General features: G+C 64.2%; 40 protein-coding genes (1 of these 40 cut by a window edge). 17 read left to right on the top strand and 23 right to left on the bottom strand.

Features of this window, described 5'->3' with window-relative positions; genetic code table 11:
* The 7 genes in view from cyoE to ACODTW_RS14625 are tightly spaced (at most 59 nt apart) and all read left to right on the top strand, a layout consistent with a single transcriptional unit that may run on beyond the window.
* Positions 1–804: the 3' portion of a heme o synthase gene (cyoE, locus tag ACODTW_RS14595; protein ID WP_488946751.1), read on the top strand. It extends 102 nt beyond the left edge of the window; only the last 804 of its 906 coding nucleotides appear in the window; its start codon lies beyond the left edge, outside the window; it ends in the stop codon at positions 802–804.
* Positions 805–827: 23 nt separating this feature from the next.
* The gene (locus ACODTW_RS14600) at positions 828–1,004 is read left to right on the top strand and encodes a hypothetical protein (RefSeq protein WP_488946752.1); all 177 of its coding nucleotides are present in this window, start codon (positions 828–830) and stop codon (positions 1,002–1,004) included.
* Complete coding sequence (locus ACODTW_RS14605) at positions 1,001–1,708, top strand: cytochrome c oxidase assembly protein (protein ID WP_488946753.1); 708 nt, start codon at positions 1,001–1,003, stop codon at positions 1,706–1,708. The genes ACODTW_RS14600 and ACODTW_RS14605 overlap by 4 nt, the downstream gene beginning before the upstream one ends.
* A 59-nt stretch (positions 1,709–1,767) precedes the next feature.
* Positions 1,768–2,640, top strand: a complete 873-nt coding sequence (locus ACODTW_RS14610) for a cytochrome c oxidase subunit 3 (RefSeq protein WP_488946754.1) — start codon at positions 1,768–1,770, stop codon at positions 2,638–2,640.
* A gap of 14 nt (positions 2,641–2,654) precedes the next feature.
* Complete coding sequence (locus ACODTW_RS14615) at positions 2,655–3,038, top strand: DUF983 domain-containing protein (protein ID WP_488946755.1); 384 nt, start codon at positions 2,655–2,657, stop codon at positions 3,036–3,038.
* Between the two features lie 4 nt (positions 3,039–3,042).
* Complete coding sequence (locus tag ACODTW_RS14620; RefSeq protein ID WP_488946756.1) at positions 3,043–3,771, top strand: SURF1 family protein; 729 nt, start codon at positions 3,043–3,045, stop codon at positions 3,769–3,771.
* Entirely contained in the window at positions 3,771–5,264 is a 1,494-nt protein-coding gene (locus ACODTW_RS14625; RefSeq protein WP_488946757.1) for a carboxypeptidase M32, read from the top strand. Before ACODTW_RS14620 ends, ACODTW_RS14625 begins: the two co-directional genes overlap by 1 nt.
* Positions 5,265–5,279: 15 nt before the next feature.
* On the opposite strand, the gene ACODTW_RS14630 is transcribed toward ACODTW_RS14625, so the two are convergent.
* On the bottom strand, positions 5,280–5,729 hold the full coding sequence (locus ACODTW_RS14630; protein ID WP_488946790.1) for a YaiI/YqxD family protein: 450 nt from the start codon (positions 5,727–5,729) through the stop codon (positions 5,280–5,282).
* 126 nt (positions 5,730–5,855) lie between these two features.
* Between ACODTW_RS14630 and ACODTW_RS14635 the strand changes: the two genes are divergently transcribed.
* Entirely contained in the window at positions 5,856–6,185 is a 330-nt protein-coding gene (locus ACODTW_RS14635) for a YkgJ family cysteine cluster protein (RefSeq protein ID WP_488946758.1), read from the top strand.
* A gap of 53 nt (positions 6,186–6,238) precedes the next feature.
* Positions 6,239–7,174, top strand: coding sequence for a glycerophosphodiester phosphodiesterase (locus ACODTW_RS14640; protein WP_488946759.1), 936 nt, complete (start codon positions 6,239–6,241; stop codon positions 7,172–7,174).
* Between the two features lie 3 nt (positions 7,175–7,177).
* Here ACODTW_RS14640 and ACODTW_RS14645 read toward each other — a convergent pair whose 3' ends face one another.
* From ACODTW_RS14645 to fabI, 4 genes are all read right to left on the bottom strand, one after another.
* On the bottom strand, positions 7,178–8,035 hold the full coding sequence (locus ACODTW_RS14645; RefSeq protein ID WP_488946760.1) for a phytanoyl-CoA dioxygenase family protein: 858 nt from the start codon (positions 8,033–8,035) through the stop codon (positions 7,178–7,180).
* A gap of 66 nt (positions 8,036–8,101) precedes the next feature.
* Positions 8,102–8,533, bottom strand: a complete 432-nt coding sequence (locus ACODTW_RS14650; RefSeq protein ID WP_488946761.1) for a cupin domain-containing protein — start codon at positions 8,531–8,533, stop codon at positions 8,102–8,104.
* 63 nt (positions 8,534–8,596) lie between these two features.
* Entirely contained in the window at positions 8,597–9,682 is a 1,086-nt protein-coding gene (gene aroC / locus ACODTW_RS14655) for a chorismate synthase (RefSeq protein WP_488946762.1), read from the bottom strand.
* Positions 9,683–9,689: 7 nt separating this feature from the next.
* Positions 9,690–10,556 (bottom strand): enoyl-ACP reductase FabI, encoded by an 867-nt coding sequence (gene fabI, locus ACODTW_RS14660; protein ID WP_488946763.1) that lies wholly within the window; start codon positions 10,554–10,556, stop codon positions 9,690–9,692.
* Between the two features lie 119 nt (positions 10,557–10,675).
* Here fabI and ACODTW_RS14665 point away from each other — a divergent pair, with 119 nt between their 5' ends.
* The 3 genes from ACODTW_RS14665 (at position 10,676) to ACODTW_RS14675 (ending at position 15,676) form a co-directional block, all read left to right on the top strand.
* A complete protein-coding gene (locus ACODTW_RS14665) occupies positions 10,676–11,926 on the top strand; it encodes a YihY family inner membrane protein (protein ID WP_488946791.1) in 1,251 nt (416 codons plus the stop codon).
* A gap of 319 nt (positions 11,927–12,245) precedes the next feature.
* Entirely contained in the window at positions 12,246–15,164 is a 2,919-nt protein-coding gene (locus ACODTW_RS14670; RefSeq protein WP_488946764.1) for a TonB-dependent receptor plug domain-containing protein, read from the top strand.
* A gap of 203 nt (positions 15,165–15,367) precedes the next feature.
* Complete coding sequence (locus tag ACODTW_RS14675; protein ID WP_488946765.1) at positions 15,368–15,676, top strand: hypothetical protein; 309 nt, start codon at positions 15,368–15,370, stop codon at positions 15,674–15,676.
* A gap of 15 nt (positions 15,677–15,691) precedes the next feature.
* On the opposite strand, the gene ACODTW_RS14680 is transcribed toward ACODTW_RS14675, so the two are convergent.
* The 3 genes from ACODTW_RS14680 to ACODTW_RS14690 form a co-directional block, all read right to left on the bottom strand.
* Positions 15,692–17,512, bottom strand: a complete 1,821-nt coding sequence (locus tag ACODTW_RS14680; protein WP_488946766.1) for a tetratricopeptide repeat protein — start codon at positions 17,510–17,512, stop codon at positions 15,692–15,694.
* An 11-nt stretch (positions 17,513–17,523) separates the two neighbouring features.
* Positions 17,524–18,012 (bottom strand): RNA pyrophosphohydrolase, encoded by a 489-nt coding sequence (locus ACODTW_RS14685; RefSeq protein ID WP_488946767.1) that lies wholly within the window; start codon positions 18,010–18,012, stop codon positions 17,524–17,526.
* Positions 18,013–18,092: 80 nt separating this feature from the next.
* Entirely contained in the window at positions 18,093–19,346 is a 1,254-nt protein-coding gene (locus tag ACODTW_RS14690) for a pentapeptide repeat-containing protein (protein WP_488946768.1), read from the bottom strand.
* Between the two features lie 354 nt (positions 19,347–19,700).
* Between ACODTW_RS14690 and ACODTW_RS14695 the strand changes: the two genes are divergently transcribed.
* Positions 19,701–23,198 carry an indolepyruvate ferredoxin oxidoreductase family protein gene (locus ACODTW_RS14695; RefSeq protein ID WP_488946769.1) on the top strand — a complete coding sequence of 1,166 codons (3,498 nt, stop codon included), beginning with the start codon at positions 19,701–19,703 and terminating at the stop codon, positions 23,196–23,198.
* A 45-nt stretch (positions 23,199–23,243) separates the two neighbouring features.
* On the opposite strand, the gene ACODTW_RS14700 is transcribed toward ACODTW_RS14695, so the two are convergent.
* The 3 genes from ACODTW_RS14700 to ACODTW_RS14710 form a co-directional block, all read right to left on the bottom strand.
* Complete coding sequence (locus tag ACODTW_RS14700; protein WP_488946770.1) at positions 23,244–23,675, bottom strand: type II toxin-antitoxin system VapC family toxin; 432 nt, start codon at positions 23,673–23,675, stop codon at positions 23,244–23,246.
* A complete protein-coding gene (locus ACODTW_RS14705) occupies positions 23,675–23,932 on the bottom strand; it encodes a type II toxin-antitoxin system Phd/YefM family antitoxin (RefSeq protein WP_488946771.1) in 258 nt (85 codons plus the stop codon). The genes ACODTW_RS14700 and ACODTW_RS14705 overlap by 1 nt, the downstream gene beginning before the upstream one ends.
* 72 nt (positions 23,933–24,004) lie before the next feature.
* Entirely contained in the window at positions 24,005–24,979 is a 975-nt protein-coding gene (locus ACODTW_RS14710; RefSeq protein WP_488946772.1) for a magnesium transporter CorA family protein, read from the bottom strand.
* A gap of 128 nt (positions 24,980–25,107) precedes the next feature.
* Here ACODTW_RS14710 and ACODTW_RS14715 point away from each other — a divergent pair, with 128 nt between their 5' ends.
* On the top strand, positions 25,108–25,689 hold the full coding sequence (locus ACODTW_RS14715) for a septation protein A (RefSeq protein ID WP_488946773.1): 582 nt from the start codon (positions 25,108–25,110) through the stop codon (positions 25,687–25,689).
* On the top strand, positions 25,686–26,144 hold the full coding sequence (locus ACODTW_RS14720) for a MaoC/PaaZ C-terminal domain-containing protein (RefSeq protein ID WP_488946774.1): 459 nt from the start codon (positions 25,686–25,688) through the stop codon (positions 26,142–26,144). The genes ACODTW_RS14715 and ACODTW_RS14720 overlap by 4 nt, the downstream gene beginning before the upstream one ends.
* A 108-nt stretch (positions 26,145–26,252) precedes the next feature.
* Here the strand turns inward: ACODTW_RS14720 and ACODTW_RS14725 are convergent, their stop codons facing one another.
* The 5 genes from ACODTW_RS14725 to ACODTW_RS14745 all read right to left on the bottom strand — a co-directional run bounded on the left by ACODTW_RS14725 (position 26,253) and on the right by ACODTW_RS14745 (position 31,816).
* The gene (locus ACODTW_RS14725; protein WP_488946775.1) at positions 26,253–27,200 is read right to left on the bottom strand and encodes a hypothetical protein; all 948 of its coding nucleotides are present in this window, start codon (positions 27,198–27,200) and stop codon (positions 26,253–26,255) included.
* Positions 27,197–27,712 (bottom strand): hypothetical protein, encoded by a 516-nt coding sequence (locus ACODTW_RS14730; RefSeq protein ID WP_488946776.1) that lies wholly within the window; start codon positions 27,710–27,712, stop codon positions 27,197–27,199. The genes ACODTW_RS14725 and ACODTW_RS14730 overlap by 4 nt, the downstream gene beginning before the upstream one ends.
* Before the next feature lie 405 nt (positions 27,713–28,117).
* Positions 28,118–30,238 (bottom strand): putative bifunctional diguanylate cyclase/phosphodiesterase, encoded by a 2,121-nt coding sequence (locus tag ACODTW_RS14735; protein WP_488946777.1) that lies wholly within the window; start codon positions 30,236–30,238, stop codon positions 28,118–28,120.
* Positions 30,235–30,675 carry a response regulator gene (locus ACODTW_RS14740; protein ID WP_488946778.1) on the bottom strand — a complete coding sequence of 147 codons (441 nt, stop codon included), beginning with the start codon at positions 30,673–30,675 and terminating at the stop codon, positions 30,235–30,237. Before ACODTW_RS14740 ends, ACODTW_RS14735 begins: the two co-directional genes overlap by 4 nt.
* The gene (locus ACODTW_RS14745; RefSeq protein WP_488946779.1) at positions 30,668–31,816 is read right to left on the bottom strand and encodes a sensor histidine kinase; all 1,149 of its coding nucleotides are present in this window, start codon (positions 31,814–31,816) and stop codon (positions 30,668–30,670) included. Before ACODTW_RS14745 ends, ACODTW_RS14740 begins: the two co-directional genes overlap by 8 nt.
* A 448-nt stretch (positions 31,817–32,264) precedes the next feature.
* Between ACODTW_RS14745 and ACODTW_RS14750 the strand changes: the two genes are divergently transcribed.
* Complete coding sequence (locus ACODTW_RS14750; RefSeq protein WP_488946780.1) at positions 32,265–32,609, top strand: hypothetical protein; 345 nt, start codon at positions 32,265–32,267, stop codon at positions 32,607–32,609.
* A 38-nt stretch (positions 32,610–32,647) separates the two neighbouring features.
* Here ACODTW_RS14750 and ACODTW_RS14755 read toward each other — a convergent pair whose 3' ends face one another.
* The 5 genes from ACODTW_RS14755 to sdhC all read right to left on the bottom strand — a co-directional run bounded on the left by ACODTW_RS14755 (position 32,648) and on the right by sdhC (position 38,219).
* Complete coding sequence (locus ACODTW_RS14755; protein WP_488946781.1) at positions 32,648–34,648, bottom strand: alpha/beta hydrolase family protein; 2,001 nt, start codon at positions 34,646–34,648, stop codon at positions 32,648–32,650.
* A gap of 154 nt (positions 34,649–34,802) precedes the next feature.
* Positions 34,803–35,585 (bottom strand): succinate dehydrogenase iron-sulfur subunit, encoded by a 783-nt coding sequence (locus ACODTW_RS14760; protein WP_488946782.1) that lies wholly within the window; start codon positions 35,583–35,585, stop codon positions 34,803–34,805.
* Between the two features lie 32 nt (positions 35,586–35,617).
* Positions 35,618–37,408, bottom strand: coding sequence for a succinate dehydrogenase flavoprotein subunit (gene sdhA / locus ACODTW_RS14765; protein ID WP_488946783.1), 1,791 nt, complete (start codon positions 37,406–37,408; stop codon positions 35,618–35,620).
* Positions 37,409–37,413: 5 nt separating this feature from the next.
* Positions 37,414–37,809 (bottom strand): succinate dehydrogenase, hydrophobic membrane anchor protein, encoded by a 396-nt coding sequence (sdhD, locus tag ACODTW_RS14770; RefSeq protein ID WP_488946784.1) that lies wholly within the window; start codon positions 37,807–37,809, stop codon positions 37,414–37,416.
* A gap of 11 nt (positions 37,810–37,820) precedes the next feature.
* Positions 37,821–38,219, bottom strand: coding sequence for a succinate dehydrogenase, cytochrome b556 subunit (gene sdhC, locus ACODTW_RS14775; RefSeq protein WP_488946785.1), 399 nt, complete (start codon positions 38,217–38,219; stop codon positions 37,821–37,823).
* 260 nt (positions 38,220–38,479) lie between these two features.
* Between sdhC and ACODTW_RS14780 the strand changes: the two genes are divergently transcribed.
* Positions 38,480–39,235: a GNAT family N-acetyltransferase gene (locus ACODTW_RS14780; protein ID WP_488946786.1), complete on the top strand. Its 756-nt coding sequence runs from the start codon at positions 38,480–38,482 to the stop codon at positions 39,233–39,235.
* 31 nt (positions 39,236–39,266) lie between these two features.
* Here the strand turns inward: ACODTW_RS14780 and gpmA are convergent, their stop codons facing one another.
* Positions 39,267–39,956 carry a 2,3-diphosphoglycerate-dependent phosphoglycerate mutase gene (gpmA, locus tag ACODTW_RS14785; protein WP_488946787.1) on the bottom strand — a complete coding sequence of 230 codons (690 nt, stop codon included), beginning with the start codon at positions 39,954–39,956 and terminating at the stop codon, positions 39,267–39,269.
* A gap of 129 nt (positions 39,957–40,085) precedes the next feature.
* A complete protein-coding gene (locus ACODTW_RS14790) occupies positions 40,086–42,149 on the bottom strand; it encodes a TonB-dependent receptor (protein ID WP_488946788.1) in 2,064 nt (687 codons plus the stop codon).
* Positions 42,150–42,319 lie beyond the last annotated feature (170 nt).

Consider the following 42,319-nt stretch of genomic DNA (forward strand, 5'->3'; position numbering starts at 1 on the left):
GTGGTTTTTTCCGGTTTCGCCGGCATGGTGGTGGCGCCCGGCCATCTGCATCCCGTGCTGGCCCTTGTGGCTGTGCTGTGCATTGCGCTGGCGTCGGGTGCCGCCGGGGCCATCAATATGTGGTATGACCGCGACATCGATGCCCTGATGGACCGCACGGTCAACCGCCCCATCCCGCAGGGCCGCGTTCCCGCTTCCGAGGCGCTGGCCTTCGGCATCGTGCTGACCATCGCGTCGGTGTCGATGATGGGTCTGGCGCTGAACTGGGTTGCGGCCGGTCTGCTGGCCCTGGCGTCGGGCTTCTACATCTTCATCTACACGATGTGGCTGAAGCGTCGGACACCGCAGAATATCGTCATTGGCGGCGCCGCCGGGGCTTTCCCCCCGATGATCGGCTGGGCCGCGGTGACGGGCGACGTGTCCATCGCCTCCATCGTCCTGTTTTCTCTGATCTTCTTCTGGACCCCGCCGCATTTCTGGGCGCTGGCCATCTTCCGCCGGCTGGATTACCAGCATGCGGGCGTGCCGATGCTGCCCGTCGTCGCCGGCGAAGCGGAAACGAAGAAGCAGATGCTGATCTACACGCTGATCCTGCTGCCGCTGGCCACCACACCCTATTTCCTGGGTGTGGGCGGGCTGACCTATCTGGCGGGGTCGATCGTGCTGGGTCTGGCCTTTGTCGGCTTCGCGGTTCAGGTGCTGCGCAGCGCCGACCATAAGCCGGCCAAGCGCATGTTCGCCTTTTCCATCCTTTACCTGTTCCTGCTGTTCGCGATCCTGATCGGCGAACATCTGGCCGCGTGACGCCAGGGGCAGGGGAGTTGACCATGACCGATCAGCAGCAGCAGCAGACGCCGGCACCGGCCCCGAAGACGGGCCGCGACAGCGACATGCATCGCCGCCAGCGCGGCAAGAACCTGGCGGTACTGGCAGCGCTTTTCGCCTTTGTCGTGCTGGTCTATATCGTCGCCATGGTGCGGATGAGCGGGGGGACCTTCCCATGACCGTGCCGCCGCCGGACATGACCAGCCATGACCGGGCCGTGAAGATGGCCCGCAGCAACCGCCGCGTGGCGGTGGTGCTGGGCAGCGTCGTGGCCGGCATGATCGGTCTGTCCTTCGCGTCCGTGCCGCTTTACAGCCTGTTCTGTCGCGTCACCGGCTTTGGCGGGACGACGATGGTGGCGACAAAGACGGCCGAGCGTGTCCTGGACCGCGTCATCACGGTGCAGTTCAACGCCGATGTGAACAGTTCCCTGCCCTGGGAATTCGCCCCCGACCAGCGTTCCGTTGATGTGCGGGTGGGTGAGGCGATGACCATCACCTACCATGCGCGCAACCTGACGGATAAGCCGCTGGTCGGTACCGCGGCCTATAATGTCACGCCGGACAAGGTGGGGCAGTATTTCAACAAGCTGCAATGTTTCTGCTTTACGGAGCAGAGGCTGGAGCCCGGACAGCGGGTGGAAATGCCGGTCAATTTCTATATCGATCCGGCCATGGCCGACGATCCGGAAATGGCCGACGTGAAGACCATTACACTGTCCTACACCTTCTTCCGCGCCGCCGATCAGAGCGCCGCCCTGCCGCCTCCGGGGAAGGGGCAGCCGGGCGATGTTTCCGATGGGGCAGCGTCGGAGGCTTCCAATGGGAACGCTGGAGGGACGGCCGACCGGCCGGCGCCCGGTGTCCCCGGTGGCGGGTCGTGAGATCCGGTGCCGTTCTATCTGTATGACCCGAAGTTCCTTGGTTAAGGGGAAAAAAAGAGATGGCTGACGTCAACGCCCATATCGCTGGCGGCAATCCCGGGGACGGCATTCCGCAGCCCTACCACCTGGTCAATCCGAGCCCCTGGCCGCTGCTCAGCTCGTTCTCCGCCGGCGCGCTGGCGGTTGGCGCGGTGATGCTGTTCCACGGCCATGGCTGGTACCTGCTGGCCGCCGGCCTGACGGCCGTTCTGGGCTGCATGTTCGGCTGGTGGCGCGACATCGTGAAGGAGTCGGTGGTCGAAAAGGCCCATACTCCCGTTGTGAAGATCGGCCTGCGCTACGGCATGTCGCTGTTCATCACGTCCGAAGTGATGTTCTTCGCCGCCTTCTTCTGGGCGTTCTTCGATGCCTCGATCTTCCACAGCGAGGCCATCCAGTACATGCGCACGGAAGCCAATGGCGGCGTCTGGCCGCCCAAGGGCACTGTGCCGGTCAATCCGTTCGACCTGCCTTTCATGATGACCATCATCCTGCTGCTGTCGGGCACGACCGTGACCTGGGCGCACCATGCGATGGTCGAAGGCAAGATGAAGGAAGCCGCGCGCGCCCTGGGCATCACTGTGCTGCTGGGCATCCTGTTCTCCGGCTTCCAGGCCTATGAATATCACCATGCCGCCTTCGGCTTCGGTGCCAATGTCTATACCTCGGCCTTCTTCATGGCGACCGGCTTCCACGGTTTCCATGTGCTGGTCGGTACCATCTTCCTGGCGGTCTGCTATTTCCGTACCAAGAAGGGCCATTTCACGGCTGAGAGCCATTTCGGCTTTGAGGCGGCGGCCTGGTACTGGCACTTCGTCGACGTGGTCTGGCTGTTCCTGTTCATCTCCATCTACTGGTGGGGCGGCGGCGGTCATTGGGTGGCTGGTCACTGACCGGACCGGGTCCCGTGACGGACACGCCATCCTCCCTGCTCAGCGTGGGTCTGCGGTGCCGCTGCCCACGCTGCGGCCAGGGCGCCCTTTACGAGGGCTTCATGCGGGTCGTCGACCGCTGTTCGGTGTGTGGCCTGGAACTGGCCGCCAACGACAGCGGGGACGGCCCGGCTGTTTTTCTGATCTTTCTGCTGGGCTTCACCATCGTGCCCGCGGCGCTGCTCGTCTCGCTGCGCGTCGACTGGCCGCTCTGGGTGCATGTGGCGCTGTGGGGGCCGGTGATCATGGGGTCCACCGTCGGCCTGATGCGGCCGGCCAAGGCACTGACCATCGCCTTGCAATACCGTTACCGCCGCGACCAGTTCGAAAAGGACAGTGACGGCGACGAAGAGGGGTGATCCCATGAGCCGTCGTGTCTTCCGCCCCCGCCTGGTACCGGCGCTTGCCACCCTGGTTGCCCTGGCCATTCTGATCGGCCTGGGCAGCTGGCAGATGGAGCGCCTGTCCTGGAAGACGGACCTGATTGCCCGCATCCAGGCCGGGCTGGCGGCTGAGCCCGTCGATCTGCCCGCCGAGATCGCGGCCCCCGCCGATTGGGATTACGCCCGTGTCCGGGTGACCGGCCACTTCCTGCATGACCGCGAATCATTCATCGGCCCGCGCCTCTATACCGGCTCCGACGGGCGTCAGCAGCAGGGCGTGCATGTGCTCACGCCCATGGTCCGCGATGATGGCGGCGGCACCGTCCTGATTGATCGCGGCTGGATACCCCTGGACCGGCGCGACCCGGCCACGCGGGCCGATGGGCATGCGGATGGTTCGGTGACCGTGACGGCCATTGCCCGCGTGCCCCTGCCGCACGCCTTCATGCAGCCCGACAACGACCTGACCAAGCGCGATTTCTTCTGGCTGGACATGGAAGCGCTGGCCGGTATCGCCGGCGTAACGCATCTGGCGCCGCTGGTCTTGCAGGCGGACGATACGCCAAACCCTGGCGGTCTGCCCATCGGTGGGCGTACCATCGTTGCCCTGAAGAATGATCATCTCTCCTACGCGCTGACCTGGTACGGCCTGGCCCTGACCCTGATCGGCGTGTTTATCGCCGCCAGCTTCCGCCGCCAGGACCCCTGATGCACGCTCACGCCGTTCCCGCCTATGCCGCCCTGGAAGCCCATTTCGCCCGCCGGGCCGGTCTGCAAGGTGCGCTTGGTATCCTGAACTGGGATGCGCGCACCATGATGCCGCCTGCGGCCTCCCCGGCCCGCGCCGATCAACTGGCGGCGCTGGAAGGGGCCATCCACGGGGCGCTGCTGGACCCGCGCATGGGCGACTGGCTGGCCGATGCTGAAGCCGATGCCCATAATCTGGATGACTGGCAGCGCGCCAATCTGGTGGAGATGCGGCGCGAATATCTGCTGGCCACGGCTGTGCCGGCAGCCCTGGTCGAGGCCAATGCCCGCGATGCGTCGCGCTGTGAGATGATCTGGCGCACGGCCAAGGCCGACAATGATTATGCCTTGCTGCTGCCGCATCTGCGCACCGTGCTGGGCCATCAGCGGGAAATTGCGGCCGCCAATGCCGCCGTGCTGGATTGTGGCCTTTATGACGCGCTGTATGAGCTGTACGAGCCCGGCAGCCGGGTGGCCGACTATGCCCCTGTCTTCGACGATTACGCCGCTTTCCTGCCGGGTTTCCTGGCAGAGGTGGAGGAACGGCAGGCGACTGAACCGCAGGCCTGGCCCTTCGAAGGCCCGTTCGATGTGACGGCGCAGCGGGAATTGGTGCAGCGGCTGGCCGGCATTCTGGGCTTCCAGGGTCGGGTGGACCAGTCGCTGCACGCCTTCAGCGGCGGGGCCACCGGGGATGTGCGCATCACCACCCGCCTGGACCCCGACAATTTTTTCAAGGCGCTGAAATCGGGCCTGCATGAAACCGGGCATGCGCTGTACGAGATGGGGCGGCCTGCCGCCTGGCTGTCACAGCCCATCGGCCAGGCGCGCGGCCTGGCTGTGCATGAAAGCCAGAGCCTGACTTTCGACATGCAGGTGGGGCGCCACCCGCGTTTTCTGGAGTGGCTGGCCCCGCAACTGGCCGATGCCTTCGACCGCGAAGGGGAGGTCTGGTCGGCGGAAAATCTGCGCCGGCGCTTCCGCCGCGTCGACCGCACCTTCATCCGCGTTGATGCGGATGAGGTGACCTATCCCGCCCATGTCATCCTGCGCTGGCGCATCGAACAGGCGCTGATCGAAGGGAAAATGGATCTGGCCGACCTGCCGGATGCCTGGAACCAGGGGATGCGCGATCTGCTGGGCATCACCCCGCCCGATCTGGCCCAGGGCTGCTTGCAGGATATCCATTGGCCCAGCGGGTCCTGGGGCTATTTCCCCACCTATACGCTGGGCGCGATGATGGCGGCGCAATTGTTCCAGGCGGCACTTAAGGCCCTGCCGGACCTGCCCGACCAGATCGGACGCGGCGATTTCCGCGATCTGGTCGCCTGGCTGGGCGAAAACGTGCATCGCTGGGGCCGCTACCTGTCGGGCCGGGATATCCTGGTGCGGGCCACCGGCAAGCCGCTGGACGCCGAAATCTTCAAGGCGCACCTGCGGGCCCGGTATCTGTAAGGGCTGGCGGGGTTCTCACCGGCCTCGCTTCACTTCATGCACCATCTTGTCCAGTTCCTGCAGGAACCGGCTCTTGTCCGATTTCGACATGGGCGCGTTGCCGCCCTGGACTACGCCCATGTCGCGCAGGTCCTGCATCAGGGCGCGTGACGCCAGGGCGGACCCGATATTGGCCTGTGTGAAGGGGCGGCCGTTATTGCCCAGCACCTTGGCGCCCTTGTCCAGGCAGCGTTTGGCCAGCTGAATATCGGCCGTCACCACGATGTCGCCCGGCCCGCACTGTTCGGCAATCCAATTATCGGCCGCGTCGAACCCGTCCGACACGACCACCATCCGCACCAGCCCGCCCGGCGGCACGCGCAAGGGGCCGTTGGCCACCATATGCACCGGCATGGCATAACGTTCGGCCACGCGGAATGTCTCCTCCTTCACGGGGCAGGCATCGGCATCGATGTAGATTTCCAGCATGTACAGGTCCGGCAGCGGGGCGGGCGGGGCGATGGCCCTATATCGGCCATGGCGGCCGGCTTGCCAAGCGCGCGCAATCTCCGTAACAACGGGGCAGCCATCCCTCCGCTCCGGGGCCCCGCCGTGATACCGCCTGACGATGCCCCGCCGCCCTTTGATTGCCAGTCCTGCGGGGCTTGCTGCGCCTATGACGCCGACTGGCCGCGTTTCACCTTGGAAGAGGATGAGGCGATCAACCGCATCCCCGTCGCCCTGGTGGCCGACAATGGCTCCGGCATGCGCTGGACCGGCGAACGCTGTGCCGCCCTGGGTGGTGAGGTGGGCAAGCATGTCGCCTGCGGCATCTATGCCGACCGCCCCATCGTCTGTCATGATTGCGTGGCGGGGGATGAAGCCTGCCTGATGGCGCGGGAGCGCTATGGGATGTCGCTCGTCGCTGACATCAAAGCGTAACCGCCTGCGCCTATGGTCCGGCTTCCCGTTTCCATCTGCCGGACCCGCCCCCGATGCGCCTCTTGCCCCTGTTGACCGCCGCCATGCTGATCGTGCCCGCCGTCGCCGCCTTCGATCTTCAGGCCCATCGCGGCGGCCGCGCCCTTTGGCCGGAAAACACCCTGCCGGCGTTCGAGCGAGCCATTGATCTGGGCGTGGATACGCTGGAGCTGGACACGGGCCTGACCAAGGATGGCACGCTGATCATCGCCCATGAACGGCATGTCGACACCAACCTGGCCCGCGACGTATCGGGCAAATGGGTGGAGGGGGCGCAGCCCACCTGGCACAGCCTGACCCTGGCCCAGGTCCAGACCTATGATGTCGGCCGCATCCGGCCCGACAGCGCCTATGCCAAGCGCTTCGCCCGTCAGCAATCCATCGACGGCACCCGCGTTCCCACGCTGGCCTCCCTGTTCGATCTGGTGAAGCGCAAGGGTGACAGCAAGGTCCGCTTCAATATCGAAACCAAGATCGACCCGACGGCGCCCGCCGACACGGTTGATCCGGAAAGCTTCGCCAAGGCCTTGGTCAAGGCCGTGCGCGATGCCGGCATGGAAAGCCGGGTGACGATCCAGAGCTTTGACTGGCGCACCCTTCAGGTGGTGCATCAGATCGCCCCCACCATCAGCACGGCCTATCTGACCATCATCGATCCGGAGGAAAGCAACGTGTCGATGACGGGCAGCAGCCCGTGGACGGCCGGCTTCGACCCGGTGAAACATGGAGGCAGCTTGCCCGCGGCGATCAAGGCCGCGGGCGGCACCATCTGGTCGCCCTATCACGTCAACCTGACGCCGGAACTGGTGAAGGAAGCCCAGGCCCTGGGCCTGAAGGTCCTGCCCTGGACGGTGAACGAGGAAGCTGACATGCAGCGGCTGATCGGTTGGGGTGTGGATGGGCTGATCACCGACGACCCGGTGCTGGGCAGGCGGGCTCTGGGGCGGTAACCGTTACGCAAAGCCCCGCGCGGGATTGTCCGCTGGGCGTTGCAGCCAGTTGCTGGCCGGATAGGCGCAGGCCCCGTCCACCACATGCACGGCATAGGCGTGGCGGGATTTGTCGGACCGGTTCGGGCCCGACAGATGCGGCAGCAACCCATGTAGCAGCACCAGCGTGCCGCGCTTGGCCTCCAGCGGCACATAGCCATTCTCGGGCGTGCAGTCGGGCCAGGATGTGTCGTCCAGCACATCCATGCGTACGCCACCCTCGTCGGTGCGGCTGAACATCTTTTTCAGCCCGTCCCGGTGCCCGCCGGGCAGGGCCCACAGGCAGCCATTTTCCAGGGTCGCATCCTCAATGGCGAACCACAGGCCCGTGACGCTCATGGGTTCGGTGTAAAGGAAGGTGCTGTCCTGATGGCACACCACCTCGCCCCCGATGCGCGGTTGTTTGAAGATATACATGGATTGCATCAGCAGCGGCTGCGCCATGCCGATCTCGGCGGTGATCGCGGCCAGCCGCGGATCGCGGGAGAAACGGTCAAACGCGGGGTCGCGGTCATGCAGGGCATGGCCGATCTTGTTGATCGACAGATGCTTGTCCTGGCGCAGCCGGCCTGCCTCATCAAACGCCTCCTCCTCGAAGAAGAAGCGGATCTGATCGCCCGACGACAGGAAATAATCGTCCGACGTCTTCTGCTGGTTCAAGGTGGAGAAGATGGAGGCATGGGCATCGGCGTCGAACCCGTCGATCAGGGTCGATATGCGCGCCATCAGGGCCTGACAATCGGAGACCGACGCAAAATCCGGGATCACTAGGAACCCGTCGCGGTGATAGGCATCGATCTGGTCTGGCGTCAGGAAGGACATGGCGGTCGCGTCGATAAAAGGGCGGGAGCTGCATCATAGGCAAAGGCACGGCCGGCAATCCAGGGGTCAGTAATGCCCGTCATTGCCTTCCGGCTTCACCACTCGCGGCTGGCCGTCGCTGCCCAGATAGATCGCCAGGATCTTTACGGGCTCTTTGCCCAGATTGCGGCCATTGTGCCAGACATTGGTCTCCACAAAGGCGTCGCCGGCCTTGAACACCCGGTCGGGCAGACCCTGCGCCGACACCGTCACCTCGCCGGACACGATATAGCCGACGACGGGCATGGGATGGCGGTGCAGCCCCGTCTCCCCGCCGGGCGCCAGTTCCACCAGCAGGGCGGATACCCGCGCCGGCCCGTCGGGATATTTTAACGGCTGTCCGTCACCCGTCACCATGCTGTCCAGCAGGGACTGGGCCGTCAGCCCCTTGGCGTCGGCCAGTGCCGGGGCGGGGGACAGCAGCAGGCTGGTCAGCAGCAAGGCGGCGGCGCGGTTCATGGTCCCCTCCGGTCGGTTCAGTACCGGGACAGGATACATGAACCGATCCGACAGGGGGCGTGCTTACTGCCCCAGGGCGCGGGCGCGCAGGAAATGGTCGGCCAGCACGGTCGCCATCATCGCCTCGCCCACCGGCACACCGCGGATGCCGACACAGGGATCGTGACGGCCCTTGGTCAGGATATCCGTTTCGTTACCGTAAATATCCACGGTCTGCCGCGGGGTCAGGATCGAGGAAGTCGGTTTGACAGCGAAACGAACAACGATTTCCTGGCCAGTGGAAATGCCGCCCAGGATGCCGCCGGCATGGTTGGACAGGAAGACGGGCTTGCCATCGGCGCCCAGGCGCATCTGGTCGGCATTCTCTTCGCCGGTCAGGCAGGCGCTGTCGAAGCCGGCGCCGATTTCCACGCCCTTGACGGCGTTGATGGTCATCATGGCGCGGGCCAGATCGCTGTCCAGCTTGTCATAGATCGGCTCGCCCCAGCCGGCGGGCACGCCGCTGGCCACCACCTCGATTACGGCGCCGACGGACGATCCGGCCTTGCGGATGCCGTCCAGGTAATCGGCCCACAGGTCGGCCGTCGTGGCATCGGGGCAGAAGAACGGGTTTTCGTCGACCTGCGCCCAGTCCCAGCGGGACCGGTCGACCTTGTGCGGGCCCATCTGCACCATGGCGGCGCGGATGGAAATGCCGCCGCCGGGCACGGTTTCCAGCACGCGCCGGGCCACGGCGCCCGCCGCCACCCGGCTGGCGGTTTCGCGGGCCGATGAACGGCCGCCGCCGCGATAATCGCGGATGCCGTACTTGGCCTGATAGGCATAGTCGGCATGGCCGGGACGGAACTTGTCCTTGATGTCACCGTAATCCTTGGACCGCTGGTCCTCGTTTTCGATGAACAGCATGATGGGCGTGCCCGTGGTCTGGCCCTCGAACACGCCGGACTTGATCTGCACCCGGTCGGGCTCGCGCCGCTGGGTGACATATTTGCTCTGGCCGGGTTTGCGCTTGTCCAGAAAGGTCTGGATGAAGCCCTCGTCCAGGGGCAGGCGCGACGGCACCCCGTCCACGATGCAGCCGATGGCGGGGCCATGGCTTTCGCCGAAGGTGGTGAACCGGAACAGGGTACCGAAGCTGTTGCCCGCCATGACCCGATCAGCCCTCGCCCATGCCGGCCAGCAGCTTGCCCGTCTCCACGGCGGCATCGACCTGCACCATGCCGACAGTGTGATAGCCGCTGTCGACATGCAGATTCTCACCCGTCACGCCGCTGCCCAGGTCGGACAGCAGGAACAGGCCGGCATTGCCCACCTCGGTAATGGTGACGTTGCGGCGCAGCGGCGCGTTCAGCTCGTTCCATTTCAGGATATAGCGGAAATCGCCGATGCCGCTGGCGGCCAGCGTCTTGATCGGACCGGCGGAGATGGAATTGACGCGGATGCCCTGCGGGCCCAGGTCGTTGGCCAGATACTTGACGCTGGCTTCCAAGGCTGCCTTGGCCACGCCCATGACATTGTAGTGCGGCATGACCTTTTCCGCGCCATAGTAGGACAGCGTCAGCAGGCTGCCGCCCTCATTCATCAGCGGCACGGCGCGCTGCGACACGGCCGTGAAGGAATAGCAGGAAATATCCAGGCTCTTCAGGAAGTTGGCGCGGGTGGTATTAAGATACATCCCGTCCAGTTCATTCTTGTCGGAAAACGCGATCGCATGCACCACGAAATCCAGGCCGCCCCACTTCTCCTTGATCGTCTCAAAGGCGGCGTCGATGCTGGCCTCGTCCGTGACGTCACAGGGCAGCAGGATGTCGGAACCCACCTGATCGGCCAGCGGCTTCACGCGCTTCAGCAGCGCATCGCCCTGATAGGTGAAGGCCAGCTGCGCGCCGTGCTGGGCCGCGACCTGGGCGATGCCCCAGGCGATGGAACGGTCATTGGCGACACCCATGATAAGGCCGCGCTTGCCGGCCATCAGGCCACCGGCGATCGGGCTGCTGGAAGGGGTGGGGGCGCTGTGCGTCATTTTCTTCTCTCCGTCATGGCCGCTCGGCCATAAATGGCGCGCATCCTACACGAACGGAATTGAGGGTCAAACGCATGCGGGGCGGGGCAGGGTCTTGGGGGGACGGAATGGGCAGATTGGTGCCCCTGTTGCGCGATGGCGGCGCCATCCTGGCGCATGCCGCCCGCCGCTTCAAACGGGACAAGGGCTTCGTGTCGGCCAGTGCCCTGACCTACACGACGCTGCTGGCGCTGGTGCCGCTGCTGACCGTGGTCTTCACCATCTTCACGGCCTTCCCGGCCTATCGCCGGCTGCGTCAGCAGGCGGAAAGCTTCCTGTTCCAAAGCCTGGTGCCGCAGGTCGGCGATCAGGTGCAGGCCTATGCCGCCACCTTTGTCAACAAGGCCGGCGCCCTGACGGGCCTGGGCGTCATCGGCCTGTCGATCACGGCCATCCTGCTGTTCTTCTCCATCGAAGGCGCCTTCAACGCCATCTGGCGGGCGGCGGAGCCGCGGCCCATCGTGACGCGGCTGCTGTCCTTCTGGGCCGTGCTGACCATGGCACCGCTGCTGCTGGGCGCCAGCCTGTCGCTGGGCACGGGCATGCTGGCCCAGATCAAGGCGGCGGGCGCACCGGGGCTGGCCACCCTGCTGGCCACCGTGCCCCTGCTGTTCGAGGTGGCGGCCTTCACCTTGATGTATCTGGCGATCCCCAACCGGGAGGTGGCGTGGAAGGACGCGCTGGCCGGCGGCATGGTGGCGGCCCTGGCGACAGAGGCAGCCAAGACCGGCTTCGGCTTCTACCTTTCCCTTTTCCCATCCTACGAAGCCATCTATGGCGCCCTGTCGGTGGTGCCCATCTTCCTGCTCTGGCTATACACGCTGTGGTCCGTTGTCCTGTTCGGGGCGGAGGTGACGGCGGCCCTGCCGGAATGGCGGGCCGGTCGGTTGCATGGGGAGGAAGGGCCCCTGCCGTCGGGGCAGCGCCTGCTGGTGGCGATGGGGGTCCTTGATACGCTGCACCAGGCCAGCCAGCACGGGTCGGGTCTGAAGCGGGAGGCCATCGCCCGGCTGGTGCCCGTCGGGGCGTCGGTCATTGACGGCATGCTGGAAACCCTGCGCGCCGCCCGTTGGGTGGAGCGTACGGCGCGCGGGGGCTGGATGCTGTCGCGTGACCTGCACCGGGCCACCCTGGCTGACCTGCGGGCGGCCCTGGACCTCGCGATTCGGGGCGATCTGTCGATGGTTGGCCGCTTCGCGCCGGCCTGGACGCCTGTTGCCGCTGATTTGATCACAAATGCCGAGCAGGCCGGCCAAAACGGGCTAAACGTTTCGTTGGTAACGATTCTTGCATCGCAAAATGACCCGGCATCCCAGCCGGAGAGCCGCTGAGGCGTTGTTACCGGTGCGTTACCGGGGTGCAGGGGCGCCACGGTGGCGGGGCGATTGCGGTCCGGCGGAATCCCTGCCTTTCGACCTAGGCAAGTGCAAAGATGCAACGGTGCCGAGCAATGTTGAGTCACCAATGTGAAACACCTATTGCAAGCGCGAGAGATTAGATTGTTATTTGCGGACAGCAGCTATGCGGCTCGCCCATCGCTCCGGATTCGACCGGGGCATGGGCGCCCCCGGTGCCGATAAACGGTGGCTGGGGACTGGGGCAACCCAATCGGTGTCCACCAACGGGCACCAGGAAAAGGGAAAGAGATAGATGAAGCAGTCCGTATATTCCGCGCGGTCGATCCGCAGCCTCCTGCTGGCCGGCGCCGCCGTGAGCGCTGTGGCCCTGTCCGCCGCTCCGGCAATGGCCCAGGAGATTGAAGAGATCGTTGTGACCGGTTCGCGCATCGCCTCGCCGAACCTGGTTGCCACCAGCCCGATCACCGTGGTCGGCCAGGACGAAATCAAGTACCAGGGCACGACCCGCGTCGAAGACCTGATCAACAGCCTGCCGCAGGCCTTCGCCTCGCAGACCAGCCAGGTGTCGAACGGTTCGACCGGTACTGCCACCATCGACCTGCGTAACCTGGGTGCCGTCCGCACGCTGGTTCTGGTCGACGGCCGCCGTCTGCCGCCGGGTTCGCCGGGTTCGGGCGGTTCCGCTCCCGACATCAACCAGATCCCCGGCGCCCTGATCGAACGTGTTGAAGTCGCCACCGGTGGCGCCTCCGCCGTGTACGGCGCCGACGCCGTCGCCGGCGTTGTGAACTTCATCATGAAGGACGATTTCGAAGGCGTGGCCTTCGACTACCAGTTCTCCTTCTACCAGCATAACAATGACAACGGCATGGCGCAGGACGCCGTGAACCGTGGCAAGTACCCGCTGCCCGACGACAGCGTGACGGACGGCTTCACCCGCGACGCCACCGTCGTGATGGGCGCCTCCACGGAAGACGGCAAGGGCAACGTGACGCTCTATGCCGGCTACCGCAAGATCGACGCCATCCTGCAGTCCGAGCGTGACTATTCCGCTTGTACGGTTGCTGCCGGCGCCGGCGTGTGGAACTGCTCCGGTTCGGGCACGTCCTTCCCGACGCATATCATCGCCACTGCCGTCGGCGGCGGCAAGGCCCCGGGCAATGCCCAGATCGATGCCAACGGCAATGTCGTTGCCTACTATCAGCCGTACAATTTCGGCCCGCTGAACTACTATCAGCGTCCGGACGAGCGCTACACCCTGGGCGCCTTCGGTAAGTACGAGATCAACGAGAACGTCACCGCCTATACCCAGTTGATGTTCATGGACGACCAGACGGTCGCCCAGATCGCTCCGTCGGGTATCTTCGGTCAGACCTTCAATATCCGCTGCGACAACCCGATGCTGACGGCCGCCCAGAAGACCGCTTACTGCGGTACGCTGGCCGGCACCAGCAACCCGGTCAGCATGACCCTGCTGCGTCGTAACGTGGAAGGTGGCGGTCGTCAGTCCGACCTGCAGCACACCTCCTGGCGCATGGTCGGCGGCTTCAAGGGTGATGTCGGCGGCTGGGACTATGACGTCTATGGCCAGTATGCCCGCGTCAACTTCGCCCAGACCTACTACAACGACTTCTCCATCTCCCGCATCGGCCAGGCCCTGGACGCGACGACCAACGCCGCTGGCCAGATCGTCTGCCGTGACGACAGCAATGGCTGCGCGCCGTACAACATCTTCACGCCGAACGGCGTGACCCAGGCTGCCCTGGACTTCCTGCAGACCCCGGGCTTCCAGCGCGGCTATACCGAGCAGAAGATCGCCTCGGGCAGCATCTCCAAGGACCTGGGTGACTATGGCCTGACGATCCCGACGGCCTCCACGGGCATCGCCATCGCCATCGGCGCCGAATACCGTGAAGAGCACCTGTCCCGTACCGTGGACAGCGCCTTCGCCTCCGGCGATCTGGCTGGTCAGGGTGGTCCGACGCTGGGTGTTGACGGCGGCTTCGACGTCAAGGAACTGTTCGGCGAATTGCGCGTCCCGCTGGTCGAAGACGCTCCGTTCGTGAAGCAGCTGACCCTGGACCTGGGCTACCGCTACTCCGACTATTCCAACTTCGGTGGCACCGACACCTACAAGATCGCCGGTGACTGGGCCCCGATCGACGACCTGCGTTTCCGCGGCAGCTACAACCGCGCCGTTCGCGCCCCGAACGTGCAGGAACTGTACACGCCGCAGGGCCTGGGTCTGTTCAACATGGACTATGATCCCTGCGCTGGCGCAACCCCGGTCTTCACGGCCGCCCAGTGCGCGAACACGGGCGTCTCGGCCGCCCAGTACGGCAAGATCATCGACAACCCGGCCGGCCAGTACAACTCGCTGGATGGCGGTAACCCGAACCTGCAGCCCGAAACCTCCGACACCTACTCGATCGGTTTCGTGGCCACCCCGGCGGCCATCCATGGCCTGTCGCTGACGGTTGACTACTTCAAGATCAAGATCAAGGACGTTATCGGCACCGTCCCGTCGGATCTGGCGGTCAACCTGTGCGGCACCACCGGCAACCAGTCCTTCTGCTCGCTGATCACCCGCGATCCGACGTCCGGTTCGCTGTGGCTGGGCACCATCGCCAATGTCAAGGCGACCAACGTCAACATCGCCTCGCTGTCCACCTCGGGCATCGACGTCGATCTGGCGTACAAGTTCGACCTGGAAGATGTCGGCGTGAACGACATGGGCTCGCTGGGCTTCAACTTCGCCGGTACCTGGATGGAATCGGCCGAGAGCGAGCCGCTGCCGGGCGAAGGCGTGTATGACTGCGTGGGCCTGCATGGTGCCACCTGCGGCGTGCCGACCCCCGAATGGCGTCACCGCTTCCGCACCACCTGGGCTTCCCCGTTCGACGTGAACCTGTCGGTTTCCTGGCGTTACATCGACGCCGTGAAGGCGCAGGGCACCTCGGATAGCCCGCTGCTGAAGGGCACGGTCAATCCGCTGAACGAAAAGCTGAAGGCGATGAACTACTTCGATCTGGCGGCCACCTACAGCCCGATCGAAAACCTGTCCTTCTCGGCCGGCGTGAACAACGTCTTCGACAAGGATCCGCCGCTGTCGTCCGTCCTGGCTTCGGTCTATGGTAACGGCAACACCTATCCGGGCACGTACGACACGATGGGTCGCTATGTGTTCATGGGCGCCCAGGTCAAGTTCTGATCTGGTCCTCACCGGACAAGCGTATGGGAATGGCGGGGCTTCGGCCCCGCCATTTTCATTTGGGGGCCGCCGACGCCTTCGTTTATTTGGTCCCATGAAATGTCACAGGGGCAGGCGCTTTCCCGCCGCCCCGCTGCCGCAATCCGGCCGTGATGGGGGATCAGCCTGATCCTCATGTCCATGGCAGTGGATTGGATCGGCACATGAAAAAGACAATCATTCTGGCCGCTGTCGCAGCGGCGTTCGCATCCCTGATGCCGCTGGGCGCGGCATGGGCGGGCGATCATCGGCATGGCCGCGGCCATGACCATCATCACCATTATTATCATGGCCATGGCTATGATCGGGGCCGGTACTACCCGCCGCCCTATTATTACCGGCCGCCGCCGCCGCCCCCGGCCTACTATTATTATTATGCGCCGCCACCGCGGCCGCCGGCGGCCATCATCTATCGTGACTATGGCTATGGCAGTTCGCTGAATTTCGAGCTGCAACTGCGCGACCGGCGATAACAGGGCGCGGTCGGGTCAGACCGGTATCAGGTCGAAGGCAATGGTGATGCGCGGCACCTCATCCTGGAACGGCACGGTGCCGTGCCAGTAATGGGACGGGAACAGCACCATCCGCCCCGGCTGCGGCTGTACCGCATGAACCGCGGGCAGGTCGATTTCCGGCCCCAGATTGGGCACGCCGAAGGTCAACCAGCCGGACTGGTCGCCAGCATGGGCGGCCGGGGGAACCTGCAGATAATAGACGCCGCTGATCCAGCCTTCCGGGTGGATATGGTGGGTGTGGAAACCGCCATCGCGCAGCCGCGACGACCAGGAGCCGGCAAAGCTGAGCCCCCGTCGGCGGCGGCCAAAATGCGGATGGGCCTTGTCGTCCGGCATGCTGTCGATATGCGCCTGGACGGCGGCCAGAATCTGGTCGCGCAGGGCCACCAGCGGGGCATCGTCGCGATGGGCGAACAGATTGGCGCTGGTCTGGGTACCCTTGCGCAGGGTCAGGTGGATCGGCTCGTTCACCGTGTCGTGCAGCCGGTCCAGCAGCGCCAGCGTCTCGCCCAGGAACCCGTCCAGGCTGTCCCAGCCTTCCGGCGGCGGCAGGTCCAGCACGGCCACACAGCGGTCCAGATCCATGCCGTGCCCGCCATCGCCGCCTTCCAACCGGCTGAGTGTGGCCAGCAGCGCCAGGGCATATTGGTCATGCGGGGCCTGCCGCAGCGTTTGCTGGGCGACCACCCGCGCGGCCGCCCGGTCCCCCGAACGGGTCAGGGCCAGGGCCAGATCATTTCGGACCGGGATATTGTCCGGATGCATGCGCGTCAGCCGGTCCAGCAGCGGCACCGCCTCCGCCGGTCGATCCGCCCGCAGCATCAACGCTGCCTGCCGGCGCAGCACGGCAGGGTCGTCCGGGGCCAGCGCCAGCGCCAGGGCACAGTTCTGCAGGGCGGCGTCGACGAAGCCGAATTCGGCCTGCAGCTCCGCCGCGATGTCCAGGGCCCGGGCCGACCGCGGCTGTGCTTCCATTACGGCATAGATGGCGGTGAACACCTCGTCCAGCCGGCCCAGTGTCCACATGCGCCGGGCCAGATTGCGGTGCGCGTCGCGGTCCAGCGGATCGCGGGCGATGGCGGCCCGGAACGCCTCGATGCTCTCTTCATACCGGCTGAGGTCGCCCAGGATATTGCCCAGCAGCAGCCAGCCATCCTTCGCTGTCGGCGCTGCCTGTACGGCCCGGCGGCACAGCGGCTCGGCTTCCGCGTAGCGGTGCTGCTGACGCAGATTGGACGCCAGGTTGATCAGGGCCAGCGGATGGTCGGGTGCCAGGGCCAGGGCCTGGCGAAGGGTCATCTCCGCCTCGGTTGCGCGGCCGCTGTCGCCCTGAACCAGGGCCAGCATCAACAGGCCGGGCACATAGGCGGGGGCCAGACGCAGGGCGGTCCGGCAGGCCGCCTCCGCGTCCTCCAGCCGGCGCAGGGCGTGCAGGGCCTTGCCCCGGTGATAGTGGAATTCGGCATTGCCGGGCGTCAGGGACAGGGCGCGGTCGTAACAGGGCAGGGCCTCTTCCGGCCGGTCGGCGGCCAGATGCAGATTGCCCAGATTGCTCCACACGCCCGGCTGGCGCGGGTTGCTGTCCAGCGACCGCTGCATGAAGGTCAGGGCCAGATCCGGTCGCCCCATATTCTTGGCCAGCAGGCCCAGAAGCTGCAAGGCGTCGGCATTGCGGGGGTCGATCGACAGGACCTGGCGATAGGCCTGCTCGGCTTGGGGAAAACGTCCCGCCTTCTGCGCGGCCAGGCCCGCCTGCAGAAGCTGTACAATGATCTGACCGGGTGCCGCCGCCATGCCCCCTCCGGTCAGATCGGAACGGCCAGATGGCCCAGTTCGGCCACTACCTGTTCATAGGTGGCGCGCTTGAAGGGCACGATCAGCCGGGTCAGCTTGTCCAGCGGCACCCACTGCCAGGCGTCGAATTCCGGATGTTCGGTCTCGATATTGATATCGGCATCGGTCCCGGTGAAGCGGCAGGCCACCCATTTCTGGGTCTGTCCGCGGTACCTGCCGCCCCAGACCTTGCCCAGCAGATGGGTCGGCAGGTCGTAGGACAGCCATTGCGTGCTCTCGGCCAGCAGTTCCGCCTTGGCGGTGCCGATCTCCTCTTCCAGCTCGCGCAGGGCGGCGATGGCGGGGGTTTCGCCCTTGTCGATGCCGCCTTGCGGCATCTGCCAGGCGTCCGGCGTGTCGGTGCGCTTGGCCACGAAAATGTGACCGTCGCGGTTGATCAACATGATGCCGACACAGGGGCGATAGGGCAGGGTCGCAGGGTCGGGCTTGTGCTTGGCCATTTGTATCTTCGGAATGCTGAACCGGTTTGTTGCAGCAACCCTATCCCACGCCTGGGGGCGCCGTCACCTGTCGTTTGGCCTCAGTCGAAACGGGCGCGGCGAAGCTCGGACTGGCGGTCGCTGCCGGGGTCCATGACGGCCCTGCGCAGGTCGGTGGCCGCGAAATTGGCACCGGTGAAATTGGCACCAACCAGCAGGGCATGACGCATGATGGCCCCGCGCGCGTCGGACCCTGCCAGATTGGTGTCGCGCAGGTCGGCGGGCCAGTCCTTGCCCAATGGCTTGCCGTCCGCGTCATGCAGCGGTACGGCGGCGAAATGGGCATCCAGCAGGCTGGTCTCCCGCAGGTCACAGCGGGCCAGATTGGCACCGTCGAATACGCTGTCCCGCAGGTCGGCGCCGCGGAAGCTGGACCCGGTCAGTTTCGCCATGCGCCAGACGGAGCTGCGCAGATTGGCCTTGTCGAAGTTGGCTTGCAGCAGCTCTGCCCCGGACAGGTCACAGCCGGTCAGGTCGGCCCCCGTCAGATCGACCCGGCGCATGACCAGTCGCTTGCCATCCTGCCCGTTGGAGATGATCCAGCGTTGATGCAGGGCGATCGCTTCGCGCAGCTCCGGCGCCAGTTTGCCATGGTCGGCGCTGAACATGGCGCCGTCAGTATAGGCGGCCTTGAAATTGGCATCGGTGGGGGAAACGTTGCGCAGCCTTGCATCGCGCAGATCGGCACGGGCGAAATCAGCCCCTGTCACCCTGGCATTGTCCAGGATGACGCCCTTCATCTTGGCCTGCTGGAAACTGGCGCCGCGCAGGTCGGCGCCCGACAGGTTGGCGGCGAACAGATGTGCCCCGTGCAGGTCGGCGCCGGCCAGATTGACATTGCGCAGATCGGCCCCGCTCAGGTCCGCCCCGGCCAGGGAGGCACTGGACAGGTCGGCGCCCGCCAGATCGGCCGTGCGCACGATCCTCTGCTGCACCTTGCCAACCCAGACCACCAGCTGGCCCTGGCGCAGGTCGGCCCGGTCCAGTTGCGCGCCCTGCAAATTGGCGCCGGCCAGATTGGCGCCCCGCAGGTCGGCAGAGATGAGGCTGGCACCCTTCAGATCGACCCGCGCCATGTTGGCGCCGAACAGGTCGGAACCGTCCAGCGTGGCGGCCCGCAGGCCGGCCCCTTCCAGGTTGACGCCACTCAGCAGGGCCGTGCGCATGTCGGCCCGTTCCAGCCGCGCATCCCGCAGATCCATGGATTTCCAATCCAGGCGCTGGCCGCCCTGCCGGCCTTCCAGGAAGCGCTGGTGCAAAACCAAGCTCTGCTTCAGGTCTTGTCCGGTTGCCACAGATGTCTCGGGTGCTGCGTCCAGGGTTAGTACATTGAAACCATACATAACCCGGACCAGCGAAGGGGTGGGAAAAAACATCAGCCCGGACGTATAGCACGGATGCGGGCCGTGACCTGTTGCCCCGCCGGCGACTCCCGCGACTCCATGTTTCACTGCTGCGCCGCACCACCGCACCGCAGCAGTAATAATGCCCCACAAGTTTCGGAATCTGTGCACGAATCCGCACCTGACAGCGCTCGAACGGGTTCGAAAATAAGTCAGTAGAATTGACCTATTTTGTGGGTTACGGTCCACCTCAGACAGGGTCAATATTCGGGTCCGATAGAGCGGCCCGATAGGGGAGGGGTCACAATGGCAAACGCCGCCCGCACGCTTGCGACCGTCACGCTGGACGACAAATATACCCTTCAGCAGGGCCGGGCCTTCATGACCGGTACGCAGGCCCTGGTGCGCCTGCCCATGCTGCAACGGCAGCGCGATCAGGCCATGGGCCTGAACACGGGCGGCTTCATCTCCGGCTACCGCGGCTCGCCGCTCGGCGCCTATGATCAGGCCCTGTGGCAGGCGCGCAAGTTTCTGGCGAAGGGCGGCATCCATTTCCAGCCCGGCGTGAACGAGGAACTGGGCGCCACTGCCGTCTGGGGCAGCCAGCAGGTCAACCTATGGCAGGGCGCCAAGGTCGATGGCGTGTTCGGCATCTGGTATGGCAAGGGGCCGGGCGTGGACCGGTCCATCGACGCCCTGAAACACGCCAATTTCGCGGGCACCAGCCGGCACGGCGGCGTGCTGGCCTTTGCCGGCGACGACCATAGCTGCAAATCCTCCACCCTGCCGCACCAGTCCGACCAGGCCTTCATCCATGCCTTCATGCCGACCATCAATCCGGCCGGCGTGCAGGAATTCCTGGATATGGGACTGGTCGGCTTTGCCCTGTCGCGCTATGCCGGCGCCTGGGTGGGCTTCACCTGCATCGCCGACACGATCGACACCACGGCCATTGTGGAACTGGACCCGCTGCGTGTGGAGATCAAGGAGCCGACCGATTTCGAACTGCCGCCCGGCGGGCTGAACATCCGGCTGCATGACACGCCGCTGATCCAGGAAGCCCGCATGATCGACTGGAAGCTGAACGCCGCCAAGGCGTTCGCGCGGGCCAACAAGCTGGACAAGGTGGTCTTCGGCCATCCCCAGCCGCGCCTGGGCCTGGTCACCATCGGCAAATCGTACCTGGATGTGCGTCAGGCCCTGGACGAGCTGGAAATCAGCGAGGAGATGGCCCGCGACTGGGGCCTGGGCATCTATAAGGTGGCGCTGGCCTGGCCGCTGGAGCCGGAAGGGATGCGCGCGTTTGCGTCCGTGACGGACGAACTGCTGGTGGTGGAAGAAAAGCGCTCCGTCCTGGAATTCCAGATCAAGGAGCAACTGTTCCACTGGGACCGCCGGCCGCGCGTGCTGGGTAAGACCGATCATACGGGCAGGCCCCTGTTCACGGAAAAGGCGGAACTGAACCCCGTCGATATCGCCCGCGTCCTGGCCGCGCGCATCCTGTCCTTTGGGCCCAACGACTATGTGTCGGAACGGCTGGCCCGGATGGAGCATCGGGTGAACCAGACGACGGCGTCGTCCACGACCGTGCGCACGCCCTTCTTCTGTTCCGGCTGCCCGCACAACACCTCCACCCGCCTGCCCGATGGCAGCCGCGGGCTGGCCGGCATCGGCTGCCATTACATGGTCACCTGGATGGGCCGCAACACGGAGGTGTTCAGCCAGATGGGCGGCGAGGGCGTGCAGTGGATCGGCCAGTCGCCCTTTGCCGGGGAAGGCCATGTCTTCGCCAATCTGGGCGACGGCACCTATTTCCATTCCGGCATCCTGGCCGTGCGCGCCGCCGTGTCGGCCAAGGTGAACATCACCTACAAGATCCTCTATAACGACGCCGTCGCCATGACGGGCGGCCAGCCCGTGGACGGCACCCTGTCCGTCTATGACATCGCCCAGCAGCTGGACGCGGAGGGTGTGTCGCGCATCGTCGTGGTCAGCGACGGGCCGGAGAAGTACGGGCTGGGTCGCGGCTTGCCGCATGGCACCAAGATTTTCCACCGTGACGAGCTGGATCAGGTGCAGCGCGATCTGCGGCAGGAAAAGGGTGTCACCATCCTGATCTATGAACAGACCTGTGCCGCCGAGAAGCGCCGCCGCCGCAAGCGCAACAAGTATCCCGATCCGGCGCGCCGCGTGGTCATCAATGAACTGGTCTGCGAAGGCTGCGGCGATTGTTCGGCCAAGTCCTCCTGCCTGTCCATCGTGCCGGTGGAAACCGAATTCGGCCGCAAGCGCCAGATCGACCAGTCGGCCTGCAACAAGGATTTTTCCTGCCTGAAGGGCTTCTGCCCCAGCTTCGTGACCGTGGAAGGCGGGTCCTTGAAGAAGCCGAAGCCGGCCGCCGCCAAGGGCGACGATTGGGGCCCGCTGCCGGAACCCGTGATCCCCGTGCTGGACAAGCCGTGGAACATCCTGGTCACCGGTATCGGCGGCACGGGTGTGGTCACCATCGGCGCCATCCTGGGCATGGCCACGCATCTGGAAGGCCGCGGCTTCACGGCCATGGACATGGCCGGTCTGGCGCAGAAGGGCGGGTCGGTGACCAGCCATCTGCGTATCGCCGAACGGCCCGATCTGATCCATGCCAACCGCATTGTGGCCGGTGGCGCCGATCTGGTGCTGGCCTGCGACATCGTCGTGGCCGCCAATGCCGACGCCCTGTCCAAGATGGCCCCGGGCCGTACGCAAGCCGTGGTGAATACCGCGGAAACGATGACGGCGGCCTTCATCGCCAACCCCGACGCCACCGTGCCGTCCACGGGCCTGACGCGCACCATCGCCTCGGCCGTGGGCGGGGCGGATGCCGTATCGGCCATCGATGCGCAGAAGATCGCCACGGCGCTTTGCGGTGATAGCATCGCCACCAACCTGTTCATGCTGGGCTATGCCTGGCAGAAGGGGCTGGTGCCCACCTCCGCCGCTGCCATCGAAAAGGCCATTGAGATGAATGGCGCGGCGGTGAAGATGAACATGGATGCCTTCCGCTGGGGCCGCCGCGCCGCATTGGATCTGGCCCGCGTGCTGGAGGCGGCGACGCCCAAGCCCGACAAGTCCGGTGCCTTCGGCCATCGCCGCACGTCGGAAACGCTGGCGGAGATGGTGGAACGCCGTGTCGCCTTCCTGACCGACTATCAGGATGCCGCCTATGCCGGCCGCTACAAGGCCGTGGTGGATCGCGTCATGGCGGTGGAGGCGGAGCGCACGCCCGGCCGCGACGCGCTGTCCCGTACCGTCGCCCGCTACCTGTTCAAGCTGATGTCCTACAAGGACGAGTATGAGGTGGCGCGGCTGTACAGCGACGGCCGTTTCCAGGCCCAGATCGCGAGCCAGTTCGAAGGCGATTACAAGCTGAAATTCCATCTGGCCCCGCCGGCCACGGCCCCGCGCGACCCCGTCACCGGCCACCTGAAGAAGCAGGAATTCGGGCCCGCCATGATGCTGGGCTTCAAGATGCTGGCCCGGATGAAGGGGCTGCGCGGCGGCAAGCTGGACATCTTCGCCCGCAATCCCGAACGCGTGATGGAACGGCAGCTGATTGCCGATTATATCGCGGTGGTGGAGGAGCTGCTGGCCGGCCTGTCGCCCGCCAACATGCATCTGGCCGTCGACATCGCCGCCATCCCGGAACAGATCCGCGGCTACGGCCATGTGAAGGAAGAACATCTGGCCAAGGCCAAGGCGGCGGAAGCCGACCTTCTGTCCCGCTGGCGCCAGCCCACCGCCCCGATCAGCCAAGCGGCGGAGTGAGGGCAAGAGGGGCGGCCGGGAGCGAGACACCTGGCCGCCGCACCATCAGGTGCCGCTCGGCCCGTCCCAGGGGTTCACAAGACCCACGCCGGTGGCGGAGAAATCCGCGATGTTGCGGGTGACGACCGACATGCCGTGAATCAGGGCCGTGGCGGCGATCAAGGCATCCCGTTCCGCCCGTGGATCGGGGACATGCAGTCGCGCGCAGCGCGTGGCGACGGCCTCATCCACGGGCAGCAGGCGTGCGGCAAATTCCGGACGCACCATGCTCTCCAGCCACTTGCGCAGGAGAGCGCCCTGTGTGGCGTCGCGCCGTTGTACGCGCAGAGTACCGATCTCCAGTTCCATCAAGGTGATAACCGACAGATAGAAATGGTCGGCATTCTGCTGTGACAGCCATGCCGTGACATTGGGATCGGCCTTGCCGTCGCCTGCTTTGCGCAGTTCGGAAACGACATTGGTGTCCAGGACGTACATCAGGGGAAATCTTCCGCCCGAAGCTGCAGCGCTGCCTTGGGTGGATCGAAGTCGATCTCGGACATGCCGGGCATGGACAGGGCGTCGACCAGATTCCGCTTCTGCCCACCGGTCAGGCGCTGGTATTCCGCGTAGGAGAGCAGCACGAAGGCGGGCTTGCCCCGATCTGTAATGACCACAGGGTTATGCTCGGCGGCCCGCTTGGCCTTGCCGACATCCTGATTCAGCTCTCGGCTGGATACGGTCGTAACGGGCATGGGCGCGCCTCCCTCAGAATGTAGTCACGTTACTACATCGGCGGTTTGGCGCCAAGGGCCGACCGCCAGCCCCTACAGCCAGCCGCGCCGCTTGAAATACAGAAACGGCACCACGACCGACACGATCATCAGGACGATGGCCATCGGGTAGCCGAATTCCCAGTCCAGTTCCGGCATGAAATGGAAATTCATGCCATAGATGCTGGCGACCAGCGTCGGCGGCAGGAAGACCACGGCCGCAATCGAGAAGATCTTCACAATATTATTCTGCTCGATCCCGACCACGCCCAGCAGCGCGTCAAGCTGGAAGGCGATGTTGGACGACAGGAAGGCCGTATAGTCGGTCAGCGACTGCGCATCCTGGCTGAGCGTCTTCAGCCGTGCCCGCAGACCCTTGTCGTTGGTCATTTCGCGCACCGTGGCGGTGAAGGCGATGATGCGGGTCAGGGTCACCAGGCTTTCGCGGGCCTTGGCCGTCAGGTCATGGGCACGCGCGATGCGCTTCAGCAGCAGATGCTGCTGGTCGGAATTCAGATGTCCCTGGTGCCCCTCGATCAGCAGTTCGCGGGCGACCGCGGTCACGTCGCGGCCCGCCCCTTCCAGCACGTCGGCAATGCGGTCCAGGATGGCATCCAGCAGCGAGATGAAGGCGGAAACGCCGTTCTCCAGCTTCACGCTTTGCTTCGTCACCTGATTATGGAAGCCGTAGAAGGGCTTGGGGTCATCAAAGCGCAGGGTGATCAGCGTCTCCCCCGTCAGCACGAAGGTGATGTCCATCGTCTCCGGCACGGGCGCATCGGCCCGGCACAGGACCGTGGCCGTCATGAAGGCGCCGCCCGCCTCGCGGTACAGCCGCGACGACAGCTCGATCTCGCGCATCTCTTCACGAGTCGGCAGCTCGATCCCGAAGGTCTGCTCCACCAGCTGCCGGTCGGCGGCGCTGGGGGCGTTCAGGTCGATCCAACAGGATTGTCGCAAAGCCTCCGTCGACGGCATGCCGTCCACGGGCTCGTTGCGACCTTCAACCATGCGGTAGGCGCGGATCATCGGCCTTCTCCCCCGCAAAAACACGACCTGGATGCCTCGCCTTTACTCCTTTCAATTCGCCGGGGGAAGCGAAGTTTCGCCGCATCGAAGGCAACTCTGCGCTGGTGCGGCGTCCCGGTTACGGGTACATGCTGGCTTCCATGAATCCGCTGCTGAAACTGGCTCTGGAGGCGGGGCCGCTGGCCCTGTTCTTCGTCATCAATTCCCGCTTCGGCCTGATGGCCGGCACGGGTGTGTTCATGCTCGCCACCACGCTGGCCCTGGCCGTCAACTGGCTGCTGGAACGGCGCCTGCCGGTCATGCCGCTGGTGGGCTGCTTCTTCGTGCTGGTCTTCGGGGGCCTGACCCTGTGGCTGAATGATGAACTGTTCATCAAGATCAAGCCGACGGTCGTCAACCTGCTGCTGTCGGCCACCCTGTTTGTGGGCCTTTACCTGAAGCGCAACCTGCTGAAGGTGGTGCTGGGGGCCGCACTCGACCTGGAAGACGCCGGATGGCGCATCCTGACGGTGCGCTGGGCCTGGTTCTTCCTGCTTCTGGCTGTGCTGAACGAGATCGTCTGGCGCCATTTCGGGACCGAGATGTGGGTGAATTTCAAGGTCTTCGGCATCATGCCGTTGTCCATCGCCTTCTCGCTCGCCCAGATCCCCGTGATCATGAAGCATCAGAAGCCGGAACCGGGCACCGACGGGGAAACGCCGGCACCATGACCGGGCGGACCTTCTTCGATGATCTGGCCGTGGGCGAGGTGCAGCGGTCGCGCACCCTGACGGTCGATCGTGCGGCGATGCTGGATTACGCCCGCCGCTACGACCCCTGGGATTTCCATGTGGATGAAGACGCGGCGGCACAGAGCCATTTCGGCGGCCTGATCGCCAGCGGCGGCTACACCATCTCGCTCTCCTACATTCTGGGGCACGAGACGATGGCCAAGGACGGCCGCCCCTGGGCCTTCCTTGGCGGCTTTGACTGGCAGTTGAAATTCCAGAAGCCGGTCAGGGCAGGGGATACGCTGTTCCTGACCGACACGATCCTGGACCTGACGCCCTCGCGCAAGGGCGGCCGTGGCATCGTCAAGTTCCGCCGCGAGCTGTGGAACCAGGCGGGGGATGTGGTGCTGTCGATTGATATTGTGGGGTTGGTGGCGTCGCGGGGTCAAATATAGGCCGAGTGAGAAGCAATATGGCCTGGTCCTGCTGATTCATAAATGTTCAACGCTTTCCTTTTCTGGGTAGGTCTTATTTCTTCTTCTCTGCTTCTTTCTTTGAGGGATCTACCGTTTCATTGATCTTGATGGGCAGAATTTGTATAGGTCATTGACGGATTGCATGTTGAGCATACCGCGCTCAATAGCCTGCTTTGCCCAGAACACGTCATGGGACGACGATGAAGTGCCCGTACTGGCGTCATAAAGGGCTTTTACTCTTCTGCAACTTCCAATTGTGGCGAAGCCCTGCTTTGACGAGAGGAATTCATAGGCTCTTTTGAAGTAATTTGCTTCAATGTCTTCCAGTCGTTGGAGTAACTCCCTTGTGTCCTTGACTCGACTGGAATCTTCACCGCCAATAATCTTGGCGCAGACTGTAGTGTATTTTTGAAGAATCTGTGTTGATTTCATAAGGTATGGCCATAAAATAGTATTTTTCTTAATAACCATTCCAACAAGGCGAAGCTCATTGAGCAGATTGTATCCCTCTGCAAATTTATACGCCACGCCGTAGGTGTCCCTGTCCCGGCAAGATGATGACTCCTCAATTTCAGCCATAGCTTCCGCCGCATCCAAAAGATCCGCTGCTCGCATCATTGCCTCAGATATGGCCTTCATCTGAAATGAGTCGTCAGTATTCCACAGTCTTGTATTGTAGACCTTAGGCGCGCCTGTCCGAAATTCCTCGCCCTGAAATCTGTTCCTAAAATTCAAGGTAGGCATATTCAATGCCTTGTCGAGAGATGAGATGCTAATGGTAAAATATGTAAATGGAGTGGATTCATATCCCCCATCAGGTGTCTTCCGATGGATGGAAAATTCTTCGTACAGTGCACCTTCGCTGAAAGGAATCTTGGTAAATACATCTCCATCTAGAACTTTCCCTTCATGTATCATTACAAACTTTGCAGTGATGGCCTCACTAAGATTAAGGGGGCGAATGTCAGCTCTCTGGGCAGCAGCGGGCAGTGCGCAGATATAAGCCAGGAAAAGGATAATCCCACCGAATCTCATGACCCACCCTTCACAGCTTTGTGTCCGAACAGAATACTGATGTAAATAGAAAGCATAGTGAACATTGTTTCGGATGATTTTGATAATATTGACACCTCCCGATCGTCGAGCATGTTTATGCCAAACTGATTAATCGTAAATATCCCAATTACACTTGATAGTGCGGCAATTAGACATATTATTATGGCGCATTTTCCAGATCCATTTAATTCTCTGGCCGGATGATTTTCGTTTCCAGCGCTAGTGTCAAGTTTCATGAACAATTTTCCCAGTGCTGCTGGGATGCATGCAATTCCTGCCTTAATTACAGATATTATCGAGGCAATCGCATTTGATTTTTCACCAACGACACTGTAGTCGAAAAAAATTGTATGAAAAGCTGCAACATATGCATCGGCGAAGGCTGCCGATCCTGATTGCCCGGAAGTTCCTGAGAGTAATACGCCGACAGGAGCGACGAGTGTTCGAATCAGCATGTAACTTAAGAACGCTAGGGTCAATGTCTTGGCCACCAAACGTTCCTGTGGTGTATGCAGCCCCAGCACTTTGCCCCTCTCCTTGCCCTATGCATCCCCTTTGATTGGTGACGGATAGGGTGGAGATTGTCAACTTGTTGGGTAGGCCAAAGTGCCGTGTGGCTATATGTGGTGCGGTATGAATGCCATGCACCCTTTTAGGGCTGGAATTTTCCGTGATAACATGCGTTTCGGCCCCAGAGGGTTGTTGCAATTTTTCAATTATCTTTATGGGGTGTGTTAATGGCAAAAGGCTGTCACAATAAAATAACATGATTAAAATTTATATAATAAGAATATGAATGGCATAGTTAAAATTGGACGTTCGGCTCTGGAAAATGTCAATTAATCGCGCGAATTATATGATTTACTTTGTTTAATTGCACTTTCCGCACCTGGATTTCACCCCAGCCGTCCCCGGTGCAACAGCCCCTCCATCTCCATCGCCGGCACGGGGCGGCTGAACAGATAGCCTTGCAGGGCGTCGCATTGATAGGCGCGCAGGTAGATCAGTTCTTCCTGCGTTTCCACCCCTTCGGCCACCACCTGTTTGCGCATGGCATGGGCCATGGCGACGATGGCCTGGACCAGGGCGGCGTGCGCTTCGTTGCGGGTCATCTGGCCGATGAAAAACTTGTCGACCTTGACCGTGTCGATGGGAAGCTGGGACAGGCGGCTGAACACCGAATGTTCCATGCCGAAATCATCCAGCGCGAAGGTGACGCCCCGGTCCGCCAGATCGGCGATATTGCGCAGCACTGTGTCATCGTCGCGGATGATGGTGCTTTCCGTCAGCTCCAGCTTCAGCGCCGCCATGGGCAGGTTCAGCAGGTCCAGCAGTTCCAGCACCTGGGCGCTGAAATCCGGCCGCATCAGCTGAATGCCGGAAACATTCACCGACAGGGGGAAATCGCACAGACCCTCGGCGCGCCAGCGGGCGGCCTGGGCCAGGGACAGGCACAGCATCTCCCGGCCCAGTTCGACGATCTGTCCGCCCTGTTCGGCCGCCGGAATGAAATCAGCGGGGGAGATCAGGCCGCGTGCCCCGTGCCGCCAGCGGACCAGCGCCTCGGCCCCGATGATGCGGTGGTTTACGGGATGCACCATGGGCTGAAAGAAGGGCTCGATCTCCCCGCGCCCCAGGGCGGCCCCCAGTTCGGATTGCAGCCATTGCCGCTCCACCACCCGCTGGGTCATGTCCGGCGCGTAAAGCCGGAAGGGCACGCCGCCCGGCTTTACTTGATGCAGGGCCGTGCTGGCATGCTGAAGCATCTCCGCGGCGTCGCGCGCGTCGACGGGATGGACACTGACCCCGACCAGGGCGCGGCGATACAATTGCACCCCCTCTACGCAGTAAGGCGCGTCAAAGGCCCCCTGCAATTCCCGCAGGCGGGTCGCCAGGTCATCGGGCGCGTCGGGCAGCAGCACGCAGAAATAGCCGCTTTCCAGCCGGGCCAGCACCTCGCCGGGGGCCAGCAGGTTCTGAAGCCTGGCCGCCACCTGTCGCACCAGCGCGTCGGTGGCGGCCAGACCCCAGCCATCCTGCAGGTCGGTGAAGGATTCCAGGCCGACGCAGAACAGGGCCTCGCGGCGATGGGCCGGCACGGCGGCCAGGGCGTCGGACAGCAGCCGGGTGAAGCGGGTGCGGTTGGGCAGACCCGTCACGGGATCGAAATAGGCCAACTCATCGCGCACACTCTCCGCCGCCTTCAGTTCCGTCACATCCAGGGCGATGCCATCCCATTGTGTCGATCCATCGGCCAGTCGCTCCGGCTGTGACTGGGATCGCAGCCAGCGGGTGGCGCCGGACGGCGTGACCAGCCGGAACTCCACCGCCATGGGCGCCAGATCGGACGCCGACCGCTGCATCTCCTCCCGATAACGGCGCCTGTCGTCGGGATGGATGGCGCGCAGCAGCGTAGCTCCCGCGGCCGTGACCAGCGGATGGTTGGCGGGGTCGGCCAGGTCCGACATGTCGATGAAATCGGCCAGCAACTCCTTCTGCATGAAGGTGTAGCGGACCATTCCGTCCGGCGTCATGAACCGCCGGAAGATGATGCCGGGGATGTTCGCGGCGATGGAGCGCAGCACCATGTCGGCCTGCTGCCGTGCCGCTTCGATGATATGGGCCTTGCGCCGCGTCGCCGCTGCTGCCAGTTCCCGTTCGATGGCGGGCCGCAGGCGTGCGATGCGGTCCTTCAGCACCAGATCGGCGGCCCCGGCATGCATCAGGGCCACGGCCGCTTCCTCCCCGATCGTGCCCGTCACCACGATCAGCGGCAGGTCAGGGTCGTGCTGCCGGACCAGGGCGATCACGTCATTGGGGGACAGGGATGGCATGGAATAATCGCACAGCACAATGTCCCAGGGCTGCCGGCCCAGGGCCGCCACCACGCCTTCACGGCTTTCAACATGTGTTGCCGCCAGGTCCAGGCCGCCGCGCCGCAGGCTTTCGATCAGCCAGGCCGCGTCCAGGTCGCTGTCCTCCACCAGCAGCATGCGCACGGGTCTGCGCTGTGTCATCGACCCGTCTCCCGCAGCGGCTGGTTGATCAAGGTCCAGTAGAGGCCCAGCTGGGTGACGGCGGCCGTGAACTGCTGAAAATCCACAGGCTTGCGGACATAGGAGTTCACGCCCAGCTGGTAGGAGCGCAGGATGTCCTCCTGCTCATCGGAAGAGGTCAGAATGACCACAGGCATGTGGGCGGTACGTTCCGCCGCTTTCAGCCGCCGCAGCACCTCCAGCCCGTCGATCTTGGGCAGTTTCAGGTCCAGCAGCACGACGACGGGCAGGGCGTGCGACGGTGGTGCCCCGTCCTCTCCCAGGCAGTAGGCCAGGGCTTCCACCCCGTCGCGGGCAATGTCGATGGGATTGGACAGATGCGCGGATTTCAAGGCGCGCAGGATCAAGGCCTCGTCGTCGGGATCGTCCTCGACGATCAGCACTCTGCCGTCAGCCATGGATCATCTCCCCAGGGGCCAAGGTGAAGGAGACAACGGTGCCCTTGCCGGCTTCGGACTGGATATGGATCTCGCCCCCGTGCCGGCGGATGACGCGGGCGACAGTGGCGAGGCCGATACCCGTGCCCTCGAACTCGCTGGTGGCATGCAGCCGCTGGAAGGGGGCGAACAGCTTGTGGGCATAGGCCATGTCGAACCCGACGCCATTGTCCGATACTTGGAAACCTGGCCGGCCGTCCACGGTGCCCGCATCAATGGCGATGGCGGCGTCGGCCCGGCGGCCGGTAAACTTCCAGGCATTGCCCAGCAGATTGTCCAGCACGACGCGGACCAGGCGGGGATCGACGACCGCGTGCAGACCAGGGGCGATGGTGACGGACACCGGTCGTGCGGGGTCGCGCTGCCGCAGATCATCCACCACCTCGCGCGCCATGGCGGACAGATCCGTCGGCATCGGGGTGATGGTGGATCGGGTCACCCGCGACAGCTTCAGCAGGTCATCGATCAACTGCCCCATGCGCACGGCGCCCCGACGGATGCGGGTCAGGTGATCTTTGGCCGTTTCGTCCAGCCGGTCGGCATAATCCTCCAGCAGGGCCAGGCTGAACCCGTCCATGCTGCGCAATGGCGCCCGCAGATCGTGGGAAACGGAATAGGCGAAGGCCTCCAGTTCCTGGTTTACGGCTTCCAGTTCCCGTGTGCGGTCCAGCAGCGCCTCGTTCAGCCGTTGCAGCTTCTGCGTCCGGTCGGAAATATCGACAATGGCCGACAGCACCATCAATCCGCTATCCGTCTGGATGGGGTTCAGGCCGATTTCCACCGGAAACTCGCTGCCATCCCGGTGGCGGGCGAACAGGTCGCGACCGGCGCCCATCGGCCGGGAACTGTGGGCATGCTGAAAGAAGCCGCGGCGCAGACCGGCATGGTCCCTTCGATGCCGGTCTGGTACCAGCATTTCCACCGGCTGGCCCAGCAGATCGGCCCTGTCATAGCCGAACAGCCGTTCCGTTGCGGCATTGACCATGACCACCAGCCCGTCCTTGTCGACCATCACCATGGCGTTGGGGGCGGCCTCCACAACCAGGCGAAAGCGTTCATCGGAAGAAATGCCCGTTTCCGCGGGCTGGATGGGCATCGACATGGACCGACTCCCCGCAACAGGCGATCGACCAAGAGCCCTGTGGAAGATCCTGCTGTTTATTTTAGTCGCAGAACCATTGGAAATACAATCATCCTCGGTGTGTTTCCGCTCTTCCGCCCCTATGTCATTCGCAAGGGGGACTATGGCTTGTGGCGTAATCTCTGTGCCTGGCTATGTCCGCGACTAGGGCAATATTCGGGCAGATTTTGCTGCTGGCCGACCAACCCTGGCGCCTGGGCGCGCGGGCGCTCAACGGGCGAACCAAGTTGCGATGAGTTTCACACGTCGCAACTTGGCATTACGGGTCGAAACCCGACAGCAACAAAGGTGGGCAAGGACCGGGTGCCTATTTCCTTTTGAATTCACTTGGTAACGCCAGGGTAACGGTGATTGCGCTGCCGCAGCCGCTCCCGGCATCCTTTGCCATCTTGCAATGATGGGGGCGCAGATGGCGCGTATTTCTCGGGTTTCCACTCTTGCCCTGCTGGCGACGGCTGCGGTTGGCCTGCTGGGTGGCTGTTCGGTCAATGTGAATGATGGTGAGTATGACCATGGCAATTACCGGGTGCCGCGCACCGCCACCGATATCTGCCGGCGGGAAGTGGAGCGGTCCTTCGGCGATCGCTACCGCATCGCGTTCGACCTGCCGGAACTGACCACCAATGGCGGCACGCAGTCCGTTTTCCAGCCCTTTACCATGGCCAGCCGCAAGGACAGCTTCGAGCCGCCGCAGCGCCGGGCGCTGCGCTGTACCATTGTCGACGGCGTGCTGACGCAGGCCGTGCCGGGCTGATCGACCCGCCATTCCTTCAGATCGCCGCGGGGGCGGTTTCAGGAAGGCGGACCCATCTGCTCAGCCAGAAATGCCTCCACAGCCTTCAGGACGGTGATGCGCTCCTGCGCCGTGGTCAGCCAATGGCTTCCCCCGTCGATCAGTTCCAGGCGATGGGGTTTGCCGTATCTCCCCAGGATGGTGGCCATGTCGCGGCTGTCATCCGCCGGGACGACCGTGTCGTCGGTGCCATGGACCAGAAGGACGGGGACGGTGAATTCCGCCGCCCGCGCCTTCGGGGACAATCGTTCCACCGCATCCCGGTCCCGGCCGAAGGAGGCGCGCGTGGCGTCACGCATCTGTGAATAGCGGGCGTCATCGAACAGCGCCGTCAGGTCAGCCACGCCATTGATGCTGACCACGCAGCGGAACAATCCCGGATCGCGGAAACCGGCCACCAGGGCGGCATAGCCACCGTAGGAGGCGCCGACCATGCACAGGCGGCCGGGGTCGGCCAGACCCTGCCCGGTCAGGAACCGCGCGGCATCGACCAGATCATCCTGCATCAGGCCGCCCCATTGGCCGCGTCCGGCCTGTTCGAAGGCCTTGCCATAGCCGGTGGAGCCGCGAAAATTCGGCTGGATCACGCCATAGCCGCGGCTGGCCAGGAACTGTGCCATCCAGTCGAAGCCCAGGCCATCGCGCGACGCTGGTCCACCATGGGGCAGGATGACAAAGGGCAGTTGCCGCGCCTCGCGGCCGGGCGGCAGGGTGATGTAGGCGGGAATGGCGGTACCGTCGCGCGCGGGATAGGCGGCATAGGACCGTCGGCCCAGGACCTGGCCCGACAGTTCAGGGTAGGCCTCACCCAATGCGCTCAGGCCGCCCGTCTGCCGGTCAAAAAGGTGATAGCGCGGCGGCATCGTGGGCCCGCGTGAGATGATGATCAGATAGCGCCCGTCACGCGACCGGCTGGCAATGGTTTCCCGGCTGTTGGGGACGGCCTTGTCGATGGCGGCAAGCGTCTGCTGATCCTGTGGATCAAACAGGATCTGCTCAGGCAGATCGCCCAGGAAGGTGGCACCCACCGGTACCCCATCCAGGGACGCCAGGCCGTCAATATCGTAACGCGGGTGCTCTGCCAGTTGGCCCACGAAACCCCGCTTCGCGATGGAATAGGTGTAAAGCGCCCAGCGGTCGCTTTCGTGCCGGCTGGCGACATACAGGATATCCGGGTCGCGCGGCCCGCCCAGCACGCGCATTTCCTGGCCCTTGGTCAGATCGGCGCTGCCGATATCCATCCATTCGCCATCAGGGCCGCGGACGATGATGGTGGCGACACTGTCGCGAATCTTCATGCCGGCGCGTACCGTCCCGTCCGCTGCAACAACCCAGCGTGTGACATAGGGGCGGGAATTCTGGATCGTGGTGCGGTCCCCGGTCCGGACATTGACCCGGGCCACGCTTGGCGGGCTGAACCGGTCCTCCTGCATCATCATCAGGATATTGTCGGGATCGTCGGGCAGGATGGACAGCACCATGTCGCCCAGCAGGGCATCTGACAGCTTATCAAACGGCTTGCGCCGTCCGATCTCCCTGGCGTTGCCCCCGTCCAGATCGACGGCCAGCAGGCGCCTTTCTTCCGTCAGCACCTTTTTCACCTGCACCCCGGGCAGGTTCAAGGAGGGGCTGTTCAGCGCGCCGCTGAAATCGCGGGTGAAGCGTACGCTGCGGATCCGTTCTCCGGTGCCGCCAACGCCGATCAGCAGCCGGTCATTCTTGGCCCAGGTGAACCAGCGTATATCCCCTTCTTCCGGGGCGATGACCCGGTCATCGGCTGGCTGCGGGCCGACCAGCAGCGTCTTGACCACCAGCATGCGCCGCCCCCCGACGGAGGCCAGAAAGGCCACATGCTGCCCGTCGGGTGACAATTTCGGGCTATCGGCGGCGGGCAGCCGGGCAAAAGCTTCCAGCGGTGGCGGCGTGAGCGGTTGCTGGGCCATCGCACTGCCGGTCAGCAGGGCCAGGGCGGTGACGATCCCCAAGGCGGCACGTCGCATAGCGAGCCTCGCGTGATTTCTGCATCCCCTTTATAGGGGTGGTGGAAACGGCGGGCAAGTATCGCCTCTGGTGTGGCTCCGGTCGGTCGGTCGCATAGAAAAGGCCGCCGGGAGCGATCCCGGCGGCCTTGCCTTTCCAACCTTCCGCTTCGCCTCAGGCGGCGCGGGCGGCCATCAGCTTCTTGATCTCGGCGATGGCCTTGGCGGGGTTCAGACCCTTGGGGCAGGTCTGGGTGCAGTTCATGATCGTGTGGCAGCGATAGAGGCGGAACGGATCCTCCAGCGCGTCCAGACGCTCTCCCGTCATTTCATCGCGGCTGTCGGCGATGAAGCGATAGGCCTGCAGCAGCACTGCCGGACCCAGGTAACGATCGCCATTCCACCAATAGCTGGGGCAGGACGTGGTGCAGCAGAAGCACAGGATGCACTCGTACAGCCCGTCCAGCTTGGCGCGCTCTTCCGGGCTCTGCAGGCGTTCGCGCGACGGGGCCGTGCTCTGAGTCTGCAGCCAGGGCTTGATGGAGGCCAGCTGGGCATAGTTCTGGTTCAGGTCGGGCACCAGATCCTTCACCACCGGCTGATGCGGCAGCGGGTAGATCTTGACGTCGCCCTTCACCTCGTCGATCGGCTTCAGGCAGGCCAGCGTGTTGCGCCCGTCGATATTCATCGCGCAGGAGCCGCAGATGCCCTCACGGCAGGAACGACGGAAGGTGAGCGTGCTGTCCACATCGTTCTTGATGTGGATCAGCGCGTCCAGAACCATCGGACCGCACTTGTCCAGGTCGATCTCGTACTTGTCCTCACGCGGGTTCTGGCCCGAGTCAGGGTCATAACGGTAGATGCGGAAGGTGCGGGTGCGCTTGGCATCCGCAGTCGCCGACTTGATGGTCTTGCCGGGCACGACCTTCGAATTGGCGGGCAGGGAGAATTCAGCCATGGGATGAAAGCCCTCTCAAACGATCGTGACGGTTAGTAGACGCGCTTCTTCGGCGGGAACACTTCCACCTCGTTCGTCAGGGTGTAGAGATGCACCGGGCGATAATCGATGTTGGGCTTGCCCGTTTCATCCACCCAGACGGTGGTGTGCTTCATCCAGTTTTCGTCGTCACGCTCGCTGTAATCCTCACGCGCGTGGGCGCCACGGGATTCCTGACGGTTGGCGGCGGAATTGATGGTCGCAACGGCCTGGTACATCAGATTGTCCAGTTCCAGCGCTTCCACCAGATCGCTGTTCCAGATCATGGAGCTGTCGCTGACAGACACGTCCGGGCGCTTTTCCCAGACCTTCTTCATCAGCTCCACGCCCTCGTCCAGCACCTCGCCGGTACGGAAGACCGCGCAGTTATTCTGCATGATCTTCTGCATTTCCAGGCGCAGATGGGCCACGCGGGTGCCGCCCTTGGCAAAGCGGGCCTTGTCCAGACGGGCCAGCGCCTTGTCGGTGCTGTCGTTGGAAATGGTCTTGTGCGGGGCGCCCTTGGTGACGATCTCCGCCGCGCGGATGGCGGCCGACCGGCCGAACACCACCAGATCCAGCAGGGAGTTGGAACCCAGACGGTTGGCGCCATGCACGGACACGCAGGCCGCCTCGCCAATGGCCATCAGGCCGGGGACGACCTGGTCGGGATTGTCGGCGGTGGGACGGATGACCTCGCCACGGTAATTCGTGGGGATGCCGCCCATGTTGTAATGGACGGTGGGCAGAACCGGGATCGGCTCCTTGGTCACGTCCACACCGGCAAACACGCGCGCGCTTTCGGCGATGCCGGGCAGGCGGGCATGGATGACGTCGGGTGCCAGATGTTCCAGGTGCAGGTGGATATGGTCCTTGTTGGGACCGACACCGCGCCCTTCACGGATCTCGATGGTCATGGAGCGGCTGACCACGTCGCGCGACGCCAGGTCCTTGGCGGACGGGGCATAGCGCTCCATGAAGCGCTCGCCGGCGCTGTTGGTCAGGTACCCGCCTTCGCCGCGCGCACCCTCGGTGATCAGACAGCCGGAGCCGTAGATGCCCGTGGGGTGGAACTGCACGAATTCCATGTCCTGCAGGGGCAGGCCGGCGCGCAGCACCATGCCGCCGCCATCACCCGTGCAGGTGTGGGCCGACGTGGCGGAGAAATAGGCGCGGCCATAGCCGCCGGTGGCCAGCACCGTCTGGTGACCGCGGAAGCGATGGATGGTGCCATCGTCCAGGTTCCAGGCCAGCACGCCGCGGCACACGCCTTCCTCGTCCATCAGCAGGTCGAGGGCGAAATATTCGATGAAGAATTCGGCATGGTGGCGCAGGCTCTGCTGATACAGCGTATGCAGCATGGCGTGGCCGGTACGGTCGGCGGCCGCACAGGTGCGGTAGGCCTGACCCTTGCCATATTCGGTGGTCATGCCGCCGAAGGCGCGCTGGTAGATCTTGCCCTCGGCCGTGCGCGAGAACGGCACGCCCTGGTGTTCCAGCTCGATGATGGCGGGGATGGCCTCGCGCACCATGTACTCGATGGCGTCCTGGTCGCCCAGCCAGTCCGACCCCTTGACGGTGTCGTACATGTGGAAGCGCCAGTCGTCATTGCCCATGTTGCCGAGCGCTGCCGAGATGCCGCCCTGCGCTGCCACGGTGTGGCTGCGGGTCGGGAACACCTTGGTGATGCAGGCCGTCTTCAGGCCCTTTTCGGCCATGCCGAAGGTGGCGCGCAGGCCGGCGCCACCGGCACCCACGACGACGACGTCATATTCGTGGTCGATGATCTTGTAAGCGGTCGCCATGTTCATCAGGCTCCGAAAGCGATCTTCAGGACGGCGAAAGCGCCGGCGAGGAACAGCACCAGGGCGACCAGCTTGGTCAGGCCGATCACGGCCACCTTGGCCACCTTGCCATGGATATAGTCCTCAAAGACTTCCTGCATACCGTATGCGGCATGATGGAACAGGAAGCCCAGGAACAGCACGGTCAGGATGGCCGGGCACGGGCGCTTGAAGGTGGCCACCACCTCCTCATAGGGCGCGCCGATCAGGCTGATCACCAGGATCATGAACAGCACGGTCAGGATCGCCAGACCGGCCGAGGCCACGCGGTAGGAAAGCCAGTGCAGGGCGCCGACCTTGGCAGAGCCCAGGCCGCGGGCGCGGCCCAGCGGCGTGCGGAAGCTGTTGGTATCGTTAGCCATCTGTTCCCCCGTCACGCCGCGAAAGCCACGACCCAGGTCGCCAGTGTGGCGACCACGGCAGCGCCGATGACCAGCTTGGCGCTGGAATAGGACTGTTCCAGGGTCAGCATCTTGGCGCTGTCCCAGATCAGGTGGCGGATGCCGTTGAACAGGTGGTACCAGAGCGCCGCGGTCCAGCCGAACATCAGCAGCAGCCCGATGGGCGAGCCGATGAAGTTGGTGGCGCAGGCATAGGCATCCGGACCGGCCGCGGCGGCGACCAGCCACCAGACCAGCAGCAGGGTGCCAACGGTCAGACCCACGCCGGTGATGCGGTGGGCAATGGACGTCAGGGCCGGCAGCGGCAGCCGGTAGACCTGCAGGTGGGGGGACAAGGGCCGTTGCCGTCGGGCCGCAGGCGTGTCGGTCATCTCTCTTTCGTCCTTGATGATTGCCAGGGTAAACCCCACGCCCCACCCCCGCCAGGGGAGGCGACGCCCGGCGGCAAGACCACCGGCAGCTTATGAGACAAAGAAATCGCTCGAGTGACTTACGCCGAACCCCCCGTCTCGTCAACGCTTCGGCAGTGCGGTAGGGGGCGTGACGGCCCCCCTACCTTGGCATGGCGCCCCTGTTTTTCGGCATGGCACGATAATTCTCCCCGCCTTTTACACCGAAGGAACGGCATAGCATGCTGTCGTGTGATTGCCTGGATGACATCGCCTTTCTGGAAGACCTGTCCATGACGGCCTGGCCGGCGCCGCGACGGCTGATCCATCGCGGCTGGGCGCTGTACTTTGCCGACGGGCATACGGGGCGCGCCAACTCCGCCAATGCCGTGGTCCCCATTGCCGCCATTGACGACGCTGTAATTGATATGGTGGAGGCGACCTATCGCAGACAGGGACTGCCCCCGATGTTCCGCCTGACGCCCCTGTGCCCGCCCGATCTGACGGACCGGCTGCGGGGCCGGGGTTATCGCACCGCCAGCGAAAGCCATGTGCTGTTGCGGAGCCTTGACCGGGCCGATGCGGGGCCGGATTCCGATGTGCGGATTGTGGACCGGTTCGATCCGGCCTGGCTGGCGATTTATCGCACCATGGTGCCGGTGGCCGATGCGGAACTGCCTGCCCTGACCGCCATCCTGTCGGGCATCGTTGCCCGGCCGCTTTATGCGCTGCTGCTGGAGGACGGGGAGCCGGTGGCGGCCTGTCTGGCCGTGCTGGACCGGGGCTGGGTCGGCTTCTTCAAGGTGGCCTGCCGGCCCGATCGCCGGGGCCGTGGCCTGACCCGGCGCCTGATGGTCGACATGATGGCGCGGGCGGCTGGTGAGGGGGTGGTGGGCGCCTATCTGCAGGTGGGCACTGTCAATGCACCGGCCTTGGCGCTTTATCGCCGGCTGGGGTTCCAGCCGCTCTATGATTATGCGTATGCGGTGTTGAGATAGGGGGCGCCACGGCGGGCGCCCCCCATCCCGATCAATCCAGGAAATACCGCTTCAGCGCCTTCAGATCGGCATCCAGTTCATAGACGATGGGCTTGCCCGTCGGGATCTCGAACTGCACGATCTCCTCGTCGCCCATGCCGGACAGGTACTTGACCAGACCGCGCAGGCTGTTGCCATGGGCGGCGACCAGCACGCGCTTACCTTCCTTGACCTGCGGGGCGATTACGTCGGTCCAGTAGGGGACGACGCGGGCCACGCAATCCTTCAGGCTTTCCGTGCGCGGCAGCTGATCCTTGGACAGATCGGCATAGCGCGGATCGGCGTCGGGCAGGCGCTCATCGTCTTCGGCCAGGACGGGCGGGGCGATGTCATAGGAACGGCGCCAGATCTTGACCTGATCGGCACCATGCTTGGCTGCCGTCTCCGTCTTGTTCAGGCCCTGCAGGCCGCCATAATGGCGTTCGTTCAGGCGCCAGTTCTTGTATTGCGGCACCCAGATGCGGTCCATGGCCTCCAGGGCCAGATTGCTGGTCTTGATGGCGCGCTTCAGCACGGAGGTGTGGCAGACGTCGAAATCGAAGCCGGCGGCCTTCAGCTTGACGCCGGCCTCCTTGGCCTCTTCCACGCCCTGCGGCGACAGGTCCACATCGGTCCAGCCGGTGAACAGGTCGAGCTGGTTCCACACGCTCTGCCCATGGCGGATCAGGACAAGCTTCGTCATCTCCCACTTTCCCCTATGAACGGCCCCGATGGCGGGGCGCTGTTTATGCTGCCGGCCTGCGTCCTAACACAGACGACAGGCCGGCACCAAGGTCTGTTCCAGGGGGAACGGGTTGCGTTCGCGGCGACCTCAGAACCCCGCTCGCAGGGTCAGACGGAAGTCGCGGCCGGGCTGGGGCAGCACGTCCTTCAGGAAGGAGGTGCTGTAGCGCACTTCCTCGTTCGTCAGGTTGCGGGCTTCCAGCAGCAGGGTGACATCCTGGCTTTCCAGCGGGTGCCAGTCGACCGAGGCGTTGAAGACGGTGGAACTGTCGGTCGGCAGCTCGAATTCCGTCGTGCGCTTCTGCTTGTCGGTCCATACCCCTTCCACGCGCGCGGAGACGGTGGCGAATTCCGCCGCCAGACCGGAGCGCAGCGACAGGGCCGGCATCCGGGGTAGCGGGCTGTGGTTGGACCGGTCGGTGGCGCGCACATAATCCAGCCCGCCATCCAGTGCGACCGTCACCATGTCATTGCGGAACAGCTTGGCCTCGCCCTCCACCTCGAAGCCCCAGAACCGGGCGTCGGTGGCCGTGAACTGGGCCACGGGCAGGCCATCCTGTTCCGCCCCTGTCAGCCGCTCATAGACGTAATTGTCATAATCGTTGAAGAACAGGTTGAAGGTGGCGGTGACGGGGCCGTCCGTCTTCTTCAGGGTCGCTTCCACGCCCAGCCCCGTTTCCTTGGACAGGGTTTTGTCGCCCAACTCATAGGTGCTGGTGGCCATGTGCGGCCCGTCGGACAGCAGCTCCTCCGCGTTGGGGGCGCGTTCGGTGCGCGACAGGCTGACGCCCGTCATCCAGCCGTCGCCCAGCTGGCGCGATGCGCCGAACGAAACGGACGCCGTGGTGAAATCGCGGTCATAGTCGACGCTGCTGGCCTTGATGTTCTGCTGTTCCAGGCGCACGCCGCCTTCCAGCGCGAAGGGCGCCAGATCCAGGCGCTGCAGGGTGAAGATGCCGGCCTGATTGGTGGTGCTGCGCGGAACGAAGCTTTCCTCGCCAATGGCCTGGAAGTCGCGCTTGGTGGCCTGCACACCCATGGCGCCCGACAGGTTGCCAAAGGGCTTCTGCACGAATTCCAGGCGGCCTTCCCAGCCCTTGTTCAGGAAGCGGGTGCCGGGCGTGCCATCCTCCAGCTCCGTATGCTTGTAGTCGGCCCAGCCGAAGCGCACGCGGGTGGTGTCGAAGATGGCAAACGGCTTGTTGATCTCCCCCATCAGGTCGACGCGGGTCTGGCCCAGGTCGATGCGGACAGGGCCTTCCTCCCCGCCACCATCTTCATGGCTGTGGCCGGCCGGGACGCCGTAATTGCTGTCCATGCGGCTGACGGACACGCCCAGGAAACCCCAGTCGGCAATGTGCGACAGGCCGGCCGTGGCCCCCTTCTGGGTCAGGTCGCTGTTGGCGACATCCTTACGGGCCTCCTCCGCCTCCGCGTGCTCATGCTCCTCCTGCGCGCGCAGGGCCGCGGATTCCAGATGGCCCGGCACCTTGTAATCATCGGTCTTGCGGTAATAGCCGTCCAGATGCAGGACGAACGGGCTGTTCAGCTGCGCATCGATGCTGGACGCCACGGAGCGTTCATTGGCATTGCTGCCCACGGTTACGCGGGCCATGCCGGCAAAGCCGTCCTTGGGTTCCGCGATGGGAATGCGCCCGTCCAGCACATTGATGACGCCACCGGCGGCATTGTTGCCATAGAGCAGGGTGGCGGGCCCGCGCACCACCTCCACCTTCCTGGCCGTGTCCAGGTCCACGGCCGGGGCGTGGTCGGGGCTGGTGGAACTGGCATCGATGCTGCCGATGCCGCCCGACAGGATGCGGATGCGGTCCCCGCCCTGGCCGCGGATGATGGGGCGCGATGCGCCCGCGCCGAAGGCCGTCTGCGACATGCCGGGCAGCTTGTCCAGCGCGTCACCCAGCGTCGTGGACAGGGACCGGTCCAGCGCTTCTCCCGACAGGGTGGAAGTGCCCTGCAGGATATCAAACCGTTTGGCCCCGATGGGGGAGGCGGTCACGACGATCTCGTCCACCCGGTCATGGTTGCCGCTATCTGCGATAGGGGCGTTCTGGGCCAGGGCCGGCATGGACAGAAGGGCCGTTCCGGCCGCCAGCGCGTGCATCCGCTTCACCCAGCGCTTGCCGTTCCGCATCTCACTTCACCATTGAAAATGTTATAACGTAACGATTGTTTGCGACGGAAAAGTCGGCAGGTCAAGTGTTCTGCCTGCGACAAGGTGCCAATTTGGACCAACCAATCTGACCGCTGCAGAAATCATGGCCGGCGACTGCCGGCCCGCCGGGCGTGCGGCGTGAGCCAAGC

It is taken from the genome of Niveispirillum sp. FG148, assembly GCF_057809655.1.

Coding starts and splice junctions, on each gene's coding strand:
- ACODTW_RS14600 (WP_488946752.1), top strand. CDS start 828: ATGACCGATCAGCAGCAGCAGCAGACGCCGGCACCGGCCCCGAAGACG.
- ACODTW_RS14605 (WP_488946753.1), top strand. CDS start 1,001: ATGACCGTGCCGCCGCCGGACATGACCAGCCATGACCGGGCCGTGAAG.
- ACODTW_RS14610 (WP_488946754.1), top strand. CDS start 1,768: ATGGCTGACGTCAACGCCCATATCGCTGGCGGCAATCCCGGGGACGGC.
- ACODTW_RS14620 (WP_488946756.1), top strand. CDS start 3,043: ATGAGCCGTCGTGTCTTCCGCCCCCGCCTGGTACCGGCGCTTGCCACC.
- ACODTW_RS14625 (WP_488946757.1), top strand. CDS start 3,771: ATGCACGCTCACGCCGTTCCCGCCTATGCCGCCCTGGAAGCCCATTTC.
- ACODTW_RS14640 (WP_488946759.1), top strand. CDS start 6,239: ATGCGCCTCTTGCCCCTGTTGACCGCCGCCATGCTGATCGTGCCCGCC.
- ACODTW_RS14645 (WP_488946760.1), bottom strand. CDS start 8,035: ATGTCCTTCCTGACGCCAGACCAGATCGATGCCTATCACCGCGACGGG.
- ACODTW_RS14650 (WP_488946761.1), bottom strand. CDS start 8,533: ATGAACCGCGCCGCCGCCTTGCTGCTGACCAGCCTGCTGCTGTCCCCC.
- aroC (WP_488946762.1), bottom strand. CDS start 9,682: ATGGCGGGCAACAGCTTCGGTACCCTGTTCCGGTTCACCACCTTCGGC.
- fabI (WP_488946763.1), bottom strand. CDS start 10,556: ATGACGCACAGCGCCCCCACCCCTTCCAGCAGCCCGATCGCCGGTGGC.
- ACODTW_RS14670 (WP_488946764.1), top strand. CDS start 12,246: ATGAAGCAGTCCGTATATTCCGCGCGGTCGATCCGCAGCCTCCTGCTG.
- ACODTW_RS14675 (WP_488946765.1), top strand. CDS start 15,368: ATGAAAAAGACAATCATTCTGGCCGCTGTCGCAGCGGCGTTCGCATCC.
- ACODTW_RS14680 (WP_488946766.1), bottom strand. CDS start 17,512: ATGGCGGCGGCACCCGGTCAGATCATTGTACAGCTTCTGCAGGCGGGC.
- ACODTW_RS14685 (WP_488946767.1), bottom strand. CDS start 18,012: ATGGCCAAGCACAAGCCCGACCCTGCGACCCTGCCCTATCGCCCCTGT.
- ACODTW_RS14695 (WP_488946769.1), top strand. CDS start 19,701: ATGGCAAACGCCGCCCGCACGCTTGCGACCGTCACGCTGGACGACAAA.
- ACODTW_RS14700 (WP_488946770.1), bottom strand. CDS start 23,675: ATGTACGTCCTGGACACCAATGTCGTTTCCGAACTGCGCAAAGCAGGC.
- ACODTW_RS14705 (WP_488946771.1), bottom strand. CDS start 23,932: ATGCCCGTTACGACCGTATCCAGCCGAGAGCTGAATCAGGATGTCGGC.
- ACODTW_RS14710 (WP_488946772.1), bottom strand. CDS start 24,979: ATGATCCGCGCCTACCGCATGGTTGAAGGTCGCAACGAGCCCGTGGAC.
- ACODTW_RS14715 (WP_488946773.1), top strand. CDS start 25,108: ATGCTGGCTTCCATGAATCCGCTGCTGAAACTGGCTCTGGAGGCGGGG.
- ACODTW_RS14720 (WP_488946774.1), top strand. CDS start 25,686: ATGACCGGGCGGACCTTCTTCGATGATCTGGCCGTGGGCGAGGTGCAG.
- ACODTW_RS14725 (WP_488946775.1), bottom strand. CDS start 27,200: ATGAGATTCGGTGGGATTATCCTTTTCCTGGCTTATATCTGCGCACTG.
- ACODTW_RS14735 (WP_488946777.1), bottom strand. CDS start 30,238: ATGACACAGCGCAGACCCGTGCGCATGCTGCTGGTGGAGGACAGCGAC.
- ACODTW_RS14740 (WP_488946778.1), bottom strand. CDS start 30,675: ATGGCTGACGGCAGAGTGCTGATCGTCGAGGACGATCCCGACGACGAG.
- ACODTW_RS14745 (WP_488946779.1), bottom strand. CDS start 31,816: ATGTCGATGCCCATCCAGCCCGCGGAAACGGGCATTTCTTCCGATGAA.
- ACODTW_RS14750 (WP_488946780.1), top strand. CDS start 32,265: ATGGCGCGTATTTCTCGGGTTTCCACTCTTGCCCTGCTGGCGACGGCT.
- ACODTW_RS14755 (WP_488946781.1), bottom strand. CDS start 34,648: ATGCGACGTGCCGCCTTGGGGATCGTCACCGCCCTGGCCCTGCTGACC.
- ACODTW_RS14760 (WP_488946782.1), bottom strand. CDS start 35,585: ATGGCTGAATTCTCCCTGCCCGCCAATTCGAAGGTCGTGCCCGGCAAG.
- sdhA (WP_488946783.1), bottom strand. CDS start 37,408: ATGGCGACCGCTTACAAGATCATCGACCACGAATATGACGTCGTCGTC.
- sdhD (WP_488946784.1), bottom strand. CDS start 37,809: ATGGCTAACGATACCAACAGCTTCCGCACGCCGCTGGGCCGCGCCCGC.
- sdhC (WP_488946785.1), bottom strand. CDS start 38,219: ATGACCGACACGCCTGCGGCCCGACGGCAACGGCCCTTGTCCCCCCAC.
- ACODTW_RS14780 (WP_488946786.1), top strand. CDS start 38,480: ATGCTGTCGTGTGATTGCCTGGATGACATCGCCTTTCTGGAAGACCTG.
- gpmA (WP_488946787.1), bottom strand. CDS start 39,956: ATGACGAAGCTTGTCCTGATCCGCCATGGGCAGAGCGTGTGGAACCAG.
- ACODTW_RS14790 (WP_488946788.1), bottom strand. CDS start 42,149: ATGCGGAACGGCAAGCGCTGGGTGAAGCGGATGCACGCGCTGGCGGCC.